The organism is Streptococcus sp. HMSC065C01, assembly GCF_001813525.1.
Taxonomy (GTDB): domain Bacteria; phylum Bacillota; class Bacilli; order Lactobacillales; family Streptococcaceae; genus Streptococcus; species Streptococcus parasanguinis_V.
Genome location: NZ_KV812858.1, coordinates 1 through 57,671, shown reverse-complemented (window position 1 = coordinate 57,671; position 57,671 = coordinate 1). Strand labels below are relative to the sequence as shown.

50 protein-coding genes (1 of these 50 running past the window's edge) are annotated in these 57,671 nt (G+C 41.9%); 9 read left to right on the top strand and 41 right to left on the bottom strand.

Annotated elements, in window-relative coordinates:
* On the top strand, positions 1-2,011 hold the 3' portion of the coding sequence (gene nrdE, locus HMPREF2918_RS07935; RefSeq protein ID WP_070595162.1) for a class 1b ribonucleoside-diphosphate reductase subunit alpha. Its footprint begins 149 nt before the window's first position; only the last 2,011 of its 2,160 coding nucleotides appear in the window; its start codon lies off the left edge, out of view; it ends in the stop codon at positions 2,009-2,011.
* A 123-nt stretch (positions 2,012-2,134) separates the two neighbouring features.
* Positions 2,135-3,094 (top strand): class 1b ribonucleoside-diphosphate reductase subunit beta, encoded by a 960-nt coding sequence (nrdF, locus tag HMPREF2918_RS07930; protein ID WP_070595160.1) that lies wholly within the window; start codon positions 2,135-2,137, stop codon positions 3,092-3,094.
* 109 nt (positions 3,095-3,203) lie between these two features.
* On the opposite strand, the gene alaS is transcribed toward nrdF, so the two are convergent.
* The 10 genes from alaS to HMPREF2918_RS07880 all read right to left on the bottom strand — a co-directional run bounded on the left by alaS (position 3,204) and on the right by HMPREF2918_RS07880 (position 15,456).
* Positions 3,204-5,822, bottom strand: coding sequence for an alanine--tRNA ligase (gene alaS, locus HMPREF2918_RS07925; RefSeq protein ID WP_070595158.1), 2,619 nt, complete (start codon positions 5,820-5,822; stop codon positions 3,204-3,206).
* A 24-nt stretch (positions 5,823-5,846) separates the two neighbouring features.
* Positions 5,847-6,332, bottom strand: a complete 486-nt coding sequence (locus HMPREF2918_RS07920) for an LURP-one-related/scramblase family protein (RefSeq protein ID WP_023917679.1) — start codon at positions 6,330-6,332, stop codon at positions 5,847-5,849.
* A 253-nt stretch (positions 6,333-6,585) separates the two neighbouring features.
* Positions 6,586-7,530: a peptidylprolyl isomerase PrsA gene (prsA, locus tag HMPREF2918_RS07915; RefSeq protein ID WP_070595156.1), complete on the bottom strand. Its 945-nt coding sequence runs from the start codon at positions 7,528-7,530 to the stop codon at positions 6,586-6,588.
* A gap of 72 nt (positions 7,531-7,602) precedes the next feature.
* The gene (locus HMPREF2918_RS07910) at positions 7,603-8,322 is read right to left on the bottom strand and encodes an O-methyltransferase (protein ID WP_070595154.1); all 720 of its coding nucleotides are present in this window, start codon (positions 8,320-8,322) and stop codon (positions 7,603-7,605) included.
* A gap of 1 nt (position 8,323) precedes the next feature.
* A complete protein-coding gene (gene pepF / locus HMPREF2918_RS07905) occupies positions 8,324-10,126 on the bottom strand; it encodes an oligoendopeptidase F (protein ID WP_031573459.1) in 1,803 nt (600 codons plus the stop codon).
* Positions 10,127-10,198: 72 nt separating this feature from the next.
* Entirely contained in the window at positions 10,199-11,149 is a 951-nt protein-coding gene (locus tag HMPREF2918_RS07900; protein WP_070595152.1) for a competence protein CoiA family protein, read from the bottom strand.
* A 73-nt stretch (positions 11,150-11,222) separates the two neighbouring features.
* On the bottom strand, positions 11,223-11,804 hold the full coding sequence (locus HMPREF2918_RS07895) for an LptM family lipoprotein (protein ID WP_070595150.1): 582 nt from the start codon (positions 11,802-11,804) through the stop codon (positions 11,223-11,225).
* Positions 11,805-11,970: 166 nt separating this feature from the next.
* Positions 11,971-13,143, bottom strand: a complete 1,173-nt coding sequence (locus HMPREF2918_RS07890; RefSeq protein ID WP_070595148.1) for an MFS transporter — start codon at positions 13,141-13,143, stop codon at positions 11,971-11,973.
* 70 nt (positions 13,144-13,213) lie between these two features.
* Entirely contained in the window at positions 13,214-14,560 is a 1,347-nt protein-coding gene (locus HMPREF2918_RS07885; protein WP_070595146.1) for a DUF1958 domain-containing protein, read from the bottom strand.
* 188 nt (positions 14,561-14,748) lie between these two features.
* Positions 14,749-15,456, bottom strand: coding sequence for a glucosamine-6-phosphate deaminase (locus HMPREF2918_RS07880; RefSeq protein WP_003006372.1), 708 nt, complete (start codon positions 15,454-15,456; stop codon positions 14,749-14,751).
* A 307-nt stretch (positions 15,457-15,763) separates the two neighbouring features.
* Here HMPREF2918_RS07880 and queA point away from each other — a divergent pair, with 307 nt between their 5' ends.
* Positions 15,764-16,792 (top strand): tRNA preQ1(34) S-adenosylmethionine ribosyltransferase-isomerase QueA, encoded by a 1,029-nt coding sequence (gene queA, locus HMPREF2918_RS07870; protein WP_070595144.1) that lies wholly within the window; start codon positions 15,764-15,766, stop codon positions 16,790-16,792.
* Positions 16,793-16,803: 11 nt separating this feature from the next.
* On the top strand, positions 16,804-17,274 hold the full coding sequence (locus tag HMPREF2918_RS07865; RefSeq protein WP_003006364.1) for an arginine repressor: 471 nt from the start codon (positions 16,804-16,806) through the stop codon (positions 17,272-17,274).
* Between the two features lie 29 nt (positions 17,275-17,303).
* Here the strand turns inward: HMPREF2918_RS07865 and HMPREF2918_RS07860 are convergent, their stop codons facing one another.
* The 14 genes from HMPREF2918_RS07860 to HMPREF2918_RS07795 form a co-directional block, all read right to left on the bottom strand.
* Positions 17,304-18,638, bottom strand: a complete 1,335-nt coding sequence (locus tag HMPREF2918_RS07860) for a dipeptidase (RefSeq protein WP_070595142.1) — start codon at positions 18,636-18,638, stop codon at positions 17,304-17,306.
* Between the two features lie 17 nt (positions 18,639-18,655).
* Entirely contained in the window at positions 18,656-20,167 is a 1,512-nt protein-coding gene (locus tag HMPREF2918_RS07855; protein ID WP_049474298.1) for a YfcC family protein, read from the bottom strand.
* A gap of 124 nt (positions 20,168-20,291) precedes the next feature.
* Entirely contained in the window at positions 20,292-21,236 is a 945-nt protein-coding gene (arcC, locus tag HMPREF2918_RS07850; protein ID WP_070595140.1) for a carbamate kinase, read from the bottom strand.
* Positions 21,237-21,321: 85 nt separating this feature from the next.
* Positions 21,322-22,338 carry an ornithine carbamoyltransferase gene (gene argF, locus HMPREF2918_RS07845; protein WP_049472137.1) on the bottom strand — a complete coding sequence of 339 codons (1,017 nt, stop codon included), beginning with the start codon at positions 22,336-22,338 and terminating at the stop codon, positions 21,322-21,324.
* An 84-nt stretch (positions 22,339-22,422) separates the two neighbouring features.
* Positions 22,423-23,652, bottom strand: coding sequence for an arginine deiminase (arcA, locus tag HMPREF2918_RS07840; RefSeq protein WP_049514063.1), 1,230 nt, complete (start codon positions 23,650-23,652; stop codon positions 22,423-22,425).
* A 237-nt stretch (positions 23,653-23,889) separates the two neighbouring features.
* Entirely contained in the window at positions 23,890-24,579 is a 690-nt protein-coding gene (locus HMPREF2918_RS07835; RefSeq protein WP_070595138.1) for a Crp/Fnr family transcriptional regulator, read from the bottom strand.
* Between the two features lie 161 nt (positions 24,580-24,740).
* Positions 24,741-25,808 (bottom strand): serine hydrolase, encoded by a 1,068-nt coding sequence (locus tag HMPREF2918_RS07830; RefSeq protein WP_070595136.1) that lies wholly within the window; start codon positions 25,806-25,808, stop codon positions 24,741-24,743.
* 98 nt (positions 25,809-25,906) lie between these two features.
* On the bottom strand, positions 25,907-27,379 hold the full coding sequence (locus tag HMPREF2918_RS07825; protein WP_070595134.1) for a helicase HerA-like domain-containing protein: 1,473 nt from the start codon (positions 27,377-27,379) through the stop codon (positions 25,907-25,909).
* Positions 27,380-27,589: 210 nt separating this feature from the next.
* Positions 27,590-28,195: a superoxide dismutase SodA gene (gene sodA, locus HMPREF2918_RS07820; protein WP_070595133.1), complete on the bottom strand. Its 606-nt coding sequence runs from the start codon at positions 28,193-28,195 to the stop codon at positions 27,590-27,592.
* Between the two features lie 88 nt (positions 28,196-28,283).
* A complete protein-coding gene (gene holA / locus HMPREF2918_RS07815) occupies positions 28,284-29,318 on the bottom strand; it encodes a DNA polymerase III subunit delta (protein ID WP_070595131.1) in 1,035 nt (344 codons plus the stop codon).
* 23 nt (positions 29,319-29,341) lie between these two features.
* Complete coding sequence (locus HMPREF2918_RS07810; RefSeq protein ID WP_070595129.1) at positions 29,342-29,944, bottom strand: DUF805 domain-containing protein; 603 nt, start codon at positions 29,942-29,944, stop codon at positions 29,342-29,344.
* Between the two features lie 75 nt (positions 29,945-30,019).
* A complete protein-coding gene (locus tag HMPREF2918_RS07805) occupies positions 30,020-32,266 on the bottom strand; it encodes a DNA internalization-related competence protein ComEC/Rec2 (protein ID WP_070595127.1) in 2,247 nt (748 codons plus the stop codon).
* Complete coding sequence (locus HMPREF2918_RS07800) at positions 32,247-32,915, bottom strand: helix-hairpin-helix domain-containing protein (protein ID WP_070595126.1); 669 nt, start codon at positions 32,913-32,915, stop codon at positions 32,247-32,249. The genes HMPREF2918_RS07805 and HMPREF2918_RS07800 overlap by 20 nt, the downstream gene beginning before the upstream one ends.
* A 67-nt stretch (positions 32,916-32,982) precedes the next feature.
* A complete protein-coding gene (locus tag HMPREF2918_RS07795) occupies positions 32,983-33,729 on the bottom strand; it encodes a lysophospholipid acyltransferase family protein (RefSeq protein ID WP_049472129.1) in 747 nt (248 codons plus the stop codon).
* Positions 33,730-33,904: 175 nt separating this feature from the next.
* Here HMPREF2918_RS07795 and HMPREF2918_RS07790 point away from each other — a divergent pair, with 175 nt between their 5' ends.
* Positions 33,905-36,244 (top strand): cation-translocating P-type ATPase, encoded by a 2,340-nt coding sequence (locus HMPREF2918_RS07790; protein WP_070595124.1) that lies wholly within the window; start codon positions 33,905-33,907, stop codon positions 36,242-36,244.
* A gap of 184 nt (positions 36,245-36,428) precedes the next feature.
* Here HMPREF2918_RS07790 and HMPREF2918_RS07785 read toward each other — a convergent pair whose 3' ends face one another.
* Entirely contained in the window at positions 36,429-36,959 is a 531-nt protein-coding gene (locus HMPREF2918_RS07785; protein ID WP_049506640.1) for a DUF4352 domain-containing protein, read from the bottom strand.
* A 137-nt stretch (positions 36,960-37,096) separates the two neighbouring features.
* Here HMPREF2918_RS07785 and HMPREF2918_RS07780 point away from each other — a divergent pair, with 137 nt between their 5' ends.
* Both HMPREF2918_RS07780 and HMPREF2918_RS07775 read left to right on the top strand, forming a co-directional pair.
* Positions 37,097-37,843 (top strand): tRNA1(Val) (adenine(37)-N6)-methyltransferase, encoded by a 747-nt coding sequence (locus HMPREF2918_RS07780; RefSeq protein WP_049506639.1) that lies wholly within the window; start codon positions 37,097-37,099, stop codon positions 37,841-37,843.
* On the top strand, positions 37,833-38,096 hold the full coding sequence (locus tag HMPREF2918_RS07775; protein ID WP_049472126.1) for a GIY-YIG nuclease family protein: 264 nt from the start codon (positions 37,833-37,835) through the stop codon (positions 38,094-38,096). Before HMPREF2918_RS07780 ends, HMPREF2918_RS07775 begins: the two co-directional genes overlap by 11 nt.
* 16 nt (positions 38,097-38,112) lie before the next feature.
* On the opposite strand, the gene HMPREF2918_RS07770 is transcribed toward HMPREF2918_RS07775, so the two are convergent.
* The 16 genes from HMPREF2918_RS07770 to HMPREF2918_RS07695 form a co-directional block, all read right to left on the bottom strand.
* Positions 38,113-39,006 (bottom strand): aldose 1-epimerase family protein, encoded by an 894-nt coding sequence (locus tag HMPREF2918_RS07770; protein WP_070595120.1) that lies wholly within the window; start codon positions 39,004-39,006, stop codon positions 38,113-38,115.
* A gap of 352 nt (positions 39,007-39,358) precedes the next feature.
* A complete protein-coding gene (locus HMPREF2918_RS07765; protein WP_049497241.1) occupies positions 39,359-40,930 on the bottom strand; it encodes a degradosome RNA helicase CshA in 1,572 nt (523 codons plus the stop codon).
* A 786-nt stretch (positions 40,931-41,716) separates the two neighbouring features.
* Complete coding sequence (locus HMPREF2918_RS07760) at positions 41,717-42,625, bottom strand: magnesium transporter CorA family protein (protein ID WP_003006305.1); 909 nt, start codon at positions 42,623-42,625, stop codon at positions 41,717-41,719.
* Positions 42,626-42,666: 41 nt separating this feature from the next.
* Entirely contained in the window at positions 42,667-43,047 is a 381-nt protein-coding gene (locus HMPREF2918_RS07755; protein ID WP_004219989.1) for a PH domain-containing protein, read from the bottom strand.
* A 77-nt stretch (positions 43,048-43,124) separates the two neighbouring features.
* Positions 43,125-44,672, bottom strand: a complete 1,548-nt coding sequence (locus HMPREF2918_RS07750; protein WP_003012237.1) for a peptide chain release factor 3 — start codon at positions 44,670-44,672, stop codon at positions 43,125-43,127.
* Positions 44,673-44,857: 185 nt separating this feature from the next.
* Positions 44,858-46,783 (bottom strand): DUF2207 domain-containing protein, encoded by a 1,926-nt coding sequence (locus HMPREF2918_RS07745; protein ID WP_070595118.1) that lies wholly within the window; start codon positions 46,781-46,783, stop codon positions 44,858-44,860.
* Between the two features lie 58 nt (positions 46,784-46,841).
* A complete protein-coding gene (locus HMPREF2918_RS07740) occupies positions 46,842-47,522 on the bottom strand; it encodes a YwaF family protein (RefSeq protein ID WP_014713062.1) in 681 nt (226 codons plus the stop codon).
* A 13-nt stretch (positions 47,523-47,535) separates the two neighbouring features.
* Positions 47,536-48,222, bottom strand: a complete 687-nt coding sequence (locus HMPREF2918_RS07735; protein WP_070595116.1) for a YwaF family protein — start codon at positions 48,220-48,222, stop codon at positions 47,536-47,538.
* 25 nt (positions 48,223-48,247) lie between these two features.
* On the bottom strand, positions 48,248-48,949 hold the full coding sequence (locus HMPREF2918_RS07730) for a YwaF family protein (RefSeq protein ID WP_023917614.1): 702 nt from the start codon (positions 48,947-48,949) through the stop codon (positions 48,248-48,250).
* A gap of 30 nt (positions 48,950-48,979) precedes the next feature.
* Positions 48,980-49,591, bottom strand: a complete 612-nt coding sequence (locus HMPREF2918_RS07725) for an NUDIX hydrolase (protein ID WP_003015213.1) — start codon at positions 49,589-49,591, stop codon at positions 48,980-48,982.
* On the bottom strand, positions 49,581-50,951 hold the full coding sequence (murF, locus tag HMPREF2918_RS07720; RefSeq protein ID WP_070595115.1) for a UDP-N-acetylmuramoyl-tripeptide--D-alanyl-D-alanine ligase: 1,371 nt from the start codon (positions 50,949-50,951) through the stop codon (positions 49,581-49,583). The genes HMPREF2918_RS07725 and murF overlap by 11 nt, the downstream gene beginning before the upstream one ends.
* Before the next feature lie 274 nt (positions 50,952-51,225).
* Positions 51,226-52,272 (bottom strand): D-alanine--D-alanine ligase, encoded by a 1,047-nt coding sequence (locus HMPREF2918_RS07715; RefSeq protein WP_070595113.1) that lies wholly within the window; start codon positions 52,270-52,272, stop codon positions 51,226-51,228.
* Positions 52,273-52,348: 76 nt separating this feature from the next.
* Positions 52,349-52,945: a recombination mediator RecR gene (recR, locus tag HMPREF2918_RS07710; protein ID WP_003002450.1), complete on the bottom strand. Its 597-nt coding sequence runs from the start codon at positions 52,943-52,945 to the stop codon at positions 52,349-52,351.
* A 10-nt stretch (positions 52,946-52,955) separates the two neighbouring features.
* Positions 52,956-55,007, bottom strand: coding sequence for a penicillin-binding protein PBP2B (gene pbp2b, locus HMPREF2918_RS07705; RefSeq protein ID WP_070595111.1), 2,052 nt, complete (start codon positions 55,005-55,007; stop codon positions 52,956-52,958).
* A gap of 140 nt (positions 55,008-55,147) precedes the next feature.
* Entirely contained in the window at positions 55,148-55,780 is a 633-nt protein-coding gene (locus HMPREF2918_RS07700; RefSeq protein WP_049515494.1) for a DUF421 domain-containing protein, read from the bottom strand.
* The gene (locus HMPREF2918_RS07695) at positions 55,777-56,229 is read right to left on the bottom strand and encodes a DUF3290 family protein (RefSeq protein ID WP_070595108.1); all 453 of its coding nucleotides are present in this window, start codon (positions 56,227-56,229) and stop codon (positions 55,777-55,779) included. The genes HMPREF2918_RS07700 and HMPREF2918_RS07695 overlap by 4 nt, the downstream gene beginning before the upstream one ends.
* 135 nt (positions 56,230-56,364) lie before the next feature.
* On the opposite strand from HMPREF2918_RS07695, the gene HMPREF2918_RS07690 reads away from it, so the two are divergent.
* Entirely contained in the window at positions 56,365-57,192 is an 828-nt protein-coding gene (locus tag HMPREF2918_RS07690; RefSeq protein WP_070595106.1) for an exodeoxyribonuclease III, read from the top strand.
* An 11-nt stretch (positions 57,193-57,203) separates the two neighbouring features.
* A complete protein-coding gene (locus HMPREF2918_RS07685) occupies positions 57,204-57,590 on the top strand; it encodes a bleomycin resistance protein (RefSeq protein WP_021152848.1) in 387 nt (128 codons plus the stop codon).
* Positions 57,591-57,671 lie beyond the last annotated feature (81 nt).

Sequence of the window (57,671 nt, the reverse complement as noted above, 5' to 3'; positions counted from 1 at the left end):
TGACTCGATTACAGACAAGATTCAGTACCTTCTCGAGCACAATTACATTGAGAGAGCTTTTATCGAGAAATACCGTCCTGAATTTTTAGAGGAATTGGCCCAATTTATCAAAGATCAAAACTTCCAATTCAAGTCCTTCATGGCGGCCTACAAATTCTATAACCAATACGCTTTGAAAACAAATGATGGAGAATACTATCTTGAAAGCATGGAAGACCGTGTCTTCTTCAATGCTCTCTATTTTGCAGATGGAAATGAATCTATCGCGCGAGACATCGCAAACGAAATTATCCACCAACGCTACCAACCAGCTACTCCTTCTTTCTTAAACGCTGGACGTGCCCGCCGTGGGGAATTGGTTTCGTGTTTCTTGATCCAAGTAACCGATGATATGAATGCGATCGGACGCTCCATCAACTCTGCCCTTCAACTTTCACGTATCGGTGGTGGGGTTGGGATTTCTCTCAGCAACCTTCGTGAAGCTGGAGCACCAATCAAAGGGTATGAAGGAGCCGCTTCTGGGGTCGTACCTGTTATGAAACTCTTTGAAGATAGCTTCTCTTACTCTAACCAATTGGGACAACGCCAAGGGGCTGGTGTGGTTTACCTCAACGTCTTCCACCCAGACATCATCGCCTTCCTTTCTACTAAGAAAGAAAATGCTGATGAAAAAGTTCGGGTGAAGACTCTTTCACTTGGTGTCGTCGTGCCAGATAAGTTCTACGAGTTGGCTCGTAAGAATGAAGAGATGTACCTCTTTAGCCCTTACTCTGTAGAGCGTGAATACGGAGTACCATTCAACTACATCGACATCACTGAAAAATACGATGAATTGGTTGCTAATCCAAATATCCGCAAGACAAAAATTAAGGCACGTGATTTGGAAACTGAAATTTCTAAATTGCAACAAGAATCTGGCTATCCATATGTAGTCAACATTGATACTGCTAACCGGGCAAACCCAGTTGATGGAAAAATCATCATGAGTAACTTGTGTTCAGAAATCCTCCAGGTTCAAGAACCAAGCTTAATCAACGATGCTCAAGAATTCATTAAAATGGGAACTGACGTCTCATGTAACCTTGGTTCAACCAACGTAGTCAACATGATGACCTCACCTGATTTTGGACGTTCGATTCGTGCTATGGTTCGTGCTTTGACCTTCGTCACCGATAGCTCTCATATCGTGGCCGTTCCAACTATCGACCACGGAAACAGCCAAGCGCATACCTTTGGTCTTGGAGCCATGGGACTTCACAGCTACCTTGCCCAACAATTGATCGAATACGGATCACCTGAGTCTATTGAGTTCACAAGTATCTACTTCATGCTCATGAACTACTGGACTCTCGTAGAATCAAACAACATCGCGCGTGAACGTGGCGTTACCTTCCACAACTTCGAAAAATCAGACTATGCCAACGGTACTTACTTTGATAAGTACACGACTGGAGAATTTGTACCAAAATCTGATCGCGTCAAAGAGCTCTTTAAAGACATCTTCATTCCTAGTGCAGAAGACTGGGCAGAACTTCGTGATAAAGTCAAGGCAGATGGTCTTTACCACCAAAACCGCTTAGCTGTCGCACCAAATGGATCTATCAGCTACATCAATGACGTATCTGCTTCTATCCACCCAATTACACAACGGATTGAAGAACGCCAAGAGAAAAAAATCGGTAAGATCTACTACCCTGCAGCAGGATTGTCAACGGAAACGATTCCTTACTACACTTCTGCCTACGACATGGATATGCGAAAAGTCATCGATGTCTATGCTGCCGCAACTGAGCATGTAGACCAAGGTCTTTCACTGACTCTCTTTATGCGCAGCGATATTCCAAAAGGTCTTTACGAATGGAAAACTGAAAACAAACAAACCACTCGTGACTTGTCTATCCTTCGGAACTACGCCTTTAACAAGGGTATCAAGTCTATCTACTACGTCCGTACCTTTACAGATGATGGTGGAGAAGTTGGCGCCAACCAATGTGAAAGCTGTGTCATCTAAGACACTCTGATCCATTGCTACTAAAAAGTCGGTTCGCCGACTTTTTGTGCAGTATTCTAACAATTGTGTTAGAATAATAATGATTGTATGATCGAATGAATTAGAAAAAGAAAGAGATTTCAAATGGAAACTTACTACAAAGCCATTAACTGGAATGCCATCGAGGATGTCATCGATAAATCGACTTGGGAAAAGCTAACCGAACAATTCTGGTTGGATACACGTATCCCTTTGTCAAACGACTTGGATGACTGGAGAAAGTTGTCGAATAAAGAAAAAGACCTAGTTGGTAAAGTCTTTGGTGGATTGACACTCTTGGATACCATGCAATCCGAAACGGGTGTGCAAGCCCTTCGTGCGGATATTCGTACTCCCCATGAAGAAGCTGTCTTTAACAATATCCAATTTATGGAATCTGTCCATGCAAAATCCTACTCTTCTATCTTTTCAACTTTGAATACCAAGTCAGAAATCGAAGAGATTTTCGAATGGACCAATACCAATCCTTACCTTCAAAAGAAGGCAGAGATCATCAATGAAATCTACCTCAATGGGACTCCTCTTGAAAAGAAAGTAGCCAGCGTTTTCCTTGAAACCTTCCTCTTCTACTCTGGTTTCTTCACACCGCTCTACTACCTTGGAAACAACAAATTGGCTAACGTAGCTGAAATCATCAAGTTGATCATTCGGGACGAATCAGTTCACGGAACCTATATCGGCTACAAGTTCCAACTTGGTTTTAACGAATTACCAGAAGAAGAACAAGAGAAACTCAAAGAGTGGATGTATGATCTTCTCTACACCCTCTATGAGAATGAAGAAGGTTACACAGAGAGCCTCTATGACGGTGTGGGCTGGACTGAGGAAGTCAAGACCTTCCTTCGCTACAACGCTAATAAAGCCCTCATGAACTTGGGACAAGATCCGCTTTTCCCAGACTCAGCAGATGACGTTAACCCAATCGTCATGAACGGAATCTCAACCGGTACCTCTAACCACGACTTCTTCTCTCAAGTCGGAAATGGTTACCTTCTCGGTGAAGTAGAAGCCATGCAGGATGACGATTACAACTACGGATTATAAGACAAAAACCTTTCCGTTTGGAAAGGTTTTTTTGTTGCAATTTTTTTCTAATTGGATCTGCTTCTTTTTTGAAAAAAGAGGTTGGACAAACATCCAACCTCTCCGATTATTACAATTTACCTGATACGGCATCCAACAATTCTTGGATTTTCGCTTGGTTGCTTCCTCCTGCCATGGCCATGTCTGGTTTACCACCACCACGTCCATCGACGATTGGAGCTAATTCTTTGATCACATTACCTGCATGGACCTCTTTTGTCTTGCTGGCTACAAGGACGTTTACCTTGTCACCAATGGCTGCGACAAGAACAAGCACATCAGAGTAGTCTTTTTGTTTCCAGTTATCTACAAAGGTACGAAGAGCACCTGCGTCTGAAACAGAAACTTGGCTGGCAATGTAACGATGGCCGTTTGCTTCTTGAACATTCTTGAAGACATCGCCTGCTGCAGCTGCTGCTGCTTTTTCCTTCAATTCTGCATTTTCTTTTTGCAATTGACGGAGTTGTTCTTGAAGACCTTCCACCTTGTGAGGGACTTCTTTGAGTTGAGGTGCTTTCAAGGTTGCTGCGACTGCTTTCAGTGCGTCTTCTTGTTCACGGTATGCTTCGAAGGCTTCCTTACCAGTTACTGCTAAGATACGACGAGTTCCTGATCCGATCCCTTCTTCTTTGACAATCTTGAAGAGACCAATTTCAGAAGTATTGCCTACGTGGGTACCACCACAGAGCTCAACAGAGTAATCACCGATAGTGACAACACGGACTTCTTTACCGTATTTTTCACCAAAGAGGGCCATGGCTCCCATTTCTTTAGCAGTATCGATATCTGTTTCAATCGTTTCGACTGCGATCGCTTCCCAAATCTTTTCATTGACTTGTTGCTCAATAGCACGCAATTCTTCTGGAGTCACAGCTTGGAAGTGGGTAAAGTCAAAGCGAAGGAATTCTACTTCATTGAGAGATCCTGCTTGGGTTGCGTGGTTACCAAGGATATTGTGAAGAGCCGCATGGAGCAAGTGAGTTGCAGTGTGGTTCTTCATGACACGATGACGACGATTGGTATCGATCGCCAAGGTGTATTCTTGGTTCAAAGCAAGAGGAGCAAGAACTTCAACAGTATGGAGTGGTTGTCCATTTGGTGCTTTTTGAACGTCTGTCACAGTCGCTACAACATTTCCTGCAGCATCCAAGATTTGACCATGGTCCGCAACTTGTCCACCCATTTCAGCGTAGAATGGAGTTTCTGCAAAGATCAGTGATGCAGTTCCTTCTGAAACAGCTTCTACTTCTGCATTATCCGCTACGATAGCCACCAACTTAGAAGGCAATTGACTAGCATTATAGTTAAATCTACTTTCAACTGTAATGTTTTGAAGGGTTTCATTTTGCATACCCATGGATCCGCCTTTAACAGCTGATGCACGCGCACGTTCTTGTTGTTCCTTCATGGCTGCTTCAAAACCTTCACGATCGACTGTCATTCCAGCTTCTTCAGCGATTTCTTCTGTCAACTCTACTGGGAATCCGTATGTATCATAAAGTTTAAAGACATCTTGACCATCAATCACTGTTTGACCTTTGGCTTTCAAGTCTTCAACGATAGTTTGGGCAAAGTGTTGACCAGAGTTCAAGGTACGAGCAAATGATTCTTCTTCACTCTTGATAATTTTCTCGATGAAGTCTTGTTTTTCAAGTACTTCTGGGTAGTAGCTTTCCATGATCTTCCCAACAGTTGGAACCAATTTATACAAGAAGGTTCCTTCGATCCCCAATTTTTGACCATGCATGGAAGCACGACGGAGGAGACGACGAAGAACGTAACCGCGTCCTTCATTACCTGGAAGAGCCCCATCTCCAATCGCAAATGAAAGCGAACGGATGTGGTCAGCAATCACCTTGAAGCTCATGTTATCGCCATCTGGATCATAGGTTTTACCAGACATCTTTTCCACTTCACGGATGATTGGCATGAAGAGGTCTGTTTCAAAGTTGGTCTTCGCCCCTTGGATAACGGCTACCAAACGTTCCAAACCAGCACCCGTATCAATGTTCTTGTGTGGCAATTCCTTGTATTCGCTACGAGGAACAGCAGGGTCAGCGTTAAATTGTGACAAGACAATGTTCCAAATTTCGATGTAACGGTCGTTTTCGATATCTTCTGCAAGCAGACGAAGACCGATATTTTCAGGGTCAAAGGCTTCTCCACGGTCAAAGAAGATTTCTGTATCTGGTCCAGAAGGTCCCGCACCGATTTCCCAGAAGTTGTCTTCGATTGGAATCAAGTGACTTGGATCCACACCAACAGCAATCCAACGGTTGTATGAATCCTTGTCGTCAGGATAATAGGTCATGTAAAGTTTGTCTTTAGGGAAATCAAACCATTCCGGGCTTGTCAAAAGCTCATAAGCCCACGTAATGGCTTCATCACGGAAGTAGTCTCCGATAGAGAAGTTCCCCAACATTTCAAACATGGTATGGTGACGGGCAGTTTTCCCTACGTTTTCGATATCGTTGGTACGGATGGCTTTTTGAGCATTGGTAATCCGTGGATTTTCAGGTTTGATAGTTCCATCGAAGTATTTTTTAAGAGTGGCAACCCCTGAGTTGATCCACAAAAGGGTTGGATCGTTTACTGGAACCAAGCTAACAGATGGTTCTACAGAGTGGCCTTTGCTTGCCCAGAAATCAAGCCACATTTGGCGGACTTGTGCACTAGATAATTGTTTCATATTTGTCTCCTAATTTCTTTAAGATTAATTTGCGCTAGCTTCTAACATTTCGACATAATCGATGGCGACACAAAGTGAGATGACTAAATCAGCGTATTCATCCTCATACACCGATACTTGGTAGGTAGAGGTTAGATGAAAGAGTTCCTTGCTAATCTCAGCGACGATTTGATCCCGATCATCAAACAATTTGAATTCTAGGTCCCAGATATTTCCTTGTACCCTCAGTCCCAAATCTTCGATATCGTATTTGTCTCTAAAGAGCGTCAGTTTTTTATGGATAAAAAAGCGGTCCCCATCCTTCAACTCAACCACAAATTTGGGAAGAAAGCTGATTGTTTTTTTAGTAATGTGGCTCACTTCTTGTCCATTCTTATCATAGATGGTAAAAGTCTTGGGAATCTTAAGAAAAGATCCCTCAACCTGGTACTCAACATTTCCCAACTCATCTTTGATATCGAACCGCTCGCCACCCAATCGAAATTTTTGTTTCACTTGATAGGTTCGCATCTTTTGATCTCCTTTAAAAAGCTCCAGACAACTGCCCACAAACAAAAGACAAGCCACTAAACGAAGGGCGAAAAACCGCGGTACCACCTTCATTCAATGAACTTGTCATTCTTCATTTTGTATGCAATTGTCTCAGCCGAGTAGCAAAATCATTTCTCTTCCATGGCTCGCACCCCCGCCACTTCTCTGATTCCGAGTAACAATGATTTATTCTCAACTATTTCATTATACAAGTTCCAAAAGGAACCGTCAACTATTTTTTAGATGATGAGCTGCTATCGCTCGTTTGAACACCGATATTTTGCAAATATTGGTTAAATGTTGATTTGAAGGCATCATCTTTGACCTTGATATTGGCATTGGTCATCGCTTTTGCAATAATGCTACGGATGTAGTTGGTATCTTGCTTACGACCGTCAACAATGATCTCTTTCAAACGTTTTTCGTATTTCTTCCAGTCAGAACCTTTTTCTGTCTTCTTATTCAATTTGACAATATAGTAGCTAGCAGAATAGTTTTGACCTGCTGAAACTGTGATCACATCTGAAATCCCATTTTCATCCAACTTAAAGGCAGCTTCTTTGACTTGAGATGGAATATCTGCTGTTCCTGAATCGAACTTAACTTCGCCACCTTTGTCTTTTGTAGTAGTATCTGTTGAATTGTCTTTGGCGATTTGGGCAAAGTCTGCACCTTCCGCTTTAGCTGCTTCCAACACTTCTTTTGCTTTGTCTTCTGAATCTAACTTGATAATTTGTGCTGTTACTTCTGGTGTGTAAGATTCAAAAGCCGCCTTGTAGTCAGACTCTTTGATATCTTTCTTAGCAGCTTGGTTGACTGCATATTCTAACAACATATTGCTACGGATTTGTTTCTTCGCTGTTTCTTCCGTCAAGCCTTGTTGCGCCAAGTAAGCATCGAATCGGTTCCCCAATTGTTTCTTTTGTTTAGCCAATTCTTTATCGACTTCTTTATCAGAAACTTTTGATCCATATTCTTTTTCAAAGACTTTATTGATGGTCATTTGGAAAAGAACTTGTTGAGCACCTTGGTTAGTTTTGATTTCATTATAGAAATCAGAAACTGTGATCGTGTCCCCTTTCATGGTCACGACATCTTTGTTTGTGCCATTGGCACAGGCTGCTAGTGTTACGACTGATAGCAAGGTCACAGCACCCGCTACAAGTTTTTTCTTCATGAAAATTATTCTCCGTTCCTTTTTAAACTTCTTCTATTTTACCACAAATTAGAGAGAATACCTTAAATTTACCTAAAAAGAGCTAGGATCTGGCAAAGTTACCGTCTCTGCATTTTTCCGAATTATTAAAATACCATCTCCAAGTGGCACCAAACTAGCGGTCAAATCTGGATGATTGAGAGTCGCATTAAAGAGGTTCTGAAGCCCCCGGTAAATGGTTCGTTGCCCACGACGCACTTCCATGATGTCCTTGGCAACATCTCCTCCTTGGAAAATATCATCCAATACCACGACTCCCCCAACCTCTAAGAGTTCGAGAATTCGTGGCAAAAAGACGATGTACTTAGACTTAGCAGAGTCCATGAAGACAAAGTCATAGGTCTCTGTCAAATCCTGCAAAACATCTACTGCATCTCCTTCAAGCAAGGTGATTTGTTTTCTCTGATCGTATTTAGCCAGATTTTCCTTGGCAAAGCCAATCATCTCTTCATTCCGATCAATAGTGGTAATTTGTGCATCGGGAGCATTTTCGGCCATTAAGAGCGCTGAAAATCCAATTGCCGTCCCAATTTCAAGGATTTTCTTTGGTTGTAGGGCTTGCAAGAGTAGTCTAAAGTAAGCTACCGTTTCATGCGGAATAATCGGAATATTTTCCTTGCGGGCGAATGCTTCTAACTCCTCCAAGGCACCTGCTACCGGTTTTTGACGCGTGCGCATAAAGTCAACGATCTCGTCTTTAACCACTGGCCGGCGCATATTGTGGTTGGCATTTTTACTATAAGACTCTACCATCTTATGCGAGTCCTAATTTTTCTACTAGGGCTTCAAATTCATTCAACCGACGTTCAAAGACCGCAAAGGCTGCGTCCAAGTAGTCTTCTTTTTCCATATCCACACCTGCTTTGCGGATGACATTGAGTGGATAATCAGAATTTCCAGCTTTCAAGTAGTCGATATATTTATCACGATCTTCTTGTGTTCCATGAACAATCTTTTCAGCTAAGGCTGAAGCTGCTGCAAAACCTGTTGAATATTGGAAGACATAGTAGTTATAGTAGAAGTGAGGAATCCGAGCCCATTCATATTGGATCTCAGGGTTGTCTTCTTTTGAAAGACCATAGTATTTTTCATTGAGCTCTGCATAAAGGTTGTTCAAGAACTCACTAGTCAATACCGTACCTTCTTGGTCTGCTTTATGAATGGCATGCTCAAATTCGGCAAACTGGGTTTGACGGAAGACGGTTCCACGGAAGCCATCCAAGAAGTGATTCAAAATAGCAAAGCGAGTTGCATCGTCTTCTACTTCTTCTAACAGACGTTCGGTTAGGATATTTTCATTGGTTGTAGAGGCGATTTCAGCAAGGAAGATAGAATAGTCCCCATAGACATACGGCTGGGTTTCACGAGTATAGCTAGAATGCATACTGTGACCAGTTTCATGCACCAAGGTGAAGAGATTATCCAATGTATCTTGCCAGTTCAACAACATGAAGGCATTGGTATCATAAGAACCACCTGAATAGGCACCTGAGCGTTTCCCTTGGTTGACATGCACATCAATCCACCGTTCGCTGAAGGCACGTTTTACACGAGAAAGGTAGTCCTCACCCAAAACAGCCAAGACTTCTTCTGCTTTGGCCAATGATTCTTCATAGGTAAACTTGTAGTCTGTATCGGATAATGGCGTATACATATCGTACATCTTCAAGTCTGAGATTCCAAGAATTTTTGAACGCAATTGCACATAGCGTTGCAAGAGTGGCAAGTGTTTGTTCACAGCTGCTACCAAGCTATCATAAACACTTTCTGGTACAAAGTTTTCAGAAAGGGCCGCTTCACGGGCAGATGAGAATTTACGAACTTTGGCATTAAAGTTGTGAACTTTCACATTGGTTTGCAAGGTTTTAGCATAGGTATGTTGGTACTGTTCATAGACCTTGTAGAGACCTTCGTAAGCTTCTTTACGAACGGCACGATCTTTTGATTCTACCAAAGAAATATAGTTTCCATGGGTTAATTGAACTTCTTCGCCCTTGTCATCATGCACAGTTGGGAAAACAATATCTGCATTGTCCAATATTTCAAAGGTTTCACCACCAGCCGCAAAGATCTCACCAGCTCCTGCAAGTAATTCCTCTTCTTTTTGAGACAAGACATGTTCTTTCTTCTCTAGCAAACGATCAAAATAATGACCATATTGTTCCAAGGCCGGAACCTCACTCACAAAGGCCTTGTACTGCTCATCCGTAATGGCCATGAATTCAGGCTCATAGAAGGCAAATGTTTCACCCAACAAGCTATAAAGAGACATCCCTTTTGATTGGTACTCTTGGTATTTAGCCACTCGTGTGTCTTGGTCATTTTTCATATGGGCATAGACGTAGACCTTTTCTAAGCGACGGCTCAATTCCAAATATGCATTGGTTGTATCCAAAAGTGTTTGCGCTGAATCCAACAAATGACCAGCATAGTGACTTGCTGCTTTAATATCTGCAGCTAAGCTAGCTGCTTCTTCTTCCCAAGCTTGATCTGTCGCAAAAATTGTCGACAAATCCCATTGGTATTTTTCATCAATTTCATTACGTTGTTTTACCATTTCGATTAATCCTCCAATGGTACTATTTTAGCATAAAAATGAACATTTCGGGAGGATTTCTATCTTAGAAAGTTAGCTTTTCTGTTGAGCATAAAAACGTGGGGGATAAAGGATCTGAACGGGTTGGATCCCTTGCGACTGATAATAGGTCATAAATTGCTGGTAGTAACCTTCTACATCCTCTTTAATTTGGAGCAAGTTCTGTGAAAGGATCGGACGACAAAGAGGATAAAAGAAATCTAGCCCCAGTTCCATCAGATGGTGTCCCTGCATATAGAGTTCTTCCTGAAGCTTCAGCCACTTTGGGTGACGATAAAAGAGTTGCTGCTGTATATACGTTAAAAATGTACGATCGAGCTCGACTGCCATATGCTGCATGGGCTGCGAAAGGTAAGGGGTCCGTAAGACTTCCAGTAAGGACCTTTGGCCAAAAGGGAAAATTTCTGTTTGATAATGCAATCGCCCTCGTAAATCCTCATGGATGAGGTATTGCAGACGTAGCTCTTTCTTTGTCAGATCCAATTCCCAAAGATGGAACCCTCGATTCTGACTAAAATAAAGAAAGCCAGCCTGTAGCTTTGTTAGTCTTTCCTTGAGCCACAACTTTTTACCAAGTAACCAATAGACATGGTAACCGTGGGATCGATAAGCATCGCTCCTCTCCTTCAAGCGTTCTAAAGATAAGGAGCTGCACTGCACTTCCAAAGCTAAGTTCTTGTCTACTACCAAAAGATCGGCAATTTGTTGAAAGTCTGCTAAATAACTTTCTACTTCTGTATGAGATTCCTTAGAGGCCCAATCATAAAGACAAGCTTTTAATTCCAGATGTTCAAAACTCTCAGCTTCGTGATGATAGGGACAATGCTGTAATTTTATATGAGCAAAATGAGCCCGTAGAACCGAGCCATTTTTTAGACGCACTGGACTATGACAAGCCAAGCAATAGAAGGGACCTTCTGTCACAGCTGGGATCTCTTCCATACAGTTCCACCGCTTTTGATTGTTATCCATGGCAATAAACATAGGCCCACCTCCTCATCTATATCATTCGAAAAAAAAATAGGAAAAAGGCTGGAAATTCCAACCTTTCTTCTTTTTATTCTTCAGAATCTGAAGCTGAATCATCACTGTCGTCATCTGCAACAGGAGATTTACTCAATTCTTTCTGCATATCTTTCATTTCTTTACGAGTACTTTCCAACTCTTCACGAGCATCTTTCAAGATTTCTATCAAAGCTTCACGGTCTTCTTTAGGAACGACTGTGCTATCTGAACCGATGCTTTCCAAGCCTTCATTAAAGATATCTTTTTGGTTTTCTAATCCTTGCTTTAAGGTACTAATCATTGCATCGTATTGTTCTTTTGCAGAACCTGTCACAGAAGTACCTGCTTCTTCAGTAATAGAAACAGATTGATCCATTAATTTTGCAAACAACTTTTTAAAGTCTCCAACTGTTTTAGCCTTGCTGATTTCAGCGTCTGTTAAGAGGCTAGAAGATGAAGTCTCTTCTGAATCTGTTGAAGTATCCTTGCTTTTTGAAGTGTTGGCAGATTTGCTCGTCACTTTAGTCGTTGATTGACTATTTGAAGTTTCCTTCTTTGTGTCTTGTTTGTTTGAACAAGCAGCTAGGGAAACAATCGTCAAAAGAGCAGCTGTCGATAAGATCATTTTTTTCATAAAATGGTCTCCTTTATATTTATTTTACCTCATTCTACCATCGAATACTTTGACTGTCAAATTAATCACTAGTTCTTAATAATAGCAAAAAAGTTGGACAAAACACTGTGAAATCAGTGTTTTGTCCAACTCCTCGATGATTAGTCATACAATTGTAACAATTTCATTAGTCTACTTTGCCACCAAAAAGGCCGTGAGCCTTCCCTTGGGGCATTTTTAAGGCAAAGCTCAGCAAAAAGACGATCCCTACTACCCCTGCTAAAAAGAAACTCATGACTTGGTAACCACCTCTTTCAATACAGAGGGCTGCGAAGGGTTGTAAGAGAATGGTTCCTAAATAACGAGCTCCTTGGACAATGGCCATGGCAAGAACCAAGTCTTTGCCATTCACCTGTTGGGCAATAAACCGTAAGGAGACCATAATCAAAACCATCCCTGTTGTATGCTTGGCTAAGAGAGTCATTATCACTTTTAAGAAGACAGGACTTGGAAGAGCATAGACAGCATATTGAGCGAAAATAATCCCAATTGGAAGAGCGATCAAAACCCGTAAAGGCCAGTGGTCCATGAATCGATCAGAGAAAAAGATCAAGGGGGCTTCCACTACGACTGAGACAGCCACAACTGTTGAGGCAATATGCACTGGTAGACCACTATCCATGAGTAGCTCAGGAATATAGGTATGACCAATATTTCCAACCCCTGAAGCCAACCCAATCAACACAATAAAGAAGAGATAAGGTCCATTGTGAAGAAGAGGACGAATAGAGACAGGGTGTTTTTCCTTTTCTACGACTGTCTCTTTTTTCTTCATTCGAACCGCACTTAGGCAGAAGAGACTCAATACAATAGTGATCAAAACCGTATAATAGACAGCTTGGGGGCTAAACTGATGATAGACCCAGCCGGCTATTTGGACACCGACCGAGTAGCCAATGGTTCCCCAGACGCGAATCTTCCCAAAAGCGTATGGACTTTGCGTTGCAAAAACTTCCATCATGGGAGCTGTCCCATTCAAACAGACTAGAACAATCCCATAAAAAACGGTCAGCCAAAAGAGATTGGGGGCCCAAAGAAAACCGAAGACACCACCAATGATCACACTCAGACTGAGGGTCGTCATTTTTACGATTCCAAATCGCTCATTGATATACCCAAAAAAAGGTTGGGCTACCATGGATAAGAAAAAGGCAACCGATACCAAGGTCGACACTTGAGTTGCACTATAGTGCTTTCCCATCAAATAAACGGAAATAAGGGTCGTAAAGAGAGATGTGGACATAAAATAAAAACTATAGAGCAGCATATAAGCCGCATAAGAATTTCGGAATTTTTTCATTTAAATCCTTTCTAAAAATATCGGAATGGGACAATGACAAAACCCAACTGACAATCAGTTAGGTTTTATTTTATTCTTTATTATAGCGCTTTTGAGCCTCTTTTTTGCGTCTCTCACGACTTTGTTTTTCAATCGAAAGAATGATGATAAGAATAAGAATCGGAATCAAGATCAGGAAGTGATCCAGCGAAAGCCATTTACTGTGCTTAGCCGTTGTCTTTTTCCCACTTACTGTTTCTTTGACAAGCTCTGGCTTGGATCCTTCTTCCACCTTCATATCATCTCGGATACCCTCAGACAAGGTGTAGAGATCATTATCTACTGTCAAATAGCCATCTTTTACCGCAAGGGTCGGTTCTTTAGCACCTTTTTTGACCGTTGCATAGAAGGGTTTTTCGAGTGTATAGGTCTTGCCGTCAATCTTCTGGACACCTGCATCTAACAATTTTTTATAGCCAAAATCTTTATAGGCTTTTTCGATCAAGGCATTGCCAAACGGGTGACGGTAATATTCCCCATCTTGGTCTGCCCAATCTCCTACGCCCATAATGACAGCAATTAAGCGCTGATTGCCCCGTTTGATGGTCGCGATATAGTTGAAAGCTCCACGAGGACTTGATCCAGTTTTTAAACCATCCACACCTTTCAAAGCATACTTGGCTCCTGGCAATGAATAATTGTAGGTATCAAAGGTTTCCTCATACGGAGTCCCTTTTTTGACCGTGACTTGTGCTTGATTGGTATAGTTTAAAATATCTGGGTATTGATTGATGAAATGGTAAACCAGAATCCCTAAATCACGCGCTGTTGTCTGGTTGGCTGCATCATTTGGATAATTGTTGACCTGATAATAGCCCTGCAAGGTGGAGATGGCCGCCCCACTCGGGTTATTCCAGACTGTATTGGTCATCCCTAATTCCTTAGCCTTGGCATTCATGCGCTCGATAAAGGCGTCTGGATCATTGTTGGACATGAGATTGGCTAACATGAGGGTCGATACATTTGAAGATGGAACCACTGTCATGGTAATCAACTCAGGAATGGTGTAGTCTACTCCAGCAACAATATTATTGTTGGAGATCTCATAGATCTTTCCGATCGCTTGGTCTGAAGCGGTCGCCTTGATCACTGTATCCTTACTGATCTTGCCATTTGCCATATCTTCAAACAAGAGATAGAGCGTCATGAGCTTACTCATGCTGGCCGGATCTCTGGCTTCATCGATATTGTCTTTCCAAAGAACATTTCCCGTATTGCCGTCAATGATGAGCGAAGAATGTGGACGGTTTATAGCTTGGACATTGTCATTTGGATACATCTTTTGCGCCATATCTACCAATTCATCCGCACTCGCTAGAACTGGCTGGCATAAGAGACTCAGAAGGAGGCAAATATGGATCAAATATTTTTTTATCATAAACTTTTCCTTTATAACAGACTAATCAGCTGGAGGCTAAAATAAGCTTCTAGCCCTCATGCCCTTTCCTCTTGTCTCCCAGTAGATGAAAAGAGCTAATCCCAGCAGATAATTACTTGTATTGTACCATATTTTGAAGCAGAAAAAAACCTATCTGGCCCGAATAAATCGGCGATAGGTCCTGTTTTTTATCGACTTAACAAGCTCAAGGCTTCCTTATCCGCAATAATGGTCACATTTGGATGTCCTTGAAGGGCACTAGCTGGCACTTTTTCTGTCCTTTCACCCTCTACTGTACCTTTGATTGCTTGGGCTTTTGATTCCCCATAAGCAAACAAGACAATTGATTTCGCAGCTAAGATATTGGCAATCCCCATCGAAATGGCTTGGGTTGGTACATCTTCGATCTTATCAAAGAAACGAGAATTGGCCTCAATGGTAGAGGCATCCAACTGAACTAAGTGGGTCTGACTATCAAAGGATGTCCCTGGCTCATTAAAACCGATATGCCCATTGCGTCCGATTCCCAAGATTTGAAGATCCACTGGATGGTCTTCGAGTATTTTGTTATAACGGATCACTTCTTGATCGGCAGATTCTTCTACACCTGATGGGAGATAACTTTCTTTGAATGGTTTGGCATCAAAGAGGTTTTTCTCCATGAAATACCGATAAGATTGAGGATCATCTCCCGTCAACCCTACGTATTCATCTAAGTTCACACTGATTAGATTAGACAGATCCAAATCACTTTCACGAATTTGTTTATAAAACTCAAGGGGACTGCTTCCAGTCGCAAGACCTAAGGTTTGAGCACCTTCCTTTAAAGTTTCTTTCAATATATCAAAGGCAACTTTTCCACCCTCAATTTGGTCCTTTACTTCAATAATTTTCATTGGATAGACCTCCTATTTCTCTATGCTTTTATTATATGGTATAGACCAATTTTTGTCAAGTGAAACCGCTATCTTTTTCTGGCATTTTTTTCATTTTCAAGTCGATTCGTGATATAATGAAAGGTATGATTGTATCACTATTATTCATCATTTTTTTGATCGGACTCCTTGTCTTTCTCTTATCTTTCTTGATTCATCAAAGAAAGATTCTCAAGGTCCTGATCTTTTTGATGGGAATCAGCCTGATGCTCTTAGCTGTCGGGACTACCATCTATCTACTCACAAATTTATTATAAAAGGAGCGCAAATGAATACTAACGACTTTGACTTTGATTTGCCTGAAGAACTGATTGCTCAAACCCCTCTTGAAAAACGAGATGCCTCTAAACTCTTGATCCTCGATCGAAAAACAGGGCAATTCCAAGACCGTCATTTTGATGCAATTTTGGATGAATTGGAGCCAGGAGATGCTCTTGTCATGAACAATACGCGCGTTCTACCAGCCCGCCTTCATGGAGTCAAACCAGAAACAGGTGGTCACGTCGAATTCCTTCTCCTTAAAAATACGCAAGATGACTGTTGGGAAGTCTTGGCAAAACCTGCAAAACGCTTAAAGGTAGGGGCCACAGTCAGCTTCGGAGATGATCGGTTGACCGCAACCGTTGAGGAAGAATTAGAGCACGGAGGCCGTATCGTTCGCTTCCACTACCAAGGGATCTTTTTAGAAGTTCTAGAAAGCCTTGGTGAAATGCCACTTCCTCCCTATATTCACGAAAAACTTGCTGACCGCGAGCGCTACCAAACCGTTTACGCCAAAGAAAATGGTTCTGCAGCAGCTCCAACGGCAGGTCTTCATTTCACCAAAGAATTGCTCCAAAAGATTGAAGCAAAAGGGGTTCACCTGGTCTATTTGACCCTTCATGTGGGCCTGGGAACCTTCCGTCCAGTATCCGTGGACAATCTTGAAGACCATGAGATGCACTCTGAATTTTACCAACTTTCTGAAGAGGCTGCTGCTACCCTTCGTCAGGTAAAAGCTGCAGGAAAACGCATCGTAGCTGTTGGAACGACTTCTATTCGAACCCTTGAAACAATTGGCAATAAATTTGATGGAGACATCCAAGCCGATTCAGGTTGGACCAATATCTTTATCAAACCAGGTTATGAATGGAAAGTCGTCGACGCCTTTTCAACCAACTTCCACCTTCCAAAATCAACTCTGGTCATGTTGGTTTCTGCCTTTGCTGGCCGCGAATTAACCCTCGAAGCCTACCACCATGCTATTCAGGAACGGTACCGCTTCTTCAGCTTTGGGGATGCTATGTTCATCAAGTAAAGGAGTCTCTCATGAATAAAATTGAAAGCCGCCATCGCTTGATCCGCTCGATCATTTCTGAGCGTAGGATTCATACCCAACAAGAACTCCAGGAAGCCTTAGAAGCCAATGGTGTTCTCGTTACCCAGTCCACGCTTTCACGGGATGTCAAATCCTTGAATCTAGTAAAAATTAACGAGGGGGATAGTTCCTACTATGCCATGAACACCATCGCTCCTTCCCGTTGGGAAAAGCGACTGCGGATGTATATGGAAGATGCCTTAGTCATGTTGCGGCCCGTTCAAAACCAGGTCGTTGTAAAAACTCTTCCAGGTCTGGCCCAATCCTTTGGAGCAATCTTAGATGCACTGGAACTCCAAGAAATTGTAGCCACCATCTGTGGAGACGATGTCTGTTTGGTTATCTGCGAAGACAACCAAGGAGCTTTGGATTGCTTTGAAAAATTAAAAGAATTCACCCCACCCTTCTTCTTTAGTAAATAAAAAGTTTGGAAACCAAGTTTCCAAACTTTTTATGTTGTGGCTAAGCGTTGAATGGCTTCTCGATAGATTTCCATCGCTGCGTAGAGATCTTCAATTTTTGCACGTTCATTGGCTTGGTGCTCGGTCTGTTCTGCACCTGGGAAAAGAGCCCCAAAAGCGACACAATTTTCCATGGTCCGCGCAAATGTCGCACCACCAGAAGACATAGCTGGCGTCTTATCACCAGTTTCTTCCTGGTAGACGGCCATCAAAGAGCTGACTAAAGGACTATCCAAAGGAACATATAAAGGAGCCAGATAATCAAACTCTTCATATTCCAACTGATAACTAGCTGCAATTTCTCGCAAACGAGCTACTAAGGCCTCCTTATCTGCTAAGACGGGGATCCGGATATCAATCCCGATTTCCGATTGTTCTTGATCGATCACAAGGGTCGCAAGATTGAAGGAAAGATCGCCACTTGGTTCATCTGAAATAGGGCCAAATAGCGCTTCTCCCGTTGCATCCTCACCAACAGCATCTGCAATAAAGAGAAAGGCTGGATGGGGTTGGATGAGGGATAAACTTTCCGCTAAACCGACAATAGCATTCACTCCTTCAGCTGCATCTTTAGAATGCTTGGAAACACCCAAGACCGTTACAGAATCTTCTGTTTGGCTATACTGAACCCCACTTTGATCCAAAACAGGAAGCAACTCTTCCAAACGATGACCCGCATAGGTCGCCTTGTCTGGAACAACATTGAGGGCCTGACCAGCCTGTAAGGGAAGATCATCCCAACCTGGACCATGCAATTTCACTTGTAATAAGCCTTTTTCAGCATAGGTTAATGGGAAAGAAGAATCCGGTGCAAATCCAAGATCTGCTTGCTCTTCGATTTGGTTGTAGCGGTTCATACAGCGCCACAAGGTTTCTTCATCCGTCCCAAAAATAAAGCGGATTCGTTTGGTAAACTGGATGCCATCATCCAGTAAACTCTTAACTGCATAGAGGGCAGCGAGTGACGGCCCCTTATCATCCTGCACACCACGACCTACTAGATAGTCACCGACAATGGTCGCTTCAAAAGGTGGCGTTTGCCAATCTTTTAGATCACCGGCTGGAACAACATCCAAGTGACAAAGAACGGCCAGGAGTTCTTCCCCCTGACCGATCTCTGCATATCCATAGTATCCTTCAGGATCTATATATGTTTGAAAACCTAATTCTCGAGCAAGCTCTAAGGTTTTTTCTAGGACATCTTGGATAGCTTGTCCAAACGGTGTTCCATTTTCCCCTTCGTTTAATACTGAGGGGTAAGAAATGATGGTTTGAAGCGAGTTTAAAAACTGCTCTTTTACATCGTTCTTTATTCTATTTTTCATGAAACACCTACTTTATTCTATTGCAAGAATGGAACCACAGTTCCTAGTAGAAGAAGGGCAATGGTGATCACAACAATCGCTACGACCAATTTACCCATGAATTTCCACCATGCACTCAAGTCAACACGTCCAAGAGCAAGAGCTCCCATTACGATACCTGAAGTTGGTGCGATCAAGTTCAAGACACCAGATGCAGATTGGTAAGCTGTGACAATCAAGCTACCTGGTACATTGACGAATTTACCAAGAGGTGCCATGATACCCATTGTTGCGCTGGCAAGACCAGATGATGATGGGATCAAGAATGACATTGGCAAGTAGAAAATGTAAGTCAAGACAATGAACAATTGAGATGAAAGACCTTTAAGTCCTTCTTCACCCCAGTGAAGAATTGTCGCAGTGATCATACCGTCGTTCATGATGACTTGGATACCACGTGCTACCGCTACGATAAGAGCAACACTCAAGAGGTCAGCTGCACCATTCATGAAAGATGAAATAATTTTATCTTCTTTCAAGCCATAAATGATACCAACGAGGATTCCCATGAAGGCAAAGAGCATAGCTGTTTGAGGGAAGTACCATGTACCAAGAGCATCTGTGTTACCGATCAATTGACCAAGTACTGGAATTTTATGGAGAGATTCGTTGAAGGTTTCAAAGAATTTAATACCCAAATCTTTGAATGGGATAAATCCAGCAACCATGATAACGAATGTTGAGATGAAGACGACCAAGACACGTTTTTGTTTCTTGTTCATTTGTGAAGGAATTTCTTCGCCACTTTCAACATTGAAGTGTTTCAAATCTTCTTCACGAGTTGCATAGGTGAGAGATTTGGTTGGGTCTTTTTGAACCTTATCTGCATAACGGTATACATAGTATGTGCTAAGTCCTGTCAATACGATCCAGAAGATCACACGAAGTAAGAGACCTGAAGCACTTGAGATACCTGCAGTATCAGATGCGATAACTGTCGCAAATGGGTTCAATGTTGACGCCAAACATCCGATTTGGGATCCTAAGAGGATAATGGCTACCCCTGTCAAACTGTCAAAACCAACGGACATCATAACAGGTACAAGAAGTGGATAGAAGGCCATGGTTTCTTCACCCATACCATAAGTTGTACCACCAAGGGCAAACAATGGCATCAAGATCAAAATCAACATTTTTTCGCGGCCTTTGTATTTACGAACGATAGAAGCAATCCCTACATCAAGGGTACCTGTTTCGTTCACAACTCCAAGGAAACCACCGACCATCAAGATGAAGAAGGCTACATCAATCGCTGCACTGGTTGGTGCTTTACCAAGCATGGCATTGATTGGGGCCATCAAGACATCCCAAATCCCTTGAGGATGTGCTTTTACAGATTCATAACTACCTGCAATGATAGCACCTGCATCGTCAACTTTGTATTGACCAGCTGGAATGATCCAAGTTAACACTGCCATAATGGCAATGATGATCAACAATACGGAAAAAGATGAAGGCATCTTAAATCCTTTTTTCGTTTTTTCACTCATTTGTCTTCCTCCTAACGCAACAAAGTGTGAGTGATGTTTTACAAGAGTCTCTTGTAAAACGCTTACCTATAGACTTATTCTATCACAATAAGCTTTAAAATACTAGTTTTTTCCTAATTTTTCATTAGTCTTTTTGGATGATTGTTCCACTTTCAGACTCAATCAAAGCTCCAAGGTTTTCAAGTGATGTAATAACTGCTTTTCCTTCTGGGCGACCATTTACAAAGGCAATGGCAGCTTCCACCTTAGGAAGCATGCTTCCTGGTGCAAATTGGTCTTGTTTGATATATTCTTCCAATTGAGCCACATTCACATGTTCCAATTTCGCTTGGTCTGGTTTGTTGTAGTTCACAAAGACATAATCGACACCAGTCAAGACGATGAAGAGGTCTGCTTCTACCAATTCAGCCAAACGTTGAGATGCAAAGTCTTTATCGATAACCGCTTCAACACCAGTCAAGCTACCATCTGCTTCTTTCACAACCGGGATACCGCCACCACCAGCAGCTACCACGACTTGACCGTCGTTCAACAAAGTACGAATGGTATTGATTTCTTTGATATCCACTGGTTTTGGTGAAGCCACAACTTTACGCCAGCCACGACCAGCATCTTCTTTGAAAGTTGCACCTGATTTTTCAGCTTCTGCTTTTGCTTCTTCTTCTGAGTAGAATGGGCCAATTGGTTTGCTGAGGTTAACGAAAGCTGGGTCGTTCTTATCAACAACGACTTGTGTCACAACAGAAGCCACATCTTTTTCAATTCCTTCTTCAAGAAGAGCATTTTGAAGAGCGTTTTGAAGCCAGTAGCCAATGCTTCCTTCGGTCATAGCAACTAATGAATCCAATGGGAAAGCTGGGTTCTTTTCAGAATTTGCAGCCAAGTGTTGGAGTAAGAGGTTTCCTACTTGAGGACCATTTCCGTGAGTGATGATCAAGTCATCCCCATTTTTGATTAATTTAACTAAGTGTTTAGCTGTTTCTACAAGTGCTTCTTGTTGAGCTTGCGCAGAAGGATCAGATGAGAGAATAGCATTTCCTCCCAAAGCAACGACGATTTTTCTTGACATAGGTTTTCCCTTTCTATAAAAAATAGGGGCAGGACTAAAGCTAGCAGTCCAGCCCCTATAGCTGTTGGTATACGGTTATAAAGTCTTAAACTTTTGGAATGTACAAGTTACCAAGAGTAGCTGCCATAACCGCTTTGATTGTGTGCATACGGTTTTCAGCTTGGTCAAAGTGGCGAGCATATTTGCTACGGAACACTTCGTCAGTAACTTCCATTTCTTCTACGCCGAATTTTTCAGCAACATCTTTACCATAAACAGTGTTTGTGTCGTGGAAAGCTGGTAAGCAGTGCAAGAAGATCAAGTCTTCGTTATCAGCTTTCTTAACCAATTCCATGTTTACTTGGTAAGGTTTCAAAAGGGCAACGCGTTCTGCAAATTTGTCTTCTTCACCCATAGATACCCAAACGTCAGTGTAAAGTACATCTGCACCTTTTACAGCTTCGTCAGCATCTTCAGTGATCAAGATATGAGCACCACTTTCTTTTGCGAATCCTTCTGCCAATTCAACAATTTCTTGTTCTGGGAAGAGTTCTTTTGGTGAGAAGATGTGTACGTTCACACCAAGGATTGCACCTGTTACCAGAAGGCTGTTTGCAACGTTGTTACGTCCGTCACCACAGTATACAAGTGTCAAACCTTCCAAACGTCCAAAGTTTTCTTGAACAGTCAAGTAGTCAGCAAGCATTTGAGTTGGGTGCCATTCGTCAGTCAAACCATTCCATACTGGAACACCTGAGAATTCAGCCAATTCTTCAACCATGCGTTGGCTGAAACCACGGAATTCAATACCGTCAAACATACGTCCAAGAACTTTAGCAGTATCTTCTGTAGATTCTTTTTTACCAAGTTGGATGTCGTTTGCACCAAGGTATTCTGGGTGAGCACCAAGGTCGATAGCTGCAGTAGTGAAGGCTGCACGAGTACGAGTTGAAGTTTTTTCAAACAAAAGCGCAATGTTTTTACCAGCTAGGTAGTGGTGTTGGATGTTGCGTTTTTTAAGGTCTTTCAAGTGAGCTGAAAGTCCGATAAGGTATTCTAACTCTGCACGTGTAAAGTCTTTTTCTGCCAAGAAGCTACGTCCTTGGAACACTGAATTTGTCATTCTAATTGTCTCCTATTTTCTTTCTAGTATTGATCAGTAAGAAGGAAGAGCTGATCCCTCAAGACCAGCTCTCGGTCTTCTACATTAGATTTCTTCACGTTCAAATGGCATTGACATACAACGAGGTCCACCACGACCGCGAACCAATTCACTTCCGCGGATCTTGATCAAACGAAGTCCGTATTCTTCTAATTTCTTGTTTGTGACTGTGTTACGGTCGTATACGACTACCACACCAGGTGCGATTGTAAGAGTATTTGAACCGTCGTTCCATTGTTCACGAGCAGCAGCAACCACATTGCCATCACCACAAGGGATCAATGTAACTTTTTCAACACCAAGGTTTTCAGCAAGCAATTCAGCCAAATCACCTTTTTCTTCAACGATCTTCAATTGTTCGTTTTCATAAGTTACAGAGAAGACGCGAAGGTTACCTTGGATTTCTGGGTGGATTGTGAATTTATCGTAGTCCACCATTGTGAATACTGTATCCAAGTGCATGAATTTACGGTTGTTAGCAAATTCAAAGGCCAATACTTTCTTGAAGCCAACGTTCTTCTTGAAGATGTTTACCAACAATTTTTCGATTGATGCAGCATCAGTACGTTGTGAGATACCAACTGCCAATACATCTTTAGAAAGTACCAACTCATCTCCACCTTCGATACGAGTATCTTCTTCACGGTTGTAGACAAGTTCAACTTTTCCACCGTAAACTGGGTGGTATTTGAAGATGTATTTACCATACAAAGTTTCACGGTTACGTGTATCTGCGTACATGTGGTTCAATGATACTGCATTACCAATTGTCGCAAATGGGTCACGTGTGAAGTACAAGTTTGGCATTGGGTCGATAGCAAATGGATAGTCAGATTCAACAAGGTCTGTCAATCCTTTTGCTTCTTCAGGAATTTCTGGAAGTTCAGCTTTTTGAACCCCTGCCATTGTTTTTTCAACCAATTCTTGGTTGTCTTCAATGCTGTGAAGCAATTCACGGATCGCAATTTTTGTTTGGCGTCCACGAATGTTCGCTTCTTCAAGGTATTCTTCGATGAACTGATCGCGAATTTCTGGAGAAGTCAATGACTCAGCAGCTAACTGTTCAAGATAAAGTACTTCGATACCTTCGTTACGAAGTGCTTCAGCAAATGCGTCGTGTTCTTTTTGAGCATCTTCCAAGAAAGGAATATCATCAAAAAGAAGACGTTCAAGATAGTCAGGCATCAAGTTTTCCAACTCTTTACCTGGACGGTGCAAACAAACTTTTTTCAGTTTTCCAATTTCTGAGAAAACATGAATTGGGTGTGTAGACATCTATAGTCCTCCTTTTTCTTGCGGTTTAGCTTACCTAATCCTGTTTACAGGTTTTATTTTATCACCAATTGGTACCGCTTTCATGAAGGATTCTACTTTTTTAATGCAAAGAATTTGGCATTATTTTGAATTATTCCTATTTTTTAGTTAATATGAAGCGTTTTCTTTGCATATTTTGTCTTTTATATTATTTTTATGAATATATATTTTTTTACAAAAATAAAAAAGATCAACAAATTAATTGATCTCTTTAAAACTATTTAAAAAGTAGGCTGTATCTAGAAAGGTTAATTGTTTTCTTTCATATTGTATCTTATGAGAATCGATGAGTTTCTTTAAAACTTGATTGACGGTTTCTCGGGTTGTGGCCGCTAATTTGGCCAATTCCTTCATACTGATTGGAAATGGAAGTTGATTTCCTAAACTTTCATAGTCCTTACACAAGATAGCTAAAGATTGAACCACACGCTCACTGGCACTAGCTGTCACGACATTACGTAGACGCAACTCTTGAAATTCTAAAATTGACGAGAGCTTTCTCGTAATGAAGAGCAACTGCTCCTTACTCTCTTGGGCAGATGATTCATAGAGGTTGACGGGGATAACGAAACAACGCAAATCTGTCACCGCACTAGCTGTATAGTGGTAACGCTCATCCTGAAACATCCCTCCATAAGGGAACAGGGCCCCTTTTTTGATATAATCCATATAGGAAAATTGATCAGACGAATCGAATTGCTCAATGCGAGCAAAGCCTTTTGAAAGAAGAAAAATGCGATCCCGCTTATCTCCTGCATAAAATAAAATTTGTCCTTTTTGTATATCCCTAGCATGAATTTCAACAGCTAATTTATCAAATAGCTCCACTGGCAACGCAGAGAAGGCTGGATGCGAGCGGACCAACTGGTAATCTTCCTTTGTAATCATGTTTATACTTCCTCTTATTACTATTAATTAGTATAACATATTTTTTGATAGAAGAGGGAAAGAAGCCTCTTTAAAACAGAAAAGTATTTCGAAACACCAAGTGAATTTTATGCTACTGTGATAGAAGAAAAGGTCTGAGCAACCCTCAGACCTTCCGTCAATTATTCATTCATATTCACACGATGCCATTCATTAATAACATAAGCCAATTGACCCAATTGATAAAGACCAACACCACTGATTTCAGAACTTTCTGGGGTCGTTCCACCCAGTCCTGCAGTATAGATGGCAACCAAATAAGGGGTCGATTCATGGACAATGGCATCCACATTGAGCGCTTCCGCAACATATCCCGGTTTTTGTTGAATGACCAAATCTGGCAAGAATTTCTTATAGTACTCACCTGGGAAAGATTCCCCAATCAATTCCAACAAATCTGCATATTTTTCTTGATGATTCCAAAGATATTGCAAGACATGGATATAATAATCCGTTGTCGTTTTATTATCTTCGCTAAAGGTTTTGACTTCTGGTGAGCGAGATTGACCATAGCGACTGAATAACTTGCGCGCTTGCTCCATTCCCCCTAAACGATCTGCCAAGGCATAGGCTGGGGTATTTTCAGAGTAAACTAATGAATAGCGTTGCATATCAGGGATAGACATGGCTCCATCAAAGGCAGCAACGTAATTGTCATGTTCCCCTACATATTCATAGTAGGTATTGGTAATGTCAAACCGATCTGTTAAATTGAGTTTCCCCTTTGTGACCTCATCCACCACCAACATGTTCAACGGTAGCTTATAGGTACTTCCTGCCGTCATTGGTTGAAGATCATTCATGGCAAATTGCTCTCCTGTAATGGCATTGCGATACGTGAAGGCAACTTGTGACGGATCAATTCCACTTTCCGCTAGGAAATCCTGGACAACCTCTACCAACCCCTTATTAGCATAATCATAGACAAGGCCATAAGCACTCATCGTTTCCATGTCTGCGTCTACTACTGCTTGCTTAGCTTCAGGAGATTTGACACGTGGTTTTTTCGTCTCAGGCGTAGACTGTTCTATATCTTTTTCTTTTGCTTCTTTTGTTTTCTTTGCTTTTTTTTCAATTGCTGATGCTGTTGGTTGCGTAATATGCAAGTAGCCCAGTGCGCTTGTTCCCACTAAGCACAATAGAATACTGATCGCAATCATGATCGAGCGTAGATTAAAATATTTTTTCATACGAGATTAATTATAAAAGATTCTACTGAAAATAACAAGAATTATCAGAAATAGAAAACGATTTCTTTTTAAAAAGTTTATTTCTTTTCATCAAAGGCTTATTTTCGTTTAAAGGAGCCCATAATTAGCTTAGCGATCTCACGCGCAATCGTCCGGAATAAGGAACTCAAGAAGGAATCCTTAGCTTTTTCAAGACTGGATTTTCTTGGGCGACCTGGACTGCGCTTTTGCTCTGCTTTTTCCGCCGTAGCTCGTTCTTTTTCTGCTTCTTTTTTCTCCTCTTCTTGTGCTTCCTTGCTTGCTTTAGCTGCTAATTTTTCATAGGCAGATTCCCGATCAATCGTCGTCGCATACTTTTGATGGAAAGGCGATGTCGTGATTAAGGCCAATTGTTCACTTTCATTTAAGAGGTCAAAACTCGATTGAGGAGAGAGAATATAAGCACGCTCAACAACACTAGGTTGCCCCTTCTCATTCAGGAAAGAAACCAAGGCTTCCCCTGTCCCTAATTCTGTGATCACTGTTTCTGTATCAAAGTCTGGATTCGGACGAAAACTTTGGGCAGCTACCTTGATGGCCTTCATTTCTTTTGGTGTATAAGCTCGAAGAGCATGTTGTACACGATTTCCAAGCTGTGCCAAAACAGATTCTGGTAGATCTTGAGGATTTTGGGTAATAAAGTAAATCCCTACACCCTTAGAACGAATCAGGCGCACGACTTGCTCGACCTTCTCAAGAAAGAGCTTGCTTGCATCCTTAAAGAGGAGATGGGCTTCATCAAAGAAGAAAACCAGTTTTGGCTTTTCGGGATCCCCAACCTCGGGAAGTGTTTCAAAGAGACGAGACAACATCCAAATTAAAAAGGTTGAATACAATTTTGGTGAATGAAAGAGCTTTGTAGCCGAAAGAATATTGATATACCCACGCCCTGATGCATCGAGTTGCATAAAGTCATTTAAATCAAGTGCAGGCTCTCCGAAAAACTGATCCGCTCCTTCTTCTTCAAGAACCAAGAGGCTTCTTTGGATCGCACCGACAGATTGTTTGGTGATATTACCATATTGGGCAGAATAGTCTGAGCTGTGTTCATAGACTTCCTTTAACAGGCTTTGCAGGTCCTTCAAATCAATCAAGGGCCAATCTTTCTCTTGAGCCACTTTAAAGACAATTGCAAGAATTCCTGATTGAGTTTCATTCAAATCAAGTAGACGAGAAAGAAGCAATGACCCCATTCCTTCGACAGTCGCACGAACAGGATGACCAGCTTGGCCAAAGACATCCCACAATCGAACAGGGAAGGCTTGCGGCTCAAACGGATCTGTGAGACCAAGCAGTTTGTAGCGTTCTTCCAGTTTTGGAGTCCATTGCCCCGCTTTGGCTAAACCAGATAAATCTCCCTTGATATCAGCTAGAAAGACCGGAATGCCCTCTTTGCTTAATTTTTCTGTGAGGACCTTGAGGGTAACTGTTTTCCCTGTCCCTGTTGCTCCTGCAATCAAGCCATGACGATTCAACATCCGTAAATAGATAGGCGTCTCAACTGCTCCTTTGGTAATGGTAATACTAGTCATTTCATTTCTCCCTGAATGTTTCAGTTTTCATTTTAACGGTCATCTTTTCCTTGCCTAGGCCCTTCAAACTGGGCTTCTGATAAGTAAGACACACTCCTACTAGTGTATCATTTTCCTGTCCAAACGCAAGAAATTATACTCCGATTTTCCGGATACAAACAAAAAAATCTATAAGAGCCAATTGTCGCTCTTATAGATTCCTTTATTTTATTATTTTGCTGCTGCAAACAAGTCATTAACTTTATTCCAGTTGATCACTGAGAAGAAAGCTTTGATGTAGTCAGGACGTACGTTACGGTATTTTACGTAGTAGGCATGTTCCCAAACATCCAAACCAAGGATTGGTGTTTTTCCTTCAGAGATTGGTGTATCTTGGTTTGCTGTTGAAGTGACTTCAAGTTTACCTTCTTTGTTGACAACCAACCATGCCCAGCCAGAACCAAAACGTGTCGTTGCTACTGCTGTAAAGGCTGCTTTGAAGTCTTCAAATGAACCAAATGTGGCATCAATCGCTGCAGCAAGTTCTGCTGAAGGAGCTGTTTGTTCTGGAGTCATCAATTCCCAGAAAAGAGCGTGGTTCAAATGACCACCACCATTGTTGATCACAGCTTGGCGAATGTCAGCTGGAATGGATTCAACATTAGCTAACAAGCTTTCAAGGTCTTCTCCAATTTCAGGATGTTTTTCAAGAGCTGCATTCACATTGTTTACATATGTTTGATGGTGTTTATCATGGTGCAAATGCATGGTTTCTTCATCGATATAAGGTTCCAATGCATCATAAGCATATGGTAATTCTGGTAAAATGATAGCCATTTTATGGTCCTCTTTTCTTTATTACTGATTTGATGATAACGCAAACAGCTAAATTATTCAACTAATCTGCTTGCAATTTCATTCATGTTTAGACGCTATTTGCCACTTTCAACAGGGCCAAATCAAATAAGTAGTCTTTATCATACGTTCCACTTTTAATTGCATAATCCGTCTCGATGAAGGTCATCATGGCCTGCTTCAAAAAGGACAGGGAAAGCTTACGGCTATCCCGTAAGGCAAACTTCACCTGATATGGATTGACCTTGCGTCCTGACAACTCCGACAAGCTCGCTACGATTTGGTTTTCGGATTGGCCTTCTTCTGAAAATATTTTTACTTGAGAAAACATTCGGAATTGCCCCAAAAGAATAGCAATCAATTTTATTTCATCTTCTCCTTGTAAGCGGAGATCTTTCACCAAATTCCGAGCTTGATCGATTTGGCGTTTGAGAATCATTTGGGTCAGATCAAAAATATTATCTTGCAAGGTTTTGGGAACAACCTCCTCAATATCTTCGAGGGTAATCTGACCATCCTCTTTATAAGCCTGCAAAAGAGCGAGATTCTTCTGTAACTCTCCAAAATCATAGCCAGATTTTAAGAGTAGTTGGTCCAAGGAATCGCCCACAAATTGCAGGCCCAATTCTTGGGCTTGGCTTGCAAAATAGCGCTTTACCTCTTGCTCTTTAGGAGTCGCCGCTTCAATGATTTGGGCATCCCGTTTTAGGAGTTTGACCAAGCGACGCTTACTATCTAATTTTCCTTCTGCAATGATCACCAAACGGGTCGATTCAGAAGGATTTTCCAGATAACTTTCAAATTGCTTTAGTTCTTCATCGGTTAAATAGCGTTTTTTGGTAGTCGTCAGATCCAACAAGTGATCCAAAATCACAATTTTTTTATCAGCGAAAAAGGGAAGACTGACCAAATCCAGCTCTACCTCAGCATAGGAGGCTTCCTTCATATCAAAATAAGAATAATTCAAATCTGAGGGATCATAGCCTATTTTTTTTAAAATGTCTTTTTTTAACCATTCAAATTGACCTACATCCTCGCCTGTCAAGACAAGAATAGAAGGCAGAGTTTGAACCGTCAGATGTTTAGTGTCGGTAATTGCTTGCATGAAACTCTCTTATCTCTATCAGTCTAGTGTATTTCGTGTTCAGCAACCATTTTTTGTTCCAATGGTGGTTTTTCGTCGGACAAATCTGGAGCTGCTACAAAATTAGGAATTTGCTCAAACGAGTTGCCTCCAAAGCTTCCTTCTGTCGCTGTAACCTGTGGTTCAGAAGTTACTCCCATAGGAGTTTCTACTGGTCGTGGGAAGGTATTTTTTCCTGGAAGCATCATGAGAATCAGGAGAGAAATAACTGTAATCACCCAAAGAAATAGGAAAATATCTAGCCCTGACAATAAATAGAGTAAAACCGGACCAAGGTTCAAAAAGATCCAAGACCAATGGATCCCAGCATCCCGTAAGCGACGCACACAAATGGCTTGACTGGGTACTAAAATGAGGAAGTAAAAGAATGCTAAGAAAGCGAGTGCCCATAGACCTGTTTTAGAATGAACAGTTGAAAAATTGAATATTTCTTGAGCATTTTGATGGGATAAAGAAGTCACGATGTAAAAAACCCAAAGAGGCAAAGAAATCAGGAAATTCCAGAAAAAAGCTAGCCAAAAATGAGCTCGACTGGTCTTACTTGAAAAATCTGCATACTGTATCCAAAATTGCTTAAATGCGTTCATACGATTCTACCTTTACATTGATTTCACCTTCTATAATAGCAATTTTCAGCATAGAAAGCAAACCTCTCCTCATCTCTAGCGGACCGTTTCTACCCTCCAATGATCCCACCCAATCAAGCGAATCGCTCCTCTTTCATCGGTACGAAGGTAAGAAATGGATCGTTCCTCTAAACGATCAAGCAATTCTTTATGAGGATGCTGGTAGCGATTTTTCTTTCCAACGGAGATTAAGGCCAATTGAGGATGTAGCTGATCCAAAAATACATCACTAGAGGAACCTTTCGATCCGTGGTGGCCTACTTTCAAGACATCCACTTGTAATTGGGGATAGTTTCCCAATAGTTTTTTCTCCCCAGCTTCTTCCAGATCACCTGTAAACAAAAACCGTTTCTGATAAAACTGCCCATAGAGGACAATCGAATCATTATTTTTGCCATCCCCCACTTCATCAGGAGATAGGACTTCGAGATGATGATCAAAAATAGGAAGTTGATCCCCTCTCTGGACTACTTTAACTGGACTATGAAGCTGTTTCAATTTCTCTTGAAATTTGGAACTAGTTAGACTGCCTGGACTGACATACACTTTTTTAACCGGGATTTGTCTGGCAACCTCTAGCATATCGCCCATATGGTCCTGATCTGTATGGGTCAAGACCAAAGCATCGAGTTTTCCAACACCTCGACTCTTGAGATAGGGAATCAAGGTTTTATCCGCATTGGCAGATTGACTGCGCTCTTGCCACTTGTCTCCACTTTTAAAAGTGACGCGTCCTCCGACATCAATCAAAATGGTCCTTCCTTTCCAATCGCGTAAAAAGATACTGTCTCCTTGACCGATATCCACCATGGTGATCTCATTTTCTAAAGGATGCTTGGTCCAACAAAAGATGACTAGAATCATACCGATGAACAGAAAACGAAGGTTCTTTTGCTTTCGAAGATCATATAAGGTCCCTAAAAGAAGTAAGAGGACGATCAGAGCTAATCCCGTCGGTTGACCAAATACCAACGGTAGCGACGTGAGCTTTGAGATCCAACGAATACACTCCTCTATGAGTAGAAAGAAACTATTAAAAATCGTAAGCGGCTTTAGAATCGATAAGATAAACAGCACTGTTAACCCTGGAAGGAGAACAAGATCAAACAAGAAAGAAAATAGGAAGGTTAATGGGAGTGACCATGGTTGAAAGACACTAAAATAATAGGTCAAAAGCGGCAAGATCCCCAGACTAATCCAGAAACTTTCCACTAGCACCTTTTTAATTCCTGAATAAGAATTAGTATCTACCAAGGTCAAAATAAAGGCATAGGCACAACTCAAGACGCCTCCAGCTGTCAGGAGAAACTTAGGCATGAGAATCATTAAGAGCATCAAGGTCATCGCCATATTTTCCATCCCTCGGATGCCCTTTTGAGAGAGGATTTTTTGTAAGAGACTGCGAACGACTGAAACAGAAAAACCTGTCAAGCCAGCATAGATCAAAGAGATTGGAAGCATCCAGATATCGACTGTTTCTTGCAAGATTCCTAGACGTAAGAGAGCTTTTCGGATCCCATTGATGAAAAAGCCGACCTGCATCCCAGACAAGGCAAACAAATGAATAATTCCTAAACTCGTGTAAAGCTGATCCATCTCCTCGAAATCCGTATCTAAATAACCAAAAAGAAGGCCGGTCATATACTGGTTCATTGGCTGTGGAAAGTGCTCCTTGCTCCAAACAATGGCTTGGCGCCTCCATTGAGATAGCCAATCGAAAACATTCCACGTTTGGATGGGAAGCGCAGATTGGATCGTTTCAATTCTAATTTGGTGATATATTCCCTGAGTCTTCAAATAAGCTCGATAGTCAAAACCTCTAAAATTTCGCTGCCCTTCTGGCTCTTCTATGACACCCTTATACGTCAACTCCAACAAGTGAGTTTGACCTTGCCACTGCTGTTTTTCTTTCTCAGATTTCAAGGTGTAAAAAACTTGGTAGGTACTACCCTGATCTTTAGCACGAAAAGACAGGGCATCTCCATTAACCTTGATGGTATCTGGGATCAGATGTAAATGGGCTGGGGAGCGACTTTCGACTTGTTTTGGATGATCCTGGGCTCTCTGAAAAACAAAGAAGGTCGCAAAACAAAGAGTTGCTAAAGCAAGACGCAACAAACTTGAGCGATCCTCCTTATAGTGATGAACCACTAAACATATCACCACTACTAGACCGCTGATCGAAAGCCAAGATGGTTGATAAACACTAAAATACAACCAAAGAAGTAAAAAAGCGAGGTGTACAAGCGAAAAAGGGAGCTCTTTAATCCACCGTGAAAGCATCTCTTAGTTTCTCCAGTGTTTTCTCCCCGATTCCTGAAACATTTTTAAGATCATCCACTGATCGAAAAGGGCCATTTGCGTCGCGATAGGCGATAATGTCCTGGGCTCGTTTCTGACCAATGCCTGATACCGTCTGGAGCTCTGACTCGGTCGCTCGATTTAAATGGACCTTGCCTGTTTTTTCTGCTGATGCTGACGAAGTTGCAGGACTTTCTGAACTTCCAAGTGCTGGAACATCCTCCCCTTCTTTGGCAACATAAATCACTGCTTCATCAGAGAGTTTTTGCGCCAAATTGACCGATTGGCTATTGGCTTCAGCAGTCATTCCACCCGCCTTATGAATGGCATCGTGGACTCTGCTATCAGAGCGCAACTCATAGACACCTGGTTGTTTGACGGCTCCTTTGACATCGACCGTAATGATCTCAGGTGCATCAGACACAGAAGTCGCCGTCTTTTCTTCTTTGGAACTAGCGGTCTGCACCTTTTCTTTGCTCGAAGTTGAACTAGAAGACTGATAAAGATCCGGTATGGTGGATGCACTTGACTGAGGTCGATGAAAAAGAAAATACCCTCCAAGTAAGAGTCCGATAGCAGTAAGAGCTAAAAAGAGCTTATATTCTTTGATTTTTTCGATGATATCCTCCATAAGAAACCTCCTCTCACTTTTATTATTCGTAAAAATAAAAAAAAACTGAGAAAAACTCTCAGCTTTTTTACTTATTTTTCCGATGTTTGTCTGGATCCCATACAAAGCTTGCTAGGTAACTAAAGAGCAAGGTCAAGATGCCCACGACTAAGACAAGGGGAATCAAAAGGATTTTTAACAAACGAATCAAGATAAAAGGTTTTGTTGGGGTGTTGATTGCTTGTGCTTCCGCATCCAAGCGATCAAACTCCTCTTGGATACGGCGAGCAACCTCTGCCACTCCTTCGTCATTCATCTTTTTAATATCCGAGATATCAATGGGATGTCCAAAGTTCATATCAATGCGTTCACCTGTTGCCAACCCTTTCAAGTCTCTTGGACCAGTATAAGTCACTGGCATGATACGGACCTTCGCCATTTTGGCAATGATGGCAACACCGCCTTTGACGTCTTGAGAATGACGGCTTCCACTTGGGAACATAATCAAAGAACGGTTGCTCTTTTTCAGCATATTGACAGGATACTTAATGGCTTCTGCTCCTGGATTTTCACGGTCGATCGGAAAAGCCCCACACATGCGAATCCACCAGCCAAAAATACGATTGGTGAAGAGCTCTTTTTTCGCCATAAAGATAAACTGCTTTGGCTTGGTCGCAAAGGCCATATAGACCGGATCCCACCAAGTCCGGTGAGGGGATACCAAGATGTAGTTCTCTTCTTGATCTGGAATATTATCCTTATGATGGTAATGGGCATTCCCATTTAAAACCCAAAGAATAAAGGCAACAAGGCCACGTAAATAGGTATAAAACATAGTTGTTCCTCAAATCCATTTCATTCGTCTCTCTACAAGATATTCCATCCTGTAAAAGGTTCTTTCTTATTATACCGTATCCTGATTTTGACCGCAAACCTTTTTTAGATAAAAAATGTCTCAGCGGACCGATTCTAGATAGTCTTTTTCTCAAAAAAATGATATCATATTGTCTATGGAAACTATTGATTTAAAGGGCTTGTCCCTCAGTGAAGTCCGCAAGAAAATGGATCGCGGACAAACCAATGATTTTACAACGAATACAAGTACCAGTACCTGGCAAATTATCAAGCGCAACGTCTTCACCTTGTTTAATACCTTAAACTTTGTGATTGCTGTGGCCTTGGCTGCTGTACAGGCCTGGAGCAATATGATCTTTTTCGCAGTCATTTGCTTCAATGCCATTACAGGGATCATGACCGAGATGCGCGCCAAGCGGATGATTGATAAGCTCAACCTCATGAGTCGTGAGCTAGTGACTGTCATTCGTGACGGGGAAAAAGATGCGATTCCACCAGAAAAGCTTGTTCTAGGTGATTTAATGCTCTTGTCTTCAGGTGAGCAGATCCCTAGTGATGCCGAAGTCATGTCTGGTATCGCTGAAGCCAATGAGGCTATGCTGACTGGTGAGAGTGATCTGGTCTTAAAAGAAGTTGGCGATGAACTGCTTTCTGGTAGTTATATTGCCAGTGGTCAAGTCTATGCCCGTGTCAAGCGAGTTGGAGCAAACAACTATGCCAACAAACTGATGATGGAAGCTAAAACCTTGAAGCCTATCAATTCGCGTATTCTTTATAACTTAGCGAAAATTTCTAGCTTCACTGGTAAAATTATCATCCCATTTGGCCTTGCCCTCTTCTTTGAAGCATTGTTGATCAAGATGCTGCCAATCAAGGATTCTGTCGTGAATTCTTCCACAGCTCTCCTGGGAATGTTGCCAAAAGGAATTGCCTTACTGACAGTTACGTCTCTTTTGACAGCGGTTATTAAGCTCGGTATGCGCAAGGTTCTTGTCCAAGAAATGTACTCAGTAGAAACCCTGGCGCGTGTGGATACCTTGTGTCTTGATAAGACCGGTACCATCACTCAAGGGAAGATGACAGTTGAAGCTCTCCATAGCTTATCTGATCATTTTTCTGAGGAAACCATCAAAGTTATCCTTTCAGCTTACATGCAATATAGCGAGGACACCAATCCTACTGCTCAAGCTATTCGCAAGGCTTATGGAGAGTTGGAGCATGCTTATACTGCGGAAAACATCATTCCTTTCTCAAGTGATCGGAAATGGGGAGCCATGCACCTCTCCAATCTTGGCACCGTCTTTCTCGGTGCTCCTGAAATGCTCCTTCAAGAAAATCCAACTGCTGTCGTCGAAGCACAAGGCCGTGGATCGCGCGTTCTCGTCTTAGCCCACAGTTCAGAACAGATCAGCATGCAGGAATTGAAACTGCCTGAAAATCTTGAAGGAATTGCGGTTATTGAGATTACAGACCCCATTCGTGAAGGGGCTTCTGATACCCTCGAGTATCTTCGCTCTGAAGGCGTGGATCTTAAGATCATCTCTGGTGACAACCCTGTGACGGTCTCTTATATCGCTCAACAAGCGGGCTTCAAAAACTACGAAAACTACATCGATTGTTCCAAAATTTCTGATGATCAATTAGTGGATCAAGCAGAGGAAACAGCCATCTTTGGACGCGTATCCCCTCACCAAAAGAAACTGCTCATTCAAACCTTGAAAGCAGCTGGTCGAACGACAGCTATGACTGGAGACGGGGTCAATGATATCCTCGCTCTTCGTGAAGCAGACTGCTCCATCGTAATGGCTGAAGGAGATCCTGCAACCCGTCAAATTGCCAATATCGTTCTTTTGAACTCTGACTTTAATGATGTTCCAGAAATTCTATTCGAAGGTCGTCGTGTGGTCAATAACATTGGACGAATCGCTCCGATTTTCTTCATCAAAACGATCTATTCCTTCCTCTTGGCTATTATCTGTATCGCCAGTGCCCTTTTCTTCAATGTCAATTATTTGCTGGTTTTTCCATTCATCCCTATTCAAATCACCTTGATTGACCAATTCGTCGAAGGATTCCCACCATTTGTGTTGACCTTTGAACGCAATATCAAACCGGTTGAAAAACACTTCTTAAGACGTTCCCTTCTGTTAGCCTTACCAAGCGCCTTGATGGTCGTCTTTAGTGTCTTGTTCATTCGCCTTTGGGGAGCAAGCCATGGTTGGTCTGCAGCCGATATGTCTACTGTATCCTATTACTTACTTGGATCCATCGGTTTCCTATCCGTCATCCGTGCCTGCCTTCCACTAAATATCTGGCGAGCCCTCCTCATTCTCTTCTCTGTTGTAGGATTCTACGCATCTGCGGTCGTATTGAAAAACTTGATCGAGATTTCACTCCTTACAGCCACTACTTTCCCAGTTTATCTGGCATTGATGGCCATCTTTACAGGAGTCTTTATCCTCACAACGATTCTACAAAAATATGAATTTGATTAAAATAGAGAGTGGGACAGAAATCGGTAATTCGTTAGAATTCGATTTCGTCGCCCCACCTCCGCACAGTTTAGTAGGGCTGTAAAAGCTGATGAAACCAGTGTAGTAGAGCTCGCTCAACCACTGCGTCTTGCTCGACAAACCAAAAATAATTGAGAGGCTAGGACTTTTGTCCCAGCCTCTTTTTTTACGGTGCATCAAAAGCAACAATCGCAGGTTTTTCATTAAATGCAGTAAATGGTTTTATTTCAAGTTCTAATTTGCCATCCCCTTTTACACCAAAATGTTGTACCGCACCTTCCATTGATCGACCTGGCGAAATGGACCCCATTGTATTCGTATTAGGATAAGATTCCATTTTATTTCCGCCTACAAAAAGATTGATATCAACACCTACAGCTAAATCCTTATCGGAAAGATTTTTAACATTATAAGTTACTTTCAACACTTTATCAGGATTTGATTGGTCAAAATCATTGCGTTCATCAGACCATTCAACTTTTGTAATTGTATACTCAGCTTGTTTATCAAAGACAATTTTATCACCAATAGCATATGCTGATTTTTTCTCACTACTTTTTTCAGTTGTTGCGATTTTCTCTGTCTTAGTTTCTTTTGAAGAATTATTTGACTGAGAATTTGAGCTTCCACAAGCTACGAGTACACTAACTGAAAGTACGGATAAACCTAAACCTAACCATTTTTTCGTTTTGTTCATTTACAAAACCTCCCACTTTTTTAATATATAGTAACATATTTAAATAAGAAAAGAAAGCGTTTTTACAAAAAATATTATTTTAATATATCAAAAATTATCATCTTTCCCCGAGCCTCTTTTCATGCTATAATAGAGCCATGACAGATATCGAATTAAAAGACGGCGAGCGCGTCAACCAACTCTTTTCAAGTGATGTAAAAATCATACAAAATCGGGAAGTTTTTAGTTACTCCGTGGATAGCGTCCTGCTCTCACGTTTTCCAAAATTGCCCAAGCGAGGATTGATCGTGGATCTCTGCGCTGGAAATGGAGCTGTGGGACTATTTGCAAGTACCCGAACAGAGGCTCAGATCATTGGTGTCGAAATTCAGGAACGTTTAGCAGATATGGCTACCCGCTCGATTGCCCTCAATAGCTTGAACCAGCAAATGTCCATGATCACCGATGACCTCAAGCATTTGCCTCAACATATCAAGGGCAGTAAGGTGGATATTATCCTCTGCAATCCTCCTTATTTCAAGGTGGATGAGCATTCCAATCTCAATGAGAGTGAACACTACCTCTTAGCCCGACATGAAATTACCACCAATTTAGATGAGATTTGCCATGTGGCCCAGCAGGTTCTCAAATCAAATGGTCGCTTAGCGATGGTCCATCGTCCAGATCGCTTTTTAGATATCATCGAAACCATGAAGCGTTACAATCTTGCACCTAAGCGGATCCAGTTTGTCTATCCAAAAGTGACCAAAGAGGCGAATATGTTATTGATTGAGGCGATCAAGGATGGCTCACTGGATGGTTTAAAAATTCTTCCTCCTCTCTTTATTCACAATGAAGATGGCAGCTATACAGACGAGATTCATGAGATCTACTATGGAAACTAAGGCTTACATGTATGTTTTAGAGTGTGCGGATGGCTCTCTCTACACTGGCTATACCACGGATGTCGAAAAACGCCTGAAGACTCACAATGCTGGAAAAGGGGCCAAATACACACGGGCTCGCCTCCCCGTTAAACTTCTTTACAAAGAATCCTATCCAGATAAACCCTCTGCGATGTCTGCCGAAGCTCTCTTTAAAAAGAAATCGCGCCAGGCAAAACTAAACTATATCAAAAAGAACCGTCGGACTCCATAGTCCAACGGTTTTTCATTTACAAAATGGTGATACGGTACTGATGACTCCGTGTCTCTTGAGGGTCCAACTGGATCACACCTTTTTTGTCTTCGAAGAAATCGCCCTCTTCTGCAGATGTGGAAATACCTGTCCAAGGCTCTAAGGCAATGAAGGGGCCCTTGTTATTGGTAGACCAAAGGACCAGATTTTCAAAATCTGCAAAATCAAATTCCAAACCTTTACCTGATTTTTTCGAGATAAGCTTCACAGATTTAGAGGTTAACTGATCTAAAATAATGGCATCTTTTTCAAATAGTTCATGTCGCAAAGGTAGGCTACGCTTATGATCGAAAAATGGCGTCCGCTGCAGGCGATCGACCAATCCAGTTTCTGTGAACAAGAGAGGGACGCTGCAGGTTTCTTCTTTTTCAAAAATCAACTCGTAGTCTTCATAGTCTTCATCTGCTAAAAGGGGACAATGAAAAGCTGGATGCCCTCCAATGAAATAAGGCATGACTTGATCAGACTCTAGATTTTGTACACGATAGGTGATGGTGATTTCTTTCCCTTGTAGTTCATAAACGATTTCAACTCGAAAATGGTAGGGATAATTTTGCAGGCTCTCTTCGTTAGAGGTGATTTCAAAGACAAGACGATGGTCTGTTTGTTCTTTAAGTTCAAACTCTCTCTTCCTAATGAGACCGTGTCTTGGCAGCTGACCTGTCTTCACTCCATCTTTTAGATGATACTGTACTTGGCCATTACGAACGCTTCCGCAAATTGGAAACAAAACAGGCGCTTGTCCCGACCAATACTCCGGATCCCCTTGCCAGAGATATTCTAAGCCTTCTTTATTACGAATGGAGCTCAATTCCCCTCCAAATGTCTTACATTGTACTTCTAGATCATCGTTTTTTAATGCAATCACCATGGACGCCACCTCTTTATGATTAATATAGTTATTATATTCATTATAACCTTTTAGCTAAGATTGTCAATTTTTATCTTTTTCGTTAAAAATTTTTAAAAATATAAGAAAAAAACCTTGACAAAGCTTAGAAATAATTGTAAACTTAATATGTTAACAGAAACATTCCGTTTTAGGAATCCGTTCTTTCTGTTTTCTGACTTTTTTAGGATGCTCCTTATCATGATACATTTTTCTAAAAGAGTCAGTTATCATTTAGGTCTCCTTATAAATATACAAGGGTTAACAGCTAGTTAACCCTTGTATTTTTGATTTTCATTAAAAAGACGGCCTATTGCTAGACCGTCTTTAGGACTTATTTATCCCCTTTGTTGCGGATGACAAATCCATTTTTCTTTTCATTAGAAGTACGATGAGGACGTTTGTTGCCTTTACCTTCAAAGTCTCGGCTATTTTTATTGGACTTGCGTTTGAAATCACGGCGTCCACCTTCACGGTCATCTCTGCGATTTCGGTCACGGCGTTGGTCTCCACGACGGCCATTTCCACGGCCCCCTTTGCCTTTCCCACCAAAGCCACCACCGGATGGTTTAAATGGCAATGGTTTTTCACGCGCAATTTCAACTTCTGGAAGACTATCTGGATCTTGAACGGTCAAGCTTAAGATATACATAGCCAGTTCTTCAGGAGTGAATTCTGCAGCCAATTTGCGAGCATCCTTACCAAACTTCTCAAAGTTAGTCCGGATTTTTTCATCCTCAAAGTCTCGCTCAATTTTCTTCAGCGCTACTTGTTTTTTCGCTTGGAAGGCTTCTGCTGCTGTTGCAGGTTTCATTCCCTTCATCCGCTTTTTAGTCAAGTTCTCTATGATTTGCAAATAGCCCATTTCATTTGGCGATACAAAGGTAATGGATTGGCCTGTTTTCCCAGCACGACCTGTCCGTCCGATCCGGTGAACATAGCTTTCTGGATCTTGTGGAATATCGTAGTTGTAGACATGGGTCACACCTGAAATGTCCAAACCACGTGCCGCAACGTCCGTTGCCACCAAGACGTCCAAGTTCCCATTTTTAAAGTCACGAAGGACACGAAGACGTTTGTTTTGATCCAAATCTCCGTGAATCCCTTCTGCTCGGAAACCACGGATCTTCAAGCCACGCGTCAATTCATCGACCCGGCGTTTAGTCCGACCAAAGACAATGGCAAGCTCCGGTTGCTCGACATCCATCAATCGAGTCATGGTATCAAACTTTTCGCCCTCTTTGACACGAATATAGTATTGATCGACCAAGTCGGTGGTCAATTCTTTGGCTGCGATCTTAACGTGTTCGGGTTCTTTCATAAACTGAACACCAATGCGTTTGATCGCTTCTGGCATCGTTGCTGAAAAGAGCAAGGTTTGACGTGTTTCTGGAACACGGCTAATGATAGCTTCGATATCTTCCAAAAAGCCCATATTGAGCATTTCATCTGCTTCATCCAGGATCAAGGTTTCAATATGATCGAGTTTCAAGGCCTTGCGCTTGATCAAATCTAGCAAACGTCCAGGTGTTCCCACAACGATGTGAGCACCTGACTTCAAAGCTTTAATTTGCTTTTCAATGCTTGATCCACCATAGACAGAGCGAACTTTGACACCCTTACTGCGTCCAAAGCGGAAGAGTTCTTCCTGACTTTGAACCGCCAACTCACGCGTCGGAGCAATAACAAGGGCTTGGATTACTGTGTTATCGACATCAATCTTCTCCAAAGTTGGAAGACCAAAAGCAGCCGTTTTACCGGTCCCTGTTTGCGCTTGACCAATGACATCTTTTCCTTCAAGGGCCAAAGGAATGGTTTGTTCTTGGATGGGGCTTGCTTCTACAAAGCCAGCTTTTTCGATTTCTGCTAATAATTCAGCAGATAAGTTAAATTCGTTGAATTTCAATTCTTTCTTCTTTCTAAAAAGTGGTGCGAAGCCACTTTATCACACTTCTTTCAATGCGAAAACGCACTGATTGCATAGGAAGTCTCCTTCCCGGTTACCTGTCGCAAGACTCATCTAAAGAAAAACCCAATCGTTTTTTTATGGAATTCCCTTCTGCGAAAAATGTTTTCGCACTAGCGGATATGGTTGATTAAAGTCGTTTTCCAAACGAAAAGACACCAAGATCCTCCTTGTGGGAGATTGACCAACATTCCTTTTCTAATTGTTCCATCTCCCCAGCATTTCTCTCATACAAGTTTGCAACTTATCTAGTATAACACAATGAAGAGGTAAATGATAGTCACAGGAGACTAATTTTATTTTTTAGGAAAAAATCTTAGATAGCTTAAGATTATAAAAACGCCCCTAAACCTTGCCAGGACTGGTTTTCTTCTTGTAACCATTTCAGATACTTCATCATAGGAGTATAAAAACTTCGGAAAAACTTTTTTTGGTAGTTCTTGCGTTTTTACAAATAAATATGTATAATACAGTTAGTATCTAAAATATTTCTGTATAAAGAAATAGGATCATTTTATCTGATTCAACGATTTATTCTAAGTTCTGATTTATTTAGAACCACTCAGTACTATTAAATCTACTCCTACTATTTCCAAGAAGATTTTGTACAGTCGATGAACTATTCACACTGCCCCTTCTTTGGAGAGGAGGGCAGGTGTCTAGATGGTTCCTATTTCTCAGATTATTCTAGATACGAAGAGGCTCGGATTTCTCCAAGCCTCTTTTTTATCTTTGTTTCACAATCCACCGCATAACCTTTCCCAAAATGAGCCATAATATAAAGCTACATACGGATACATAAATCCAAGCATTGGGATCCTTTGTCATCGGAAGAGGGATATTCATTCCAAAGAAACCGGTGATAACGGCTAAAACCGCCAACAAGGCTTCAAAGATGGTTAGGGTTGTCAAGTTGTCATTCAAGTTGTTGTTTAGGATATTGTTGTAAGATCCTGACAACTGTTGCAAGACATTGGAAATCAACTCAGTCATCGAAGCCAACTGACGCGCTTCGATCATGGCATCATCAAACTGCTCTTTTTCAACATCATTCATCCTGCGATAAATGGCATGCGCTTTAATATGTTCTAGCAACATCCGATTTTGCTTGGCTGCTGCGACCAGATAGACCATACCGGTCTCAAGGTCAGACAGGGCATAAAGATTCTTGGTCGTCGTTGTCTTTCGAAGCAAACGATTGAGTTCATCCTTGTGCTTATCTAAGCGATCAATAATCGGATAATAAGCATTACTGATCATTTCAAGACCTGCAAAAAGCAACTTATAGATCGACAACTCCCCATGGCTTTCCAAATAGCGAACCATTTGTTCAATGATATAGGCATTGTCCTGGTTACTGATGGTCACGAGTCGCGTATCTTGAACGATAAAGGTCATAGGGATGGTTTCGTAGTATTCCTTGTCCTTTTCTAAATCCAATACATTGTAGATAAATGTGATCGTACCGTTTTCTCGATTGTAATCCATATGGGCACGTTCGTTCTTATCCATCGCGTACTCAATGGTTTCTTTGTCAATCTCGTATTTTTTATAAAGATATGAGTTTTCAGCAATCATATCCGAGTCGATATTGATCCATTTCCGATCTTGACCCAATTGTTTTTCGATAAACATTCCGTCTCCTTTCTCAACTGTTCTCTATCAAAATGATATTTTTATTTAAAAACTGCACTGGCTAATGCTTGCTGGATTTCAATGACGCTGCTGTCACTCTTGAATTGTAAAACTTCTGAAGGCTCGACTGCAGAAGAGACCCAGATTTTTAATTCGGCATCCAAATCAAAATGACCGGAAGTTTCAACGGAAAATCGAGAGATAGAGCGATAAGGTAAGGACTTATAGGACGTTTTCTTTCCTGTTACTCCTTGCTTATCCACCAAGATCAAACGAAACTCTGTAAAGACGATTAAATCACGAATCAAGCTAAAAGCAAGTGTCACTTGCTCTCCCGGCACCAAGATATCTTCCAGATCTCTTTCTACTTTATCGACATTTTTTTGAGAGGCATTGCCCATCAAACCACTTAATAATCCCATCATTTCTCCTTTAAAAGCGAAAACGGACCTTATCCGTTTTCTTATTCTATTGTTATGGATCGGTTTTGAATCGTTCCTTACCCCATCTTTTCTTCCAGCTCAACGTCTGGATACTTATCTGCAAACCAACGGAGGGCAAAGTCGTTTTCAAAGAGGAAGACAGGTTGGTCAAAGCGGTCCTTAGCCAAGATATTTCGGCTGGAAGACATGCGCTCATCTAAGTCTTCTGGTTTGATCCAGCGAACGGTCTTTTTACCCATTGGGCTCATGACCACTTCGGCATTGTATTCATTTTCCATCCGGTGCTTAAAGACTTCAAACTGAAGTTGACCAACAGCACCCAGCATGTATTCACCTGTTTGGTAGTTGGTGTAGAGCTGAATAGCTCCTTCTTGCACCAATTGCTCAATCCCTTTGTGGAAGGATTTTTGCTTCATGACGTTCTTAGCTGACACTTTCATGAAGATTTCAGGGGTAAAGGTTGGCAGTGGTTCAAATTCGAACTTGTTTTTACCAACTGTCAGCGTATCTCCAACCTGATAAGTTCCTGTATCGTAGACCCCGATGATGTCTCCTGCTACGGCATTGCTGACATTCTCACGGCTTTCGGCCATAAACTGGGTAACATTGGAGAGTTTCGCTCCCTTACCAGTACGAGGCAGGTTGACGCTCATCCCACGCTCAAATTCACCAGATACAATACGGACAAAGGCGATGCGGTCACGGTGACGAGGGTCCATGTTGGCCTGGATTTTAAAGACAAAGCCTGAGAAATCCTTGTCATAAGGATCGACCATTTCTCCATCTGTCTTCTTGTGGCCATGTGGTTCTGGAGCAAACTTGAGGAAGGTTTCCAAGAAAGTCTGTACTCCAAAGTTCGTCAAAGCTGATCCGAAGAAGACTGGTGTTAATTCACCCGCAAGGATGGCTTCTTCTGAGAATTCATTCCCAGCTTCTTGCAAGAGTTCGATGTCATCTTTCACTTGTTCGTAGAAAGGATTGTTAGCAAAAAGCTTGTCCCCATCTTCTAGACTGGCAAAGCGTTCGTCTCCTTTATAGAGCTCCAAGCGTTGGTTATAAAGGTCATAGAGTCCCTCAAAGGCTTTCCCCATCCCGATCGGCCAGTTCATCGGATAGCTAGCAATTCCCAAGACTTCTTCCAATTCTTGCAAGAGATCTAATGGTTCACGACCGTCACGGTCCAGCTTATTCATAAAGGTAAAGACTGGAATCCCACGGTGTTTAACAACCTCAAACAATTTCTTGGTTTGGGCCTCGATACCCTTGGCAGAGTCCACCACCATAACCGCCGCATCCACTGCCATCAAGGTCCGATAGGTATCTTCTGAGAAGTCCTCGTGCCCTGGAGTATCTAGGATGTTCACGCGCTTGCCATCGTAGTCAAACTGCATGACAGATGAGGTTACCGAAATCCCACGTTGTTTCTCAATGTCCATCCAGTCGGATTTAGCGAAGTTTCCTGTTTTCTTTCCTTTTACGGTACCGGCTTCCCGAATCTCTCCCCCAAAGTAAAGCAATTGCTCAGTAATCGTCGTTTTACCAGCATCCGGGTGGGAGATGATGGCAAAGGTACGGCGTTTTTTGATTTCTTCTTGTACGTTCATATTCCTAATTCTTTCTCTTCTTATTTTTTGATAAATTTACAAATTCATCTCTACATCGGATTTCTCCTCAATTTCTCTATCTGTCCTATTATAGCGAAAATAGGCACTTTTTTCAACGATGATTCTTCTTTGAGAGCAAAAAGAAAGACTAAAATCCGTAGATTCTAGTCTTCTTATCATGACTGTTAGAAGGCTCCAAATCCTCCGCCACCGCCACCATCAGAAAAGCCACCGCCGTCAAAGCCGCCACTGCCATCTGAGGAGTTAGTAGAGAAGCTTGAAACGCTATAGGAATCATCTGCATAACTCATCAAGGTAGAGCCGTCTAGGAAGGAATTTGAAGAGGTCGTTATCCAAACAACAGCATCCCAATTCTCATATGGTAAGGAAATCTGATGATTTTTGAGTACCTGACTCACTTTTTTAGCTTGACCATACATAGTTGCATAGACTAGGATACGATTCCATAGAACAACACTCTCCAGTTCCGCTTGGTTGAAATTTGGAATACTTTCGATCATATTTCGAAAGGCCATCCATTCAAATTGTGCATCCAAGTTTTCTAAGGATTGGAGATGTTCTTCGCGAATTTTCACAAGAATATAAAATGGAATGAAGAGAACGACCAACAATACAATCATCCAAAAATAGAAGGAAGATAGGTGTGAACCAAATCCAAAAGATAAGAAACACATGCTCACAAATAAGATCAGTAAGAGCCAAAAATGTAAGGCACAGCCTGTTTTTGAAAAAGCTTCTTCTTTTTCAGATAAGTCTCTAAAATAAGAAGGCAATCCTAATTTTGCAATTTCCTTCTCTACACCTTTTGACAATTGCTGGGCATCTTTTTTTAACAGTGATTGAACGTCATTTCCGACCTTTCGAATACGGTCTCGTTGCGTGTCTGATTTAGCAGCTCGAAAGTCTTTTTTTAGGGCTACTTTATCAATTTTATACTTTGAGAATACCTCACGGATATTGATTTTAGATTCTTGATCAAAAATCATTTCAATAAACTTTAATTCAAAATCAGCCAAGCCTTCATAATGGAGACAGGTCAAGGTTTCCCCATTTTCATCCCTAGTCAACCGAAGATTTCCTCGATCAATAAGATCTAACATGGTTGCCTGGATGAGATGATTAAATTTTAGTTGCCCCTTCTCTCTAGACATCACCATCCGTTCAAAATCAAGTTGATACAGTGCCTTAGCTAGGACAAGAGGAGGTAAATTCTGTGGTGGTTCGTATAATCGTACTCCTTTTGAAATTCGACGAGTTCTGGTACTGATAAAATACCGGATCCATGGAATGAAAGCTAGGATAAATAAAAGAACAGATACAATTGGAACGACCTTGAGTAGAAGGGTCCGATAAAAGAATGTTTTTTGTTCAATGGATTTTTCTTTATTGAGAAATTTCTCTTTTCCATTTCCCTGGTTAATCTCATTTGCTTGGTCTCGACGCAGGACCTCTGTCATTGGCCAATAGGCATGCAGTTCGAGCTTGCCATTTTTTGGAAAATCCTTTGTCCAAATATGATAACCAGTTGCAGTCCGTTCGACTTGGGCTGGTGGATTAAAGTAACCAGTATGGGCATACAGTTTTCCCTGCTTGGCATTCAAGCCATCCACATAAAAATCTAATTTCGCGACTTTCTCATCTCCATCTGAAATAGGAAACCAATTCAGTTCTGCAATATCCTTGTAGAAAGTCAAGAGATGATCAATCTTCCATTTTACTTTGATCTTGACCGTCCCTCCGACGATACGGGCATTGTATATTTTTAATTGCCGACCATCTTCCAGGTCTGTCTCCTCTACACGAATCTCACGTTTTTCCCCATCCACATAGGCTTCCACCTCAGGATGACGATGAATTTTAAACCCTTTTGGAAGAGGATCTGCGCTTCCTAGAGTCACATATTGACCATGATATCCTGTCTGAAACTGATAGGTCAGCTCTTGTGTAAATGTTGCTTGGCTATCTTCCTGCAATTGGAGGTGTCCTACATAGGATTCAATTGAATAGCGAACTTCATCATCTGCATGTGCGATCGTGATTGTACAAACTAAACTCCAAATGAGGGAAATCATTAGCAAGAAACGCTTCATATATTCTCCTTTAATATAAAACAGGGTTGAGACCGAGATGTCCCAACCTTCCTACTTGTTATTTTCTCACTTTCACCCGCTCACTTCTGCGACTGAAGAACTGATTAAAGAGTAATAAAGCAAGGGCTAAAACACTGGATACAACCAGATAGTTGAGCCACACCTTATCCCCTCTCATAATCGGAGGGCGAGCCATCAAGCCATAATTTCCTCCCGTCAATTGATTGACTCCAACCAGGAATAAATCTAAGGCAAAGGTATAGAGAACAATCTGACTATTTTTTAAGAGGTTTCGATCATACCATCTCAACAGATAAATCAAGGAATTGATCAGGAGACAGTAATGTCCGAGGAGGAAAGAAAAGCTTGTAATATGAGGGAAAGTGTAGGGATCAAAGACTGGATAGCCCAAAGCAAAGATGGCTCCACTCACTCCCATCAAGGCAAAGAACTGTTTGCTTTTCCAGCGGTCTGGTAAAAACAAGACCGCAAACATGGCCAAGCGACAATGATAAAATGGTAAGCTATTGGACCAAGGAATGTGGTAGGCAAAATACCAAAGATACAAGCAAATTAACTGGAAGCCCTGTAAGTATTGAAAGCATTTGCGAAATTGCTCATTCTGATAATAGCGAAGTGACATCATGATCGCTGTCACAATTAACAAGACCATCACACTATACCAAAGTGCTGAGATTGCTGGTGGTGCTGTTGATTCTGTAGTGAAAAAATGATGCATAAAATCTCCTTATTTAAACAGATTCAGGTATTCTTCTTTTCTTACTGTACTGAACGATTGTATTGATGAGGATCAGTGTCCCCGTCATGAGGACTGTCACGATCAAATAGTTGAGCACAAGGCCATGGTCACCGATCACAGGAGGGCGACGCATAAAACCGTAGTTTCCACCTGTTGCGAGATTCGCAAGCTGAATAATGGCATTGACCCCAAAAGTCATCTGACAGATTTTCCAAACAGCCCCCTCTTCCACCTGGTAGGATTGAACCAGATAGATCAAACAGTTGGCCAAGAGAGCCCAGTGACCAAAGACATTGTTGATCGAGGATACGTGAGGAAAAGGGTAGGGATAAAAAACGGGATGAACCAAGGCCATAATGGAGCCAAAGACTCCCACGAGAGCAAAATATTGTTTGAAGCTGCCCTTGGGCGCCAAAAGGATAATCCACATAGCCATCCGGCTATGATAGAAAGGAAGACTCTCTGAAAAAGGCAAGCGAGCTGCTAGATACCAAGCATTGATAATGAGCAACTGGATCAACTGCCCCCAATACCAAAAGTTTTGGTAGGCTTTAGAGTGAGCAAATCGAATGGACAGAACTCCCACTACTACCAATGAAGTCGGCAATAAGAAATACCAGACTCCTAATTGAGGAGGGGCCGTTGGTTGACTGGTGAAAAATAAGTCCCAAAGTGTCATGATTTCTTTCCCTTATCTGCTCTTTTTATTCTGAACGCGAAACTATACTCTCTTCGACCATCTTGTATTTGTATTTATAGCGTTGATTGACCAAGCAAATACCTGCCACCATCACAATGCTGACCAAGAGGTAGTTCAAGAGAGCACCGTGGTCTCCAATGATTGGTGGACGCTTTAAGAAGCCGTAATCTCCACTGGTCAAAAGGTTGACCAAAAAGATGACGGCATTCATGCCAAAGGTGATCTTAACAATTCGTAGGCTGTCTTGCTTTTCCGACTGATAAAAATCTTGCAGGTAAATCAAACTATTGGCAAACAAGGCCCAGTGACTAAAAATCAGATTGAGCACAGTAATATGGGGGAATGGGAAGGGGTCAAAGGCCGGATAAACCAAGGCCGCAATCGATCCCAAAACTCCCAAGAGAGCAAAATATTGCTTGATATAGGTTCCTCTCGGGGCAAAGAGGATTGCAAGCATGGCCAAGCGACAATGATAAAAAGGCAAATTATCTGTCAAAGGCATGTGGGCTAGAATATACCAAGCATTGATAGTCAAGACTTGAATCAATTGTGCCCAGTACCAAAAGCGTTGGTAGCTTTTCGACTGCGCATATTTAATAGAAAAGTAGCCAACCACCAACAAGGAAACTGGTAGGAAAAAATACCAGAGTCCAAACTCAGGCGGGGCTGATTTTTGGTTCGTAAACAATAAATCCCAAAGTGTCATTTTTATATCCCTTTAATTTATAGATCGTTTTTAATCACAATACAAATCTCGTTTCCCATCATAAACCTCCCAAAGGAAGTTCAATTGTTCTTCTGTATTGCGCTTGGTAGAAAGAGCAGGCATTTTTTCTCTCTCAAAAAAGGCAAGATCGGAAATTTCCTGATTCTGTTGAAAACTTCCATCCAGCAATTCACATTCAAATACCAATTTCACATATTGGCGGCTTTGCAATTGGTAGCGATTGGTATCAAATACTGCCAACAAGCGATTGACACGTGCTACATAGCCCGTTTCTTCTTGGATTTCCTTTAAAATATTTTCTTTAGGAGAATAGCCAACCTCACCAAAACCACCCGGCAAAGCCCAGGTCTCTTCTCCCTGACCTTTCACCAGACAAAGTTTTCTATCTTTGACAATCCAAGCCCTAACATCAATTAAGGGGGTGTCATAATAGTTTGTCGGTCGAAACAAATCCGATAATTCTTGTGAATTCAGATCAGTCGTTTCTCTCACAAGATCCTGTAAAATTTCACGAATATCCTGGTAGCGCTCTTGATCAAATGGATCTTTTGAGAATGCTAAGCCTGTATTGGTGATTGAAATCAAGCGCTGAATGTCCTTCAGTACATTATTACTTACCATTCTCCAATTCCTCTACCAATTTTGCCAAATTCATGGAATTGCTTCCCTTGATAAGGATTTGGTCTTGCTCTTTCAAGCTTTCCTTGACTTGTTTGACCATGTCCTCAAACTGATCTTCCTCAGCGGTCTTCTTGAAATAATAGACATGTCCGAGTGGGAACATCTGACTCGCTAACTGAGCCAATCCCGCAATGTCTTGGCCGTAGAAAATAACCGTATCCAAGACATCTGGCGAGAGGCTGAGAATCATTTGGTTGTGCAGATCAATAGATTGCTCCCCTAGTTCTTTCATATCTGCCAGGACGGCTAATTTTCGACCATTTAGATTAGCAGGAATAGTCGAGAAAGTTTCTAAGATTAGGCGCATAGCCGTTGGATTGGCATTGTAGACATCGGATAGGATATCCGCTCCGTTACTGGCCTTCTTCCATTCTGTGCGGTTGCGCGTTAATTGCAAGGTTTCAAAACTATCACGAATCGCAGCTTCACTCACTCCTTTTTTCAAGGCAACATAAGCTGCAATCATAGCATTGGTCGCATTGTATTTTCCTGTTACCGGAAGATCAATCGCTTCTTCTAAGAAATTCGCTCGGAAGGTTAAGCTATCCTTTCGCTCGATTAACTCGGTAATAAAAATCTCCTCGTCTGGACCAAAGCGGACGACTGTTTGCTTTTCAGGGAGGTAGGCATTCACGATCGGATCAGCTGGAACCACCAGAAGGCCACCTTCTGGCATGCCATCCGCAATCTGGAGTTTTCCTTTTGCGATCTCACTTCGATCTTTAAAGAATTCCAAATGGGCTTCTCCAATCAAGGTGACAATAGCAGCTTTTGGATGCGCCAGTTCTGACAAGAGATGGATATCTCCTAGATGGTCTTGCCCCATTTCGAGGACTAGTTTGTCCGTCCCTTCTGGCATATGCAAAACCGTATAAGGAAGACCAATTTCGTTATTATAGTTTCCTTGTGTTTTATAGGTCAGGTAGGTGGTGGACAAAAGCTGTGCCAACATATCTTTTGTGGTGGTTTTACCATTTGACCCCGTCACTGCAAAAACATCTACTTTTGTCTTTTGAAGATAGGCTGCAGCAAGTGTTTGAAAAGCACTCAGCACATCTTCCACCAAAATATAAGGGTGGCCTTCTACCACTTTCTCTGAAAAAGTGGCTACGGCTCCATTTTCAAAAGCAGTCTCAATAAAGTCGTGACCATCACGCGCTCCCTTTAAAGGAACAAACAGGTCTCCAGGCCCAATCAAACGGCTGTCAAATTCAGGCTTAACGAGGGCCACATCTTCAAATTGGCTGATATCATTTTTTGCATGTACTAGATGAGCAACTTCATGTAATGTGAGATTCATATCCGACTCCTCAGTTCTCCGTAACGTCCTCAAAGATTTGGACGCTCCTATCAAATTCTTCTCATTATACCATATTCTAGACCACAAAAAAAGTGGCTGGGACAGAAGTCCTAACCTCTTGATTGTTTTTGGATTGTCGAGCAAGACGCAGTGGTTGAGTGGGCTCTACTACACTGATTTCATCAGCTTTTACAGCCCTACTTAACTGTGCGGAGGTGGGACGACGAAATCGAATTCTAACGAATTACCGATTTCTGTCCCACTCTCTCTTTTCTTACAACAAATGCGCTTCGTGTTTTTGGAAGACTTCTTTTCCAAGTTCTACTAACTTGGTAATCAAATCTGTATAGTTAAGTCCCATATTGTCCCAAAGCAAGGGATACATAGACCATTGGGTAAATCCTGGCATGGTATTGAGTTCGTTTAAGAAGATCTCTCCTTTATCGGTATAGAAGAAATCACAACGCGCTAAACCTAGACCACCGATCGCACGAAAGGCTTTTTCTGCGTTGGTCCGCATGGTTTTCACAACCTCAGGGTCCAATTGAGCTGGAATCGCCATGGTAATTTTGTTGTCGATGTATTTGGCATCATAATCATAGAAGGCCACATCTTTCACAACTTCACCTGGCAAGGTGCTCTTCACATCATAGTTTCTAAGCAGTCCAACTTCAATCTCACGCGCATTGACTCCTTGTTCTACTAAAACACGGCTATCGTATTTAAAGGCTAATTCAAGAGCAGCCCGAAGCTCTGTTTGGTTTTCAGATTTTGAAATCCCTACGCTAGAACCCATATTGGATGGTTTGGTGAAAACCGGATAAGAGAGAGTCGCTTCAATTGCAGCAATTTTCTCATCAATGTCATCGCCTTCCACTACAGCTACATAAGGAACTTGTGGAATCCCTGCAGATTCCAAAACCCGTTTGGTGGTAATCTTGTCCATGGCCACACTGGAAGCTAGGATACCACAGCCGACATAAGGCATTTTCAAGACTTCTAAGAACCCTTGAATGGAACCATCTTCTCCCATCGGTCCATGAAGAACTGGAAAGACCACTGCTCCTTCCTTATAAATCGCAGATGGAGCCACTTTTTTAGACCAGTCCACTGTATCGTTGGTCATCAATTTCTCATCATCCGCTGGTTTCTCTTCAAAAGCTTGCGTCTGGATAAAGTCTCCTGACTGCGTAATAAAGTAGGTTTGAACCGAAAATGCTTGGTAATCAATCGCGCGCATCACGCTTTCTGCTGAAAGAACAGATACTTCACGCTCTGCACTACGTCCACCATACAACAGGATTAAGTCTTGTTTACTCATAGTTTCTCCCTAATTGTTCCCTTGATTTCTTACTTGATAGTATACCACAATGATAGCCCTTTCGAAAGAACTTCTCTTATAATTCTGTCCGATTTTCAATCGCGCGAAGCAAGGTCACTTCGTCCGCATACTCGATATCGGCTCCAACTGCCAGTCCCCGTGCCAAACGGGTCACTTTGATCCCTGCTGGCTTGAGCACGCGCGAGATATACATAGATGTCGCTTCCCCGTCTGCTGTCGCATTGGTCGCAACAATGACCTCTGTGACTGTTCCATCCATCAAGCGACTAATCAAACTCTTGAGATTGATATCATCGGGTCCCACGCCATTCATGGGCGAGATCAAGCCATGTAAGACATGGTAACGGCCATGGTATTCCTGGATATTTTCCATAGCAGATACATCCCGGCTATCTTCTACAACAAGAATGAGGGATGGATCCCGCGTTTCATCTCGACAAATCTCGCAGGTTTCTTCATCGGTTAAATTGCCACAAATACTGCAATACCCTAGCTCACGCTTGGCATTGAGTAAGTTTTTGGCAAATTCATTAACATCATCATCTGACATACCAATGGTGTAAAAAGCCAGACGAGTCGCTGTTTTGATCCCAATTCCTGGTAACTTCGAATAGCTGTCAATTAATTTTGCAATAGGTGCTGGATAAAGCATAGTTTCCTCTCTAATTCATGGGGTGTTTCTGATTGTATAAATTAATAATGTCACGCGTAATGGAATGACTGACCGTCGCTTGTAGATTGGTATTATGTGGAAAAACCACTGCTACTGCAATCTTTGGATTGTTTGACGGTGCATAAGCCACCACATTGGTATTAATGGCTTGTTTGCCTCCATCGACTGTGGTTTCGGCCGTACCGGTCTTGGCACTAATAGAGACACTAGCACCTTGACCGACGGTTTTCCCTGTCGTCAACCCACTCGTACCATTGGCAACCTGGTAGAATCCTTGCTTGATCAAAGCCATGTCCTCAGCAGAGATATGGACCTGATTGAGCTCCTTGGTTTCGATCGCTTTTTTCAACTGACCAAGCCCCCCTTGATCATTATTGTCATAGATACCTTCGACGACATGAGGACTCACCCTCTTCCCATCATTTGCAACGGTTGCCGCATACTGGGCCAATTGCATCGGTGTATAGTTATCAAACTGACCAAAGGCATTGGTCAAATAATTGCCGACTGTGTAGTCTTTTGGAATAAAACCGGTCGATTCATTGGGAAGGTCAATCCCCGTTGACGTTCCAAGACCATATTCCGCAAAAGTAGAGCGCAGTTTTTTCATAGCCGGTTCAACCTGATCCACTTGTAAGGTCATATTTGGAGTGTAGGGTTGCCCCATCATCTTAAGGGCAATTTGGACCATATAGGTATTAGAAGAGTATTCCAATGCTTCCACCGCATTGATGGAACGACTACCGTATTGGGTAAACCAAGAATTGATAGGTGCTGATCCTGCAAAAACAATCGGCTGATCGGTCAGAACCTGATTCCCAGAAATGGCTCCATTTTCCCATCCAGAAGTCAAGGTCGCTCCTTTGACCACGGATCCTGGAACGAAGACGTTGGTCACTGTTCCCAAAGCATCTGCTGATAGATCTTGACTACCAGCCTGGTGTTTAATCCCTGCCATAGCAAGGACCTTCCCTGTATCGGGCTCCAGAGCTACGGCATAGACACCTTCGGAGTAGGTCGCATTTCCAGCTTGCAACTCTGCGCTAAAGGCGGAGCGAAGGATATCTTCCACTCCTTTTTGGAAATCCAAATCAATCGAGAGCTTGAGGTTTTCTCCTTTGGCCCCTTTTGAAACATCGACCACTTTCTCCATGTTGCCATTTTTATCTAGGAGAATTTCTTTTTCACTGCGTTTGCCTTGAAGGACATTTTCGTATTCTTTCTCCAAATAAGAGGTACCAACCCGGTCATTGAGAGCATAGCCTTTTTTGACATAATCCTCAACCTCTTCTGCTGGAAGCCCCGCCTGCTCGGTCGATACGTTTCCAATAATAGAAGCTAGAGGAGTGTCCAAAACCTTGCGGTCCCAGCTGGTCGTGATGGCAATTCCCGGAAGGTCCTGACTGTCCGCAGCGATGGTCGCAATCTGCTCAGCTCCTAGTGCCTGCGTCGTAATGATTCCCGTCGCAAAATTCTCCACAGCATTCATCTGGCTATAGAGATAAATAATCTTTTTCTCATCATCTGTATAGCCGAGTTTTGAAGGGTCGATACTATCCACTGCCGCTTGATAAATCTTGGCTTCCGGCAGGCGGTTGCCATCGGTATCAAATTTCTTTTTCTCAGGTAGGTGTTCCACGACCTCTTGGTAGACCTTGGTATTGGCTAGATAGTAATCCACTTCTTGACGTTCGGTTACTTGAGGATTTTCTACATCGACATACTGTAAGAGTTTCCCAGCTGTCTCTCGCATTTCTTGGGCCGTCATTTTACGATCACGTGTAAAGGTAAGGACTTGTTTTCCCACATTTTCCACCAAGGGCTTACCAGAAGCATCATAGATTTGCCCTCGCACACTCCCTTGTTTGACCGTCTTTTTCGTAGCTTTTGCCAATTTATCCGTATAATAGGCTTGGTGAGTGATCTGCATATAGCCAAGTCGGGCAATCAGCACCAAAAAAAGAAGGCAAATCAAACTAAACAGCAGGTAGAGTCTGCGTGTAATCGAATGATTCTCAAACTTCCGTATTTTCTTCTTCATGAAATTTTCTATCCTTCTTTTCTAATGAACACTTACCTTCCATTTTACTATTTTTCCCAGAGTATCTCAAGAAAAGGAAGAGCCCTTTCCTGGAATTTTATAAAGAAAAAAGATTGGACAGGCTCGTCCAATCTTTTTTTCTAATAAGTCACAACATTGATTTTTCCTTTGTCATACTCAGCAATGAAAATATCCAAAACGTTGTCATAGCCTTCTTTTTCCAATTCAGCTAGCAACCACTCTTCACTTTTCCCAATTGTTTCCAAAATTTCAAGCTGAACCACACCATCCGTAATGATTGGGTATTTAGGATTTTCATCCCCCGCACGGACAACGATCATTTGACCGTTTTGTTCAATGACAGCTCGTTTCACTCCCTTTAATTGGAAAATTCCTTGTGAACGCAATTTCAAGGCAACGTCTGAAGCAGAAAGTCCCTTGGATCGACAAGCTTCCGGATCAAGCTTCCCATTTTTGATAATGACAGTTGGTTTGCCATCGATCAAGTGCTTCATAAAACGGACATTGGTATTGAGCCATTTTAAGAGTAAGATCAAAATAGTCCACATCAAGAGAATCACAATGTATTGAAGAATAGTAATGGAGCTATTGTAGATGACCCCACCAATAATTCCCCCAAGAACAAAGTTCTGTATCTGGTCTACTGCAGAACTTGGTGCTAAGTTTCCTTTCCCGGTCACATTGATTACAAATACCAAGGAAATCAAGCCGATAGCTAATTTAATCAAAATGGCTAAAAAATCTACTGTCATTTGTTCACCTCCACAAATTCCACGTCTGTTTTATACAGATCCATCTTTTCTAATAGGTAGCTATCTGGGTCAGAGCCTGCGATAGCTCGGTAATAAACCTCTCCAACCTTCAGGATCGCCCCATCTGTGGCTGCTGAAGTATTGACATAGACATCTTCTTTTTTGACATCCAACTCCTTTGAGATGACCTCAATAAAATGGAGTGAGCGTTGGAACTGATCATTATTACTTTGGCTATTTTGGAAATTGCTGATACTGATCAAGACCACTGCAACCAGAGTCAAAATCGAGATAATGGATAATTCACGGAATTTGCTATCGTGCTTCTCCCGATAAGCTTTCACCGCAAAAAAACCAGTCAGAAGAATGAGCAAGCCAGATATCCCAATGGTCACCCAGTTTTGCTGGCTGATCTGACCCAACACATAGTTATAAGAGTAAAATTTCATAAAGAACTCCCTTTCCCCAAATGAATTCAATCTATTATAATAGATTTCACAAGAGCTTTCAAGGCATTGTGATCAGAAAATTATTAAAATTTTGTTATAATAAAACTATCAATTATGTCAAGAAAAGGAAACACAATGAAACTCATTTCATGGAATATCGACTCGCTTAATGCTGCATTGACCAGCGATTCAGCACGTGCTAAACTCTCTCAAGAAGTCCTTCAAACCTTGGTCGCTGAGGATGCAGATATCATTGCCATTCAAGAAACCAAGTTATCCGCCAAAGGACCTACTAAAAAACACCTCGAAATTCTTGAGGAACTCTTTCCGCAATATGAAAACACCTGGCGTTCTTCTCAAGAACCGGCTCGTAAAGGCTACGCTGGAACCATGTTCCTCTATAAAAAAGAGCTCACACCCGTTGTGACTTTCCCAGAGATCGGAGCCCCTTCGACCATGGACTTGGAAGGTCGGATCATTACACTAGAATTTGATCACTTTTTCGTGACTCAGGTCTACACACCAAACGCTGGTGATGGACTCAAACGTTTGGAAGAACGTCAAGTCTGGGATGTCAAATATGCGGAATACTTGACTGAACTAGACAAGCAAAAGCCTGTTCTTGCTACTGGAGACTACAACGTGGCCCACAAGGAAATCGACCTTGCCAACCCTGCCAGCAACCGTCGTTCACCAGGTTTCACAGACGAAGAACGTGCAGGCTTTACCAACCTTTTAGCAGCAGGCTTTACAGATACCTTCCGCCACCTCCACGGAGATGTACCGGAGCGTTACACTTGGTGGGCACAACGCAGCAAGACTTCAAAAATCAACAATACAGGCTGGAGAATCGACTATTGGTTAACCTCAAACCGCATTGCAGATAAGGTTACTAAATCAGACATGATTGACTCAGGCGCACGCCAAGACCACACACCGATTGTCTTGGAAATTGAATTATAAGGATTTTCTTTATGAACTACAATGCAGTAATTCCCGAGTTTATGGTTTCGAATATAGAACAGTCCCGTTCCTTCTACTGTGATTTGCTCGGTTTCACCATCGAATACGAGCGCCCAGAAGAAAAATTTCTCTTCCTGTCTCTTGAAGATTGCCAGCTCATGCTAGAGGAGGGGACAGTTGAAGAATTAGCTGAACTAACCTACCCATTTGGCCAAGGAATTAACATCTCCTTTGGTATAGAGGATGTCCCTAGGCTCTATCAGAAATTGTTAGAAGCCAACTATCCTATTCATCGCCCATTAATTAAAAGAAAATTTCGTGTTGACGACCATTATATCTATCCTCATGAATTTGCAATTCTGGATCCAGATGGCTATTTTTTAAGATTTAGTGAATAAGAAAATAGATCACTAGAGTAGAAAAAGAAACAAAAAAAGAAAGAGACTATGTACTGACCCCAAAAAGTTAGACAATTAATT

Bases quoted from the DNA above. Each gene is read 5' to 3' on its own strand.
- holA (WP_070595131.1), bottom strand. From the start codon at position 29,318: ATGCAAGCAATTACCGACACTAAACATCTGACGGTTCAAACTCTGCCT.
- HMPREF2918_RS07745 (WP_070595118.1), bottom strand. From the start codon at position 46,783: ATGAAGCGTTTCTTGCTAATGATTTCCCTCATTTGGAGTTTAGTTTGT.
- arcA (WP_049514063.1), bottom strand. From the start codon at position 23,652: ATGTCTACACACCCAATTCATGTTTTCTCAGAAATTGGAAAACTGAAA.
- HMPREF2918_RS07755 (WP_004219989.1), bottom strand. From the start codon at position 43,047: ATGGGATTATTAAGTGGTTTGATGGGCAATGCCTCTCAAAAAAATGTC.
- HMPREF2918_RS07855 (WP_049474298.1), bottom strand. From the start codon at position 20,167: ATGAGTGAAAAAACGAAAAAAGGATTTAAGATGCCTTCATCTTTTTCC.
- HMPREF2918_RS07795 (WP_049472129.1), bottom strand. From the start codon at position 33,729: ATGTTTTATACCTATTTACGTGGCCTTGTTGCCTTTATTCTTTGGGTT.
- HMPREF2918_RS07805 (WP_070595127.1), bottom strand. From the start codon at position 32,266: ATGCTTTCACGGTGGATTAAAGAGCTCCCTTTTTCGCTTGTACACCTC.
- HMPREF2918_RS07830 (WP_070595136.1), bottom strand. From the start codon at position 25,808: ATGAAAAAATATTTTAATCTACGCTCGATCATGATTGCGATCAGTATT.
- HMPREF2918_RS07730 (WP_023917614.1), bottom strand. From the start codon at position 48,949: ATGACACTTTGGGATTTATTGTTTACGAACCAAAAATCAGCCCCGCCT.
- HMPREF2918_RS07825 (WP_070595134.1), bottom strand. From the start codon at position 27,379: ATGACTAGTATTACCATTACCAAAGGAGCAGTTGAGACGCCTATCTAT.
- HMPREF2918_RS07835 (WP_070595138.1), bottom strand. From the start codon at position 24,579: ATGATTACAAAGGAAGATTACCAGTTGGTCCGCTCGCATCCAGCCTTC.
- HMPREF2918_RS07790 (WP_070595124.1), top strand. From the start codon at position 33,905: ATGGAAACTATTGATTTAAAGGGCTTGTCCCTCAGTGAAGTCCGCAAG.
- HMPREF2918_RS07900 (WP_070595152.1), bottom strand. From the start codon at position 11,149: ATGTTTATTGCCATGGATAACAATCAAAAGCGGTGGAACTGTATGGAA.
- HMPREF2918_RS07785 (WP_049506640.1), bottom strand. From the start codon at position 36,959: ATGAACAAAACGAAAAAATGGTTAGGTTTAGGTTTATCCGTACTTTCA.
- HMPREF2918_RS07715 (WP_070595113.1), bottom strand. From the start codon at position 52,272: ATGAGTAAACAAGACTTAATCCTGTTGTATGGTGGACGTAGTGCAGAG.
- HMPREF2918_RS07690 (WP_070595106.1), top strand. From the start codon at position 56,365: ATGAAACTCATTTCATGGAATATCGACTCGCTTAATGCTGCATTGACC.
- HMPREF2918_RS07725 (WP_003015213.1), bottom strand. From the start codon at position 49,591: ATGGTAAGTAATAATGTACTGAAGGACATTCAGCGCTTGATTTCAATC.
- HMPREF2918_RS07750 (WP_003012237.1), bottom strand. From the start codon at position 44,672: ATGAACGTACAAGAAGAAATCAAAAAACGCCGTACCTTTGCCATCATC.
- prsA (WP_070595156.1), bottom strand. From the start codon at position 7,530: ATGAAGAAAAAACTTGTAGCGGGTGCTGTGACCTTGCTATCAGTCGTA.
- HMPREF2918_RS07695 (WP_070595108.1), bottom strand. From the start codon at position 56,229: ATGAAATTTTACTCTTATAACTATGTGTTGGGTCAGATCAGCCAGCAA.
- HMPREF2918_RS07735 (WP_070595116.1), bottom strand. From the start codon at position 48,222: ATGACACTTTGGGACTTATTTTTCACCAGTCAACCAACGGCCCCTCCT.
- HMPREF2918_RS07910 (WP_070595154.1), bottom strand. From the start codon at position 8,322: ATGGTAGAGTCTTATAGTAAAAATGCCAACCACAATATGCGCCGGCCA.
- HMPREF2918_RS07685 (WP_021152848.1), top strand. From the start codon at position 57,204: ATGAACTACAATGCAGTAATTCCCGAGTTTATGGTTTCGAATATAGAA.
- HMPREF2918_RS07920 (WP_023917679.1), bottom strand. From the start codon at position 6,332: ATGCGAACCTATCAAGTGAAACAAAAATTTCGATTGGGTGGCGAGCGG.
- pbp2b (WP_070595111.1), bottom strand. From the start codon at position 55,007: ATGAAGAAGAAAATACGGAAGTTTGAGAATCATTCGATTACACGCAGA.
- sodA (WP_070595133.1), bottom strand. From the start codon at position 28,195: ATGGCTATCATTTTACCAGAATTACCATATGCTTATGATGCATTGGAA.
- HMPREF2918_RS07810 (WP_070595129.1), bottom strand. From the start codon at position 29,944: ATGAACGCATTTAAGCAATTTTGGATACAGTATGCAGATTTTTCAAGT.
- nrdF (WP_070595160.1), top strand. From the start codon at position 2,135: ATGGAAACTTACTACAAAGCCATTAACTGGAATGCCATCGAGGATGTC.
- arcC (WP_070595140.1), bottom strand. From the start codon at position 21,236: ATGTCAAGAAAAATCGTCGTTGCTTTGGGAGGAAATGCTATTCTCTCA.
- HMPREF2918_RS07770 (WP_070595120.1), bottom strand. From the start codon at position 39,006: ATGGTGATTGCATTAAAAAACGATGATCTAGAAGTACAATGTAAGACA.
- HMPREF2918_RS07885 (WP_070595146.1), bottom strand. From the start codon at position 14,560: ATGATAAAAAAATATTTGATCCATATTTGCCTCCTTCTGAGTCTCTTA.
- recR (WP_003002450.1), bottom strand. From the start codon at position 52,945: ATGCTTTATCCAGCACCTATTGCAAAATTAATTGACAGCTATTCGAAG.
- HMPREF2918_RS07860 (WP_070595142.1), bottom strand. From the start codon at position 18,638: ATGAAAAATAGAATAAAGAACGATGTAAAAGAGCAGTTTTTAAACTCG.
- HMPREF2918_RS07760 (WP_003006305.1), bottom strand. From the start codon at position 42,625: ATGTTTATCGAAAAACAATTGGGTCAAGATCGGAAATGGATCAATATC.
- pepF (WP_031573459.1), bottom strand. From the start codon at position 10,126: ATGGTAAAACAACGTAATGAAATTGATGAAAAATACCAATGGGATTTG.
- HMPREF2918_RS07700 (WP_049515494.1), bottom strand. From the start codon at position 55,780: ATGACAGTAGATTTTTTAGCCATTTTGATTAAATTAGCTATCGGCTTG.
- HMPREF2918_RS07890 (WP_070595148.1), bottom strand. From the start codon at position 13,143: ATGAAAAAATTCCGAAATTCTTATGCGGCTTATATGCTGCTCTATAGT.
- queA (WP_070595144.1), top strand. From the start codon at position 15,764: ATGAATACTAACGACTTTGACTTTGATTTGCCTGAAGAACTGATTGCT.
- HMPREF2918_RS07780 (WP_049506639.1), top strand. From the start codon at position 37,097: ATGACAGATATCGAATTAAAAGACGGCGAGCGCGTCAACCAACTCTTT.
- HMPREF2918_RS07800 (WP_070595126.1), bottom strand. From the start codon at position 32,915: ATGGAGGATATCATCGAAAAAATCAAAGAATATAAGCTCTTTTTAGCT.
- HMPREF2918_RS07880 (WP_003006372.1), bottom strand. From the start codon at position 15,456: ATGAAAATTATTGAAGTAAAGGACCAAATTGAGGGTGGAAAAGTTGCC.
- murF (WP_070595115.1), bottom strand. From the start codon at position 50,951: ATGAATCTCACATTACATGAAGTTGCTCATCTAGTACATGCAAAAAAT.
- HMPREF2918_RS07740 (WP_014713062.1), bottom strand. From the start codon at position 47,522: ATGCATCATTTTTTCACTACAGAATCAACAGCACCACCAGCAATCTCA.
- HMPREF2918_RS07775 (WP_049472126.1), top strand. From the start codon at position 37,833: ATGGAAACTAAGGCTTACATGTATGTTTTAGAGTGTGCGGATGGCTCT.
- argF (WP_049472137.1), bottom strand. From the start codon at position 22,338: ATGACAAATTCAGTGTTCCAAGGACGTAGCTTCTTGGCAGAAAAAGAC.
- alaS (WP_070595158.1), bottom strand. From the start codon at position 5,822: ATGAAACAATTATCTAGTGCACAAGTCCGCCAAATGTGGCTTGATTTC.
- HMPREF2918_RS07865 (WP_003006364.1), top strand. From the start codon at position 16,804: ATGAATAAAATTGAAAGCCGCCATCGCTTGATCCGCTCGATCATTTCT.
- HMPREF2918_RS07895 (WP_070595150.1), bottom strand. From the start codon at position 11,804: ATGAAAAAAATGATCTTATCGACAGCTGCTCTTTTGACGATTGTTTCC.